This window comes from Acinetobacter genomosp. 15BJ (assembly GCF_000400715.1).
Classification (GTDB): domain Bacteria; phylum Pseudomonadota; class Gammaproteobacteria; order Pseudomonadales; family Moraxellaceae; genus Acinetobacter.
This window is the reverse complement of the sequence record NZ_KE007347.1, coordinates 1,755,411-1,813,081: the sequence shown is the minus strand read 5'-3', so window position 1 is coordinate 1,813,081 and position 57,671 is coordinate 1,755,411. Positions and strand designations below refer to the sequence as shown.

The following is a 57,671-nucleotide window of genomic DNA, read 5'->3' as shown; positions in this document are numbered from 1 at the left end:
AATGAAAATATTCAAACAGCAATTCTAGGTGAACTCGAAACATACCGGGAAAGTGATGCTTTGGGTAGGATTAAAGCTATTTATTCATGGTATGTAAATTGGTTTAAATCAGAGGACTTTAATGGTTGTATGTTTCAAAAAGCTACAGTTGAAGTTTTGAAACAGTATCCATCTGTTATACATCCGATTGAGAGTTATAGAACCTGGTTACATAACTTATCAGAAGATTTATTTTTAAAATTAAATGTTTCTCAACCTCAAGTTTTAGCTTCTATGTTTATTAACATTCTAGATGGAATGACTGTATATGCAAATGTCAACCAAAACTATGAGCAGATTGAAGAATCGTGGAGTTACATTGAAAGACTTGTAAGTTTAGATCAGAATAAAGATGAATTACCAGCAGCGAGCTAATTAAAAGGAAATTATTATTTTTTTCTAAATGGTAAAATATGTTGGTTTTAGAATTTGGTGCAAATTTTACTAATTTATAAAACTTTTTTAAGAAATATTATTTAAACCATATTTCAGATTTTATGCTAATTAAAGTAACTCTGAGGGTGAAGCTATAATTATAAATATGAAGGTAGTAAACCTAAATTGTTAGGATGACTACACTACTATTAAACTACTTTGTCTGCCATTGCACTGACCTTGCTGAGTAAAGTACACCAAAGCTACCCATCACTTATCTACTACGTGGACCTGACACTACGGGATGGTACATACCTGAAAGATGCGATTACTTCAGCCAAGCAAATTGATGAACAAAGCAAGAAAGCTGGTTTTTATCAGGAGGCTTTAGATCATATGGCATGACAAGGCTATGGCAACGCTAAATTTGAAGTGGGAGGTGAAGAGGTGTTAGATATTGTTGAGGCGTTTTATACGGAAGAGTCTAAATTAGAACAGTCTCAGTAAACACATGACCTAACAAATGTTCAGGATATCCAAAAAGGTTTGCAGCAGTCGGTGCAAGCTTTGAATTAAACATAGGTGGAGGCTATTGGTCTCCATCTATGTTTTCATTATGATTTATTTTTTCCACACAATTGGCTTTGAGAAACGAAGAATTGGGGGGTAGGGAATACAAGCTTTTTAAAAATCCCGAAGAGGGTAAGTATCGTGAGAAAGTTCATGATCCTATATCTGTTCAGGATATCCAAAAAGGGTTGCAATAGTCGCTTCAGGCTTTGAACCTCCTATTATTTCAACAAAATCAATGCTTGATCACATAATCGGTTATCGCGTGGCAATATATGAGAGGCGAATGTTTGGTTGGGTCAATGTCGCAATTGGTGTTTTTACCATTTTAGGCTTAATTGGGGTCAGTATCAGTGACTTGTTAATGTGGCTAAAATGTAAGCCGCACCAGACATTAGGAATACACCCATTTTACCTTATCATTTAAGTTTGTCGCTAAAAACTGTGATGGGGATTTTTGGTGTTTTATTGATGGAAAGGTTTATCTTTAGCTGTATTCTTGTGATTGCTAATTATCTTGGGCTAGCTGTATCAATGTGATAACTTTAATGAGTCAGACACTCTTTGGCTCGTTATTATTTACTAAAGGATTACTTTTTTTGTTTTTGAAAAAAGCCATAAGAATAATTATCTGATTAACATGGGAAAGTTATGAGGTTAATTACAAGTTTCATCTTTTTACTGCTCATGGTTCAATATTTTTTTAGTCTAAAATATGGCTATGACTATAAGACGGGATGTTGGACATTGTTGTTTACAGCCACTATCAACCCGTTGTTGTATTTTATTGGAAAATTTAATAATGAGGTATTAATTGTTTCCAGAATAACTTTCTATGCAATTGCAGGGGCGGTGGTCACCCTCTGTTTTCACCCTTTACTTGATTTCTATTCATTAAAAAGTTCTAGCTACTCTTTACTTGACTGGGCTGCATCTAATGATTCAAAGATCATCATTTCTGAGGAAAAAGCATGGTATGGCATGTGGTACGCGAAACTGTTATTGGCTGGGTTTGGCTCACTGGTCGCTATGACCATGCATCAACTTTTTGAAGATGATTAATCATCTATTTTTAGAACAACATCCGCACTTTGGGCAAGGTTGCGATATTACCATGTAGCATCGTGTGACTTACTTTTATGTCTGCCATTACAACTGACTTTAAGGGGTAAGAGCACAACACAAAGCTATCGTACCCTAATCTATTACGTTGACATAACCTTACGTAATAGGTTAAACCTTCATGATCCCCAAAGCATATTGACGAGCAAAGCAAGCTAGCAAGGTTTTATCAGGAAGTTTTAGATCATGTGGCATGGCTGAACTATCAATGCCTGTTTTGAGGCAGGAGCTAAAAAGGACATGGATATTGTTGATGAGTTTTGCATGTGTGAACCGAAAATAGAGTTACCTCGACGTGAGCCATCCTACGGATAGTCTGAAAGGAAAAGGGCCAACATTGGGTAAATTTAAGTTGTATAAAAATAAAATATAGATAAAACAGAATGTTATTTTTTAAATTCAACTGACGCCATCCCACCAAATACTTAAATCAAACTGAATCACATACGTTCATAGCTAATAAAAATAATTTAATTTCAATTATTTAGATTTTGTTTTTTGTTTATCCGATATGATCTGACCTAATTTTTGCTTTTTAAGGGGCAGAATTGGAAATTTTGACTTTTAGTATCCATATCTTGATTAAGATATAAACTCAAATCCTTTAGAATTTGAGTTTATTGATAACACCATCTGATCAATCTGAAGACAGAATGATAATCTAAAGATCATTAAAACAGACTAGAATGAATCAATCGTAATAAGGTTATCATAAGGCAATTTCCCAACTCTCGGGTAAGGTTGCGATGCTGATTTACCAACAGCAATCATTAAACACACTACATGATCTTCAGGTAAGTTAATTAGCTTTGCCATCGCATCAAAGTCAAAACCATCCATAGGGCAACTGTCTAAACCATGTTCTTGAGCAAGTAACATCAACGTTTGAGCAAAGATACCCGCACTACGCATAACTTCGTCACGTTGGGTTTGCGGGCGGTCACGGTAATATTGGTCAATTGCGCCAACCATAATATTTTGAACTTCTGGAGAAGCCCCATCCCATACATGCTTCGCATCAACTTCCCACGTACTGACTTTTGCACATAAAACAATCAATAATGATGATTCTGTAACTTGTGGCTGATCCCAGGCAATTGCTCTTATCTGCTTTCTTAATTCAACATTCTCAACCAACACGGGTCGCCAGTGCTGAAGGTTAAAGGCACTCGGTGCATTTTCCATGACACTGCTTAATAATTTCTTTTTATCTGCATCCGAGATTTTGAAATCTGGGTCAAAGCGTTTAATGGCACGGCGTTGTTGAATTGCATCGATTACATTCATAAATTATATCCTTGAATTTTTTTGGAAAAATTATTGGGATTGATAGCGAAGTGCGACTTCGCTTGAGGAAAAATTAGGTAAAAGTTTTAAACGTGAATTTTGATAAGTTTTCCACAAATTTTGATCTTTTAAAACTGGTATTGTTATCGTTTCTCGTTTATCAAAGCCAATCAAAGCTGCATCCACAAGTTGATCCACATCCATCATTGGAGGCATTTGACTGATATCGGCACCTGAACGTTCCCATATTGCGGTTTTTGTCGCAGAGGGGAGCACAGCCTGAATATAAACATTGGTTTCTTTGAGTTCTAAGCTCAGGCTTTGACTAAAAAATTCGACAAATGATTTACTTGCACCGTACACAGTCAGACCAAACTCTGGGGCAAGGCCAACCACTGATCCAAGATTGATAATAGCACCCGTGTTTTGAGGGATTAATCTTTGTAGAATTGCGTGAGATAAGCGGACTAACGCTGAGATATTTAAAGAAATCAGTTTCTCAATTTGTTCTAAATCCTGTTCTAAAAACTGACCACTAACGCTAATTCCTGCGTTATTGACCAGTAGATTAATTTGAGGATCGGATTTGAGTCGGTTTTCAATTGATATTACATCTTCATTTTTAGATAAATCGACGGCCATCACTTCAACTTGGACGCCATATTGTTGTTGGATTTTTTGCGCAATTTGTTTCAATCGGCTTTGATCTCTTGCTACTAGAATTAAATCATACCCGCGTTTTGCCAGACGATCTGCATAGACTGCACCAATACCTGAAGATGCGCCTGTTACCAGTGCTTTAGAATGTTTATTCATAATTGCTTCTCTTTAGATTATGATCATAATCTAAACTTGTATTTCTTTGATGTCAATCATAATCAATGTATAATCGAATTATTGCTATCCATGTTGAGCATTGCCAATGAAAGTGACCAAGACTCAGGTTAAAGAAAATCGTGAGAAGATTGTGACTAAGGCGACTGAGCTATTTAAAAGCAAAGGTTATGATGGCATTGGAATTGCTGAATTGATGTCCAGTGCAGGTTTCACACATGGCGGTTTTTATAAGCATTTCAGTTCTAAACTAGACCTAATTCAAATTAGTGTAAAAAATGGTGTTGAACAAGTTTTAAAACAAATTGATGGGCTAAGCTTGAAACAATTTATTCAACTATATGTTTCTAAGCAGCATCGAGATCATGCTGATCAGGGCTGTACTTTGGCCGCTTTATCCTGTGATGCGGCAAGGCAACCTAAGCAAGTTAAACAAGAGTTTGAAAGTGGTATCGAACATTTACTGCAATTTATTATGGCTGAACTTGCTAAACATTCTACGTATGAAAATGCTGATCTCCGGAAAAAAGCGATTTATATCTTATCTACGTCGGTTGGGGCAGTCGTATTGTCTCGGGCATGCCCTGATAATTCGAGTTTGTCAGATGAAATATTGTTAGACTGTAAAGAAGATTTAATAAAACTTATAGCTGAATAATATGAAGAAACTAATTTTAGTATGTTTAATGGGGCTTTCGTTAACAAATGCTTTTGCTCATTCAGGTGGTACTGATTCTTCAGGCTGCCATACGAATAGCAAGACAGGGGATCGTCACTGCCACTAATGGTACAAGAAAAGGAACCTTAGCTTCCTTTTCTTTTGAACGCTAAAACACTGAGCTTATGCACCTATATATAAAATCAAGCCACAGAATGCAGAAGCAAAAATCACATACATGACTTTGACTTCAAAATGGAATAAGGCAACAAATGCTCCAATTGCAATGAATGCAGCTTCAAAGTTGAAAGGATGATTGAATCCATTCGGCCATAAAACATGATAGCTGAAGAAAAGTGCAAGATTTAAAATTACCCCCACTACAGCAGCAGTGATTGCTGTTAATGGTGCAGTAAATTTCAACTCATTATGAGTTGATTCAATCACTGGGGCACCAGCTAGAATGAAAATGAAAGAAAATAGAAACGTAAACCAAGTAACAATGACAGCACCTAAGGCGCCTGCTAAAAATACATGATCACTTCCTAATAATGCATGATTAAAGCCACCTAGAAATCCTACAAACGCAACCACCATAATCAGTGGGCCAGGGGTACTTTCACCTAGTGCTAAACCATCGATCATTTGTGTTGGACTCAACCAACCATAAAAATTTACAGCACCTTGATACACGTAAGGTAATACTGCATAAGCCCCACCAAATGTTAACAGTGCAGCCTTCGTGAAGAACCAAGCCATTTGTGTATAGGCATGATCCCATCCCAAGGTAAGAGTCAAACCTATAATGGGTGTAAACCATAAAATTGCACCGATAAATAAAATTTTTCCAAAGTGCTTCCAACTAAATATGGCATGTTCTGGGGTTGGAGTATCATCATCAATTAATGCTGGGCCATAATCTTTTTTACCTTGCTGATGTGAACTTCCACCAGTAAAAAAGCTTGGATATTTTTTACTTGCCAAGTATCCAATGATTGCAGCGCTTAGAACAATTAAGGGAAACGGAAGGTTAAAGATAAAGATAGCAACGAATGCAAGTGCAGCGATCGCCCATAAAAATTTATTCTTTAATGATCGGCTGCCAATTCGGTAAGTTGCATGAAAGACAATAGCAACAACAGCAGGTTTAATTCCATAAAAGAGCCCAGCAATGATAGGCACATCACCAAACTTTACATAGACCCATGAGAGCGTGATTAGGATAAATAACGAGGGTAAAACGAATAAGACACCTGCAACAATACCACCTATAGTCCTGTGCATTAACCAACCGATATAGGTTGCTAATTGTTGAGCTTCAGGTCCGGGTAATAACATGCAGTAGTTGAGAGCATGTAAAAAACGTTTTTCAGAGATCCAACGTTTTTGTTCAACGAGTTCTTGGTGCATGACAGCAATTTGTCCTGCTGGTCCACCAAAACTAATAAACCCCAATTTAAGCCAGAATAGAAATGCTTGCCAAAATGAAACTGACTGTATCTCTTGTTCTGGTTGTATAACAAGTTCTTGTTCCATGATTATTCTCTTGATAGGTTGGCATATAAGCCATCGAAAATGTGATTCGATAATGCAAATAATTGGTCATCGTCACTTATCTGACTTCGAATTCCTTGAATAACTTTTTCAATACCGATTGCTTCTGGAGGCTCAATCCCACCTACATCAAGGTAATGAACAATTTCAGCGATTTTTTTTAATGCGGGTGTTTCTAGATCAAAACTATGTAAAAGAACTTCGAAGGTCACCCAGTGATTGATATGACTGAAAGTTGCACCATCAAAATCGAATCCAAATGCATCTTTGGGGCAGTCACTTGGCGTTTCTAACCAAATGAATGTGGGTGAAGTATCTATAAAAGTCTTGATTAGCCATGCAGAAGCTAGACGATCAATCCAGGGTCTTTTACGTGTTGCCCAAATTCTGTTTTGATAATTACCTTTATCCAGAGGTTGAATATGAGCTTGTATTGCTTGAGGTTCATTCACTTCACCGAGACGTGCAATTGAAAGTTCTAAAGAGGAAAGCTCATTTAAAACCTGTGCTTGAGTCTCATCGGGGTAATAGTCAATTTCTACCAGTGCATCGATACTTTTTCTTAATTTCCGGATTTGCTTGAGTAGCTCTTTCTTTTCATCTTTGGTCTGCCGATCTCTTAATTCAGACAGTTGTTTATAGAGGATGTCGTATTCTTCTTTCCGACTGAAAAAAGGAGCAAGCTCAAGATTTAAGGGTTGCTCTGCATGAAAGATATAAGCAGCCCCTTGTTCTGAGATAACATCATGTGCAATAGGATCAAACTTTTCACTATGGGAAATAGGGAGCAAATAGACGCCATCTCTTAGAATTGCTGCGCCGCTTGCTTTGAGAGATCGCCAGACTCTCATACGAGTGGTTGTATTCTGTGTAGGTAGCGAGGATATGAGTAAGGATATTTTCATGTAATATACTCAACTTATTTGTTTAATATGTTACACATAAAAAATCAAGACATATATACAAAGAATAGATTTCTAATTTTAAAAAATGATTAAGCCAAGTCATTTCTTTATTAGGTATTGTGAAAACAACACTGATTTAAAAAAATGATGAAATATAAACAATAACTTGATTACTGCTTTCATTAAAGTATTGAAATTTATTGATAGTTATAGGTTTTTATGCAATAGATCGAGACTTTACTCCTGAATATACAGTCAAAAGTGAAGCATTGAATGACCGTATTTTACTTGCTGTTGCTCGAGCTTTACCAATTTTGCAATGGGCACCAGCCAGCTAAAGGATTACGTGAGCAAAAGGTTAAAGCTAAATCAGAAAAGGCCAATCAAGACTTGAGTATCAATAAGCAAGTTGAACAAGATTCTATACTGCCATCTGTTGAAGTACTGGATTTAGATGTTGCTGAGGCAAGACTACATCATAAAAAGACTGTTGCTGTGTAGCGTGTTAAATTTTATATCCTAAGCGCTAGAATTAAAGAGGGTACGGGTGTTCCCTCTAATTTTATTGGGTTCAGAATTTTTAACCCATCAAAAAATGTACAAAAAGCTAATGGGTCAAGATTGGGTAAATTTGAGTTTTATAAAAATAAAATATAGATAAAACAAAATGTTATTGATTAAATTCAACTGACGCCATCTCCACCAAAATTCGAAAAGCCCTGAAATGAAAGTTTCAGGGCTTTTTTATGCCGAAATTTAAGTATTTAAAATATTATTTATTTCAACTAGCTAGAGCTTAAAAATAATAACCAATATTAACGTTGACTTGATTTTCCCATTGATTGCTTCCTCCTGCAGCAAGACTCTGTCCATAACTACTACCACCGATATACGGATTATTTTTTCCAAATAACCATTCCGCAGCAATATAAACATTCTTCTTGTAGGTAAATGCGGAACCTAGTACGAGTTGCTCTGAATCTAAAAATACTTTTTTTGTTTTATCGTATCGGCTGTAATGAAGATACACATTGAAATCATTGATATCCTTTACATTAAATTCTGGAATCTTATAGTTGAGATCTAAGCTGTGATATGTGCTGAATTAGCAGGAGACTTTCACTTGGGATATGCTAGGCAGCTAACCGATAAAAGTTCTCTGCTATTTGATTTGGCGTTTTAAAATCCAAACTCTTTTGAATTCTTCGCTGATTATAAAATAACACAATGTATTTTGTAATATCTGCTTTAGCTTCATCTCTGGTTTTATAGTTGCAATGATGCACTAATTCATTCTTGAGTATGCCCCAGAAACTTTCAATCGGTGCATTATCGTAACAGTCCCCACGTTTGCTCATTGAACCTTGAAAATCACATTTTTCCAGTATCTTTCGATATTCATGGCTGCAATATTGGCTGCCTCTGTCCGAATGAACAATTAAGCCTTTCGTTGGTTTTTGATTACGAATCGCCATAGTCAGTGCATTGCAAACAAGTTGTGCGGTCATACGCTCATTTAAGCTATAGCCAACCACTTGTTTCGTGTACAGGTCTTTTACTGCTGCCAAGTATAACCAACCTTCAGCAGTCCAAATGTATGTAATATCGCTTGACCATGCAAGATTGGGCTTAGTCATTGAAAACTGTTGCTCTAGTAAATTTGCGTAGATCGCTCGATTATGATCACTCTTCGTAGTTCTTTTGAAACGCTTATGACGCTTACAATACAGCTGGTTGAGCTTTTTTATTTGACGTACAGCATACGTACTGATTTTGATACCTTGCGCTTGTAAATGCTTAGTTAATCGAATATAGCCATAGCTTTGTTTAGTTTCCTCATGAGCTATTTTGACCAAAATTGTCTGTTGATTTCGCTGAACCAATCTTTTATTCATGCCTCGTTTTAGCCAATCATAAAATCGTGACACTGAAACGTGAAGTAATCTAGCCATAAAGCTAATCGGGAATAAATGTCTTTGCTGTTTCATATAGGCGTACCTTACTGACTTTCTTTCGCAAAGTACGCTGCTGCCTTTTTTAGAAATTCACGTTCCATTTCAGCTGTTTTGAGCTGTTGTTTGAGCTTTTTATTTTCTTCGAGTAAGGCATTTAGATCAGGTGAATATTGTTTAGTGCCTGCTAAGGTGCCAGTCTTTGCTTTATTATTCCAATTTGAAAGAGTTTGCATTGAAATGCCAAGTTGTCTGGCTGTTTCCGATACATTGCCTTGATTGGCTTCAATCAATTTTATTGCTTCAACTTTAAATTCTGCGGTGTAAGTCTTCTGTTTCTTGCTCATGGTAAACTCCTGATGAGTGTCTATAGTTTACCAAGTTAAAACCTCCTGTTTTCTCAGCACACATCAAAATTTAGTATTGATCAAACTGCCATTAATGAGAAAAAACAAGAGCAATATATGTTGCGTTATACGATTCAGACTATACGTTATGATGAAAGAAATAGTATAAGTAATTTTGATCAAATGAATAGCCAAGAATTAGAAATGGCATTTCAAAAGATGGTGGAAAAAAATAAATTAGTGAGATTTTCACAAGAGCGAGAAGCAAAACAGAAGGGATATAAAATAGATGAAAATTATCAAGATCCTGATGTTTGGTCCTATGTAAAATAATCATAGGCTTAATTAATGTAGGCATACTAATATATTTTAAGTTTAAAAAAGCCCCATCATATATGGGGCTTTAATCTATTCTAAATATACATTATTGCCGTGCCAACTCCGCTTGTCCTGTATGCCAATCTCCACCTAAAGCACGAATCAGATCCACACTGGCAATCATTCGACTACCATGAAGCTGCGCAGCCAATTGCTCTTGTTGCAAGATGCTCCGATCTGAATCAATCACGTCCAGATAACTAATGCTGCCTTCACGATAACGCAAATGTGAAAGCCGATTGGCATGTCGGGATGACGCAAGTGCTTGACCCTGTGCCTGTATTTGCTGATCCAGAATACGCTGATCAGACAAACCATTTTCAACCTCACGGAAAGCATTCAACACTGTCTGTCGATAATTGGCGACACTTTGTTCATAGCCTGCACGCGCCTGAGCTACACCTGCTTTACGTTGCCCACCATCAAATAACGGTAAAGACAAAATTGTGCCTGCAACAGGGCCGAGTAAAAAAGTTCGACTCGACCATTTACCCAAATCGCCTAAACTTGCTGATTCATAACCCAACGCACCAGTGAGATCCAGTTTGGGGAAAAAGGCAGCACGGGCAATACCAATCCGCGCATTATCAGCGGCCATAGCCCGTTCAGCAGCAGCAATATCGGGACGGCGTTCAAGCAAGCTCGAAGGTAAACCCGCAGGCAGGCGAATCGCCGTAGCGGATAAGGGTTGAATCGCTAAGCTAAATTCAGCAGGCGCTTTACCGAGTAATACTGCCAATGCATGTTCGGTACTGGCACGACTCCGTGTAATGCTGAATGCAGTACTTTGGGCAGTCGAGAGTTCGGTTTGTGCGCGAGAAACATCCAGGTCACTGACAAGACCATTGCGATAACGTGCTTGAATCAAATTTTGATTCTCTGTCAGTAACTTGATGTTTTGCGCATAGATGGCCTGTTCAGCATCGAATTGACGAATCAGAAAGTAAGCCTGTGCCACATCTGCTTGCAAGGCTAACAGTGCAGAATGATACAACGCTTCTTGTTGCTGTACATCTGCGGTCGCCGCATTGACACTGCTGGCAATTCGTCCAAATAGGTCTAGTTCATAAGAGACATTGGCTTGTGCCCGCCATAAGGTACGTGCAGATGTGGATGCATCCGAATCAAGTCCTAAAGAAGCGGGTGAGGGCTTCTGACGGGTTGGCCCAAAACCTGCACCAATACTGGGTAAACGTTCAGCTTGTGCAGCAGACCTTAAAGCTCGTGAGGCCTGAATATTGGCCGCTGCCGCCTTTAAATTCTGGTTACCCGCAATGGCTTGTTGTTCCAGATCATTCAGTTGTGGGTCATTAAAAAGATGCCACCATTCACCGCGAGACTGCGCATCGGCAGGTTGCGCAATGGTCCAGTTGGGATCATCCAGTTTGGTATCCGCTTCCTTGAATTGCAGTGGAATAACCACCTTGGCAGGCTGATATTCAGGTGCCAATGAGCAGCCTGCAAGCAGCAGGCTTCCCATCAGTGAGGAGAGTATCCAGTGGGGTTTGAGTCCTGTCATGTCCTGCTCCTTAGTGATCGTGTGAACTGTGTAGTGGTGCTTCATGCACAGCTGCCGAATGCAGTTTATGTTTGCTGTTCAGGGTACGAATCAATACATAGAAGGCAGGGGTCAGGAACAAACCAAAGAAAGTCACTCCGATCATACCAAAGAACACCGCAACGCCCATGGCATGACGCATTTCAGCACCAGCACCTGTTGATGTGACCAGTGGAACCACCCCCATAATGAAGGCGATTGAAGTCATCAAGATTGGACGCAAACGTAATCGACTGGCTTCAACCGCAGCATTGAATGCGGTCGCGCCTTGCATTTCCAGTTCTCGGGCAAATTCCACGATCAAGATGGCATTCTTACAGGCCAGCCCGACCAGCACCATCAAGCCGATTTGGGTAAAGATGTTGTTATCACCGCCTGTGAGCCAAACCCCAGTTAGAGCAGCCAAGATACCCATTGGGACAATCAGAATCACAGCCAATGGCAAGGTCAGGCTTTCATATTGCGCCGCCAAGACTAAGAAAACCAATAACACACTGATCGGGAATACCCACAATCCGGCATTACCTGCCAAGATTTTTTGATAGGTCAGATCGGTCCATTCAAACTTCACCCCACGTGGTAAGGTTTCAGCGGCAATGCGCTCTACTGCAGCTTCGGCTTGGCTTGATGAATAACCCGGTGCAGGACCACCATTAATATCCGCTGCGGTGTAGCCGTTATAGCGCACGACCATCTCTGGGCCATAGGTTTGAGTCACATTGACCAGTGAAGACAGCGGCACCATTTGCCCTGCATTATTACGGGTTTTAAGCTGTAAAATATCTTCAGGATTGGTACGGAATGGCGCATCGGCTTGGGCACGCACCTGATAGACACGACCAAAGCGGTTAAAGTCATTCACGTATTGTGAACCGAGGTAAATCTGCATGGTATTAAATACATCAGTGACGGCAACGCCTTGTTGTTTGGCTTTGACCCGATCCAGATCAACATTCAATTGCGGTACATTGATTTGATAACTGGAGAACATTGGCCCCAATTCAGGTGCAGATTGTGCCGCCTTCATAAAGGATTGTGCTGCGTTATTTAACTCGGCATAGCCTAATGCACCGCGATCTTCGAGCTGCAGTTTAAAGCCGCCCATGGTGCCGAGACCCATTACCGGTGGTGGCGGGAATACTGCAATATACGCATCTTGAATCGCGGTGTATTTCTGATTCAAAGCACCTGCAATGGCATTGGCAGAAAGATCGGCTGCTTTACGTTCCGCAAATGGTTTTAAGGTCACAAACACAATCCCTGCGCTGGAACTGTTGGTAAAGCCATTAATGGATAAGCCAGGGAAGGCCACCGCACTTTCTACACCGGGTTGTTTCAGTGCCGCATCGCTCATTTTACGAATCACGGTTTCGGTTCGATCCAGTGAGGCACCATTCGGTAATTGGGCAAAGCTGATCAGGTATTGCTTATCTTGTGCAGGGACAAAGCCACCCGGAACGATATAAGAAATCCCAATGGTCAGACCGAGTAGTACTGCATAGACGCCCATCGCGGAGGTTTTATGCGAAATCACCCGACTGACGCCACGACCATATTGATCCGATGCGCGTGAGAATACGCGGTTAAACAGGGCAAAGAAGCGTCCGAAAACACGGTTCATCACACGGGTCAGGAAGTCAGGTTTGGCATCATGACCTTTCAGCAACATGGCTGCTAAAGCAGGAGATAGGGTGAGTGAGTTGAATGCCGAAATCACGGTGGAGATGGCAATGGTCATGGCGAATTGCTTATAGAATTGCCCCGTTAATCCTGTCATAAAGGCCAGCGGGACGAACACGGCAACCAAGGTCAATGCGATGGCTATAATCGGTCCACTTACTTCACGCATGGCACGGTAAGTCGCATCTCGTGGACTGAGTCCTGCTTCAATATTCCGCTCGACATTCTCCACCACCACGATGGCATCATCGACCACGATCCCGATGGCGAGCACCATTCCGAAGAGTGATAGGGCATTGATGGAATAACCGAAGGCCAGCATTAAGGCGAAGGTACCAATGATTGAAACAGGCACTGCCAGTAACGGAATGATTGAGGCACGCCATGTTTGTAAAAACAGGATCACCACCACAACCACCAGTGCAATCGCTTCAAGCAGAGTATGAATCACCGCTTTGATACTTGAACGCACGAATTGGGTTGGGTCGTAAACAATGTCGTATTTAATTGAGGCTGGAAAATCTTTGGACAGTTCCGCCATGGTGCTACGCACTTGGTCCGAGACCTGTAAGGCATTGGCACCCGGTGCTTGGAAAATTGGAATCGCCACCGCCTGTTTATTGTCCAGTAATGAACGCAAGCCATATTGTGAAGCGGCCAGTTCAACACGTGCCACATCACCTAATCGCGTCACCGCACCATCGGCTGCCGTTTTTAAAATAATATCGGCAAATTCCTGTTCGGTACTTAAACGGCCTTGTGCATTGACGGAAAGTTGTAAGGGTGAATTGTTTGGTGCAGCACCGATGGTTCCTGCGGCAACCTGAATATTCTGTTCACGAATTGCATTCACAATTTCGGTGGCGGTGAGATTGCGTTGCGCCACTTTTTGTGGGTCTAACCACACGCGCATGGCGTAATCGCCTGAACCAAATAGACCGACTTCACCTACACCTTGTAAACGTGCCAAACGGTCTTTGACATTGAGCACGGCATAGTTACGCAAGTAGGTCATGTCATAGCGATTATCGGGTGAGGTCAGATGTACCACCATAGTCAAGGTCGGTGAACTTTTGAGTGTGGTCACACCGAGACGTTGTACATCTTCTGGCAAACGTGGCAAAGCTTGAGAAACCCGATTCTGGACCAGTTGCTGCGCTTTGTCTGGATCAATTCCGAGTTTGAAATTCACGGTAATGGTCAGGTTGCCATCGCTGTTGGCCTGAGACTGCATATACAGCATGTTCTCTACGCCGTTGATGGATTCCTCCAAAGGAGAAGCAACAGTTTCAGCAATCACTTTGGGATTGGCACCCGGATATTGGGCACGTACCACGACAGAGGGTGGCACCACTTCTGGATATTCAGAAATAGGCAGTTGGAAAAGAGAGAGTAAGCCCGCCAGTAGAATCAGGACGGACAGCACCCCAGCAAAGATCGGACGATCAATAAAAAATTTAGAAATATTCATGAGGATTAACCTTTTGCCGAAGTTGGGGCTTTTTCTGTAGGCTGAGGTTGTTGAGCTGTGTTATCGGTGATGATTTGAGGATTCGGCATAGGGACCAGATGTGGACTCACAGGATCGCCCGGACGAATACGTTGTAAACCATTCACCACGATTCGATCACCGACTTGCAGACCACTATTGATGATCTGCAGACCATCTTGTTGCGCACCCAATTTAACTTCACGATATGCGGTTTGGTTTTTCTCATCGACCACCACCACAAAACGCTTGTCCTGATCGACACCAATCGCAGTCGGGCTAATCAGAATTGCTGCACGAGGTTGTCCACCGCCAAGACGAATGCGGGCATACAGTCCAGGGAGCATCACCCCTTTGGGATTATCAAAGGTGGCGCGGACACGGATGGTGCCTGAGGTGGTATTTAAATTATTGTCGATAGAACTGATAAAACCTTCGCGGCTAAAACCAGACTCATTGGCGAGACCTAAATAGACAGGAACTTGGGCTGAGTTGCGTTGATTGCTGATATATTTTAAATAAGTCTGTTCATCGACATCGAAAGAAGCATACAGACGCGACACCGAAACCAAACTGGTGAGAACTTGGGCACCATTACCTGCTGAAACCACGTTACCTACCGTGACTTCGGCACGGGAAATACGTCCACTGACAGGTGCAGTAATACGGGTATATTCCAGATTTAAACGGGCGGTTTCCACTGCGGCGTTGGCTGCTTGTAAGTTGGCATTGGCTGAGCGGGCTTCATTTTCCGCTTGGTCGAGTTCTTGATGGGCAATTGCGTTACTTTGGATTAAACGCTGGTTGCGGCCTAAGTTAGCTGAAGAGTAAGTCACTTGTGCTTCCGCAGAAGCCAGTTGCGCTTTGGCTCGATTCAGCTCTGCTTCAAAAGGGCGAGGGTCAATGGTGAAGAGCAGGTCACCTTTGTTGACCAAGCTACCATCTTTAAAATGTACGGCAATCAGTTTGCCTGAGACCTGAGGGCGGACATCGACTTGATCGATGGCTTCCAGACGTCCGGAATATTCTTGCCAGTCGGTAATGGTTTGGCTGATGACATTTGCAACATCCACGGTCGCAGCAGGTGGAGAGCTGGCTGTTGGAGTGGCTTTGGCATCTGCTTTTTCTTGGAAGAGAATAAAACTGCCACCCGTTGCAAAAATAGCAACAATGACGGCAGACAGCGTCAGCTGTTTGCGAGAAATTGACATGGGATGCTCCTGGTTATTTGAATCCCTGTTTTCAGACTTTTTGTTGTGGTCTGTATGGGAGAAACAGGTTTATGGAATGAAAGGAGCATAAAAGTTTGTCAATTACGAATAAATATACTAAATTTGATAACACTATTCGTATTTTTATAATAATTGTTGTGTGAAACTGGAAAAATACAACAATGGGAGTGGGCCTGTGGATCTATTTCATGCAATGAGAGTCTTCAATAAAGTGGTTGAAACCAACAGCTTTAGTCTGGCGGCAGACAGTCTTGGGCTACCGCGTGCTTCGGTGACCACGACCATTCAGGGTTTAGAAAAACATTTACAGGTTCGCCTACTCAATCGCACCACGCGTAAACTGAGCTTAACACCTGATGGTGCAGTGTATTATGACCGCAGCCTGCGAATTTTGGCCGATGTTGAAGATATTGAAGCGTCGTTCCATGATGAGGAACGAGGGCCGCGAGGTCGCTTAAGGATTGATGTGCCTGTCTCGATTGGTCGCTTGATTTTAATTCCAAGGTTAAGAGAGTTTCATCATCGCTATCCCGATATTGATTTGGTGATTGGTATGAATGATCGGCCTGTAGATTTGGTCGGTGAGGCAGTGGATTGCGCAATTCGGGTGGGAGAGCTACAAGACTCGAGCTTGATTGCCCGCCGTATTGGTACGTTTCAGTGTGCAACAGCAGCATCTGCTTGTTATTTAGAAAAATATGGTGAACCGAAGACACTGGAAGATTTACAAAAAAATCATCAAGCCATTCATTTTTTCTCCAGTCGTACAGGACGTAATTTTGACTGGGATTTTGTAGTCGATGACTTAATCCAGAGTGTCAGTGTTAATGGGCAGGTTTCGGTCAATGATGGAGATGCCTATATCGATTTGGCGCTGCAAGGCTTTGGTCTGATTCAAGGTCCACGCTATATGTTGACCAATCATTTTGAGGCGGGGACTTTAAAGGAAGTATTACCAAAATGGACGCCTGCACCGATGCCAATTTCGGTGGTGTATTTGCAAAGTCGGCATTTATCGCACAAAGTCAGAGTCTTTGTTGACTGGGTGGCGGAGCTGTTTGCTGGATGTCCATTATTAGGCGGTAGTGCTTTGCCGTTGGATCAGAAATGTGAATTTGCTTGTGACCAGAAAACCAATCATGAATATACCATTCGGACTTTGGTGGAGCAGCATAATATCGCTGAGGCACGTGCTTTAAAGACTTAAAGATGAGGTAGATTCCTTTTGGGTTTGATCTATCTCATACAACGAATACCTTGCACATACATAGACGAGATCATCTTGTTTCCATCATAATAATAAAAAGGAGATGAATAATGTTGCCTCAATTGAAATACTCTATATTAGGAACCAGTATTGTTCTCGTACTTGCAGGCTGTAGCGCCGCATCTCAATATCCTATTTCAGCAAGTTATGGTCCTCAACCCGTATTGCCCAAACTTCAATCAAGTTTAGTGCCTATTGTTAATATTGCCCCTGCTAAAGGTTGGCCGAAGGGTGTGATGCCGACGCCAGCAGAAGGTTTAAAAGTTCAGGCATATGCCCAAGGGCTAGATCATCCACGATGGCTCTATGTATTACCAAATGGTGATGTGTTAGTAGCTGAAACCGATGCGCCACCTAAGCCTGATGATAGCAAAGGGATTCGTGGAAAAATTGCGAAAAAGGTGATGCAACGTGCAGGGGCATCTTTTCCAAGTGCCAATCGTATTCGTTTACTGCGTGATACCAATGGAGATGGGATTGCTGATAAAAATACGGTTTTCCTCGAAAACTTAAATTCGCCGTTTGGTATGACTTTGGTGGGGAATGCACTTTATGTCGCCAATACCGATGCCTTGATACGTTTTCCTTATCGGGATGGTGTGACAAAAATTACGGCGCAGGGAACGAAAGTTTTGGATCTACCCGCAGGAAAACTCAATCATCATTGGACGAAGAATGTGATTGCAAATCCAGAGGGTACCAAACTATATATCTCTGTTGGGTCGAATAGTAATGTGGCTGAGAATGGGTTGGACAAGGAAGTTGATCGAGCGCAGATTTTAGAGTTTGATATTGCCACTGGCAAAGCAAGACCTTTTGCCACAGGACTCAGAAACCCAAATGGAATGGGATGGCAACCACAAGGTGGTAAGCTCTGGACGGTAGTAAATGAGCGTGATGAGTTAGGTAGTGATTTAGTACCTGATTATATGACCTCGGTTAAAGATGGTGCATTTTATGGCTGGCCCTATAGCTATTACGGTCAGCACGTCGATACTCGGGTAAAACCACAAAATCCTGAGAAGGTGGCTCGTGCACTTAAACCTGATTATGCTTTGGGAAATCATACCGCATCTTTAGGGTTGGCCTTTTATGCGACGGAATTAATGCCACAGTATAGAGGTGGCGCATTCATTGGTCAGCATGGTTCATGGAATCGTAAACCGCATAGTGGCTATAAAGTGATTTTTGTCCCGTTTAGAAGTGGTCAGCCGTATGGACAACTACAAGATGTATTGACTGGCTTCTTAAATGACAAAGGTGAGGCATATGGAAGACCTGTTGGCGTTGCGATTGATTTTTCTGGTGCACTTTTAGTGGCTGATGATGTTGGTGATGTGATTTGGCGTGTATCGCCTATTGCTCAAACGGCCTATGAAACACCAATACGAGAGTAAAATAGCAGCTCAGCAACTTGAATCATTTCTTTGTTTGAACCTAATCACCGCAAAGCTTGGGTAGACAGTTATGTATTGTTTTTGTGATGTATTATGTGTTTTTTAACTTATATGTGATAAAAATAACGCATTCGCGATAGTTAATATCGTAATCTCATTCTCTTCCCCAAGGGTTTGAGATTTTTTTTATTTGAAAAATACAGATCGACTATATTTAGACATAAAACTGATGCAGTAGAACTGCTGATAGGGGTTACTGAACAGGGATTAAAACTGGAAGCATTTGGAGAACTGATTTAAAAATCTGTTCCCCAATTGATTTGGAATAAATCAGGTCTTATTTCTTTTGTTTAAAACGATATTTGCACTTTAAGCAACGGTAATCCTGAAAAATATTCTTATCGACCATCACACCCGCTTTTTTTCCAAAAATATTACCAATAACACCACCCGTAACACCTGCACTGATTGCACCGACAAAAGTACCTACAGTCCCACCGACAATTACACCAAGAGGTCCAGCTACAGTACCAATGGCTGCACCAACGGAAGCACCACTTGCAGCACCACCGACAGTTCCTGCCGTTGTTCCTGCTGCCATCAGTAAAACTCCACCTGTGGTTCTGAGTAGTTTGTCATGATTACGTGTTTCAATTTCAGTCGAACCACATTTAGGGCATTCGATAGGTTTTTCCATAAAACGATTTATCCTGTATTTCTTTATTGAGTCGCCCAGTTGATTTTGCTCAATCAAATGAGTGAGCCAATATCATACTTTGGAAGAAGACATGTTTCTGATGAGAGAAATCAGCGACATCGCTTTTTCAGTTCTGATTTTAACGGAACAATGGCATAAGTATTTATCGTTCATGTAAATACTTGTACTTTAATAATTATCCATATATCTAAGTCAGGATATTTAGGGCAGAGCAGCATTTGCTATGTACCTGTTCCATTGGTTTTAAACTGAGCGTTAAACTTGAAGTGAGGGCATTGTTATCGTCTATTTTAGATATGTTTGGGATGTAAAAACTCTTGTTTTTACAAGAATTTTTACATGATTTATTTAGGCTAAAAATGTTTCTTGCAAATAACTCCAGACCATTTTTCCGTTAATTTCTTCAATTAAAGCGCATGAGCGTCGAATCAAAATACCTGTGTCTTTGGTATGCTTTTCGGTATAGGTCAGAACAATTGCATCTTCTTTTTGCATCAAGATTTGTTCATCATAAATTTCAATCTGGATATCTGGCATTTTGCCTTGATTATTGGCAAATAGACCTTTCACTTGTTCGAGTGAAATACGTTTTCCAGCCGCACCGACCATTTCAAAATGATCTGCAAAATAGTCGATCAGCAGGGCAAGGTCTTGTTCTGCATGTTTGCCACTAAAAATGTTTTCAATCAAGACATGCATGCTATGAATGCTTTCGATTGCGTGTTCTTTGATAAGTGCCATATTCATTTCCATTGAAAATTGAGTATCTCGCTTTATTTTAAACCAAAAATAAATGTAAAATTCAATATAATTTTAAAATAAAATAAGGATCCGTATTTTTCACGATTTAAGAATACTTTGATGCCAAATTTTAAAAAGTTTATCATATCAAATATTTAAATCATCAAAGTGAGTCTTCAATCATTTATCCAAACGTTTAAGTCGCGAAGATCGCAAAAAAGGTATAACTTTATACCTGAAATATTATGGAAAATTCCATGTAAAAATAATAAATATAGAGAGGGATGATTTACCTTATTGAAGACAGAGCAGAAACGGATTCTGGTCACACGGTCTCCATTAAGAAGACGCATTAGAAAAATGGCATGGACAAGGAAGCAAAATGGATACGCAATCTACTGAGCCGAAACAAGCTCAATCAAATCTCTATGCATGGTATGTGGTACTACTGTGCATGTTGGCTTATATCTTTTCATTTATTGATCGGCAAATACTTGCACTCATGATCGAGCCAATCAAGGCTGATCTGGGAATTTCAGATACGCAATTCAGTTTATTACATGGTTTGGCCTTTTCCCTGTTTTATGCCTTTATGGGCCTACCCTTGGCATACCTGGCAGATCGATTCTCCCGTCCAAAAATTATTGCCATCGGGGTGGTGTTTTGGAGTATTGCAACGGCATTTTGTGGTCTGAGTAAGAACTTTGTTCAGCTATTTTTGAGTCGTATGGGAGTGGGTGTAGGTGAGGCTGCTTTGTCTCCAGCAGCCTATTCAATGTTCAGCGATATGTTTAGCAAGGATAAGCTTGGACGCGCTGTTGCGGTGTATTCAATTGGTTCTTTTGTCGGCGGCGGAATCGCTTTTCTGGTCGGTGGCTATGTGATTGGTTTACTTAAAAATATGGATACCATCATGTTTCCGGTTTTTGGTGCACTTAAGGCATGGCAAGCAGCATTTATTATTGTCGGGTTACCTGGTGTCTTTATTGGTCTATTGGTTTTACTCACCGTGAGAGAACCACAACGTAAAGGTCAGCGTCTAAATGCACAGGGGCAAGTAGAAAAGACCAGTATGAAGGATGCCTTCGAGTTTATTAAAAAGCATGGTCGCACCTTCAAATGTCACTATTTAGGTTTTACTTTTTATGCAATGGCGTTGTATTGCCTGATCAGCTGGTCGCCTGCATTCTATATGCGCAAGTTTGGTCTCACGCCAACTGAAGCAGGCTATATGCTAGGTAGTGTGTTACTGGTGGCGAATATTCTAGGCGTATTTTGTGCGGGTTGGCTCAATGATTGGTTTATTCAAAAGGGCCGTAAAGATGCGCCGATGATTACAGGCGTGATTGGGATTGTGGGTTTAATCATTCCGATGATGGTCTTTACTCAAGTGAATGAGTTATGGTTATCAGTGGTGTTTTTAGTTCCTGCAATGTTCTTTGCTTCATTCCCAATGCCGATTTCAACGACTGCTATGCAAATGTTGGCACCGAACCAGTTACGTGCACAAATCTCAGCGGTATTCTTGTTGATCAGTAATCTGGTTGCTGTTGGAATTGGCACTACATTGGTGGCTTTGATTACCGATAAGGTGTTTGAAAATCCATTGATGGTCGGTATGTCACTGTCGATTGTGGGTACGATTTCTTGTGTGTTGGCCTTTATCTTATTGAAAAAAGGCTGTCAGGCATTTAGTGACAGTATGCAGCAGGAGCATGCATCTTGAGTTGATGTTACACGGACGATGTAAGGCCCATTCATTGTAATGGGCTTTGTGCTTTGCCAGTGCAATCCATCGCAAAGGAGTGAAATGATGCAAACAGCGTTGAAAGTTGATTATCTGCATTATCTGGATGATTTGTTATTATTTAAATCCGATGATTATCAGACCATTAAAGATCGAATCAGTCACTATCTCTGCCCACATCGTTTTGATGTTGAGACACATCAAGCTTTAAACACCCGATTAAATGGTTTTAGTTTTGGCCGTGGTGCACTGTACGATCTGAAATATAGTGCACCTGTGATGATTAGCATTGAAGATAGTGCTGACTTTTATTTATTTCGAATCACACTGGAAGGGCAATGTCAGGTCGGATTTGATCAGCAACAAATCGTACAATCTGTGGGGATTATGTCAGTCACTCATCCACATACGCGACAGCAGATCGTCACCAACCAGCATTGTCGTAATATTATTTTAAAACTGGCGCAACAGGATATCGAAACCCAATTGTTTAACATGTTGGGATATCGCAGCCAGCAACCCCTGTATTTTGATCCTTCTTTATCATGTAGTGCTGAAGGGTTTGATGCGATCATTGAAACGCTGAATTATCTGTGTCATGCCTATTATCATATTCAGAACTGGAGCTTTATTTCAGCCAGTTTTAGCCAGTATTTGATTGAGCTAATTTTGCTGAAAATTCCGAATAATTATACAGAAAGGTTGAATGCCCAACGGCAACAACTGCTGCCAAGCTATATTAAAAGAGCACAGCAATATATTCAGGAACATGTACAGCAGGCCATTTCACTCGCTGATTTAAGTCAGTATTGCGATGTGTCGATACGAACTTTGCAAAAGGGCTTTAGCCAATATTTACAGCAAACCCCAGTGGAATATATTCGTGAGCAACGATTGGAACGGGTACATTTGGCTTTGCAGCATGCACAGACAGATGAAACCGTCACCGATATTTTATTGGAGCATGGCATCCAAAGTTTTGGGCATTTCTCGACGCTGTATAAAAAGCGCTTTGGTTGCTTGCCATCGTACACCCTAAAAAAAGATGCTGTGCCAGTCAGTCAAATGCGTGCGTAAATGGAATATTCACTGCGCATTTGGATAAGCTCTTAGACTGTGATCGTTCTATGCTGAATGACAAATCAATCAGCAGGAGCGCACATGAAAATTACAGTACTCGGTGGTGGACACGGATGTTATGCAGCAGCGGTGGAAATGGCAGAAAAAGGCCACGAGGTGGTGTTATGGCGTCGTGATCGAGAAGCGTTGCAGCAACTTGCCGCAACGGGCGAGCTTAAAATCAAAGATTTTCAGGGTGAGCGCGCAGTGAGTGTTGGCTTTGAAAATAGCCAGATTAATCTCTCGGATCATTTAGAACATGCCATTCAGCATGCGGAGTTGGTCATTATTCCTTTGCCTGCAACCACGCATCAGGATTTGGCTCAGCAGGCAGCAGCGTTTTTTCAAGCAGGACAAGTGGTGTATTTACCACCAGCGACCTTTGGTAGCTATATCTTTGCCAAAGCCATGCGAGAAGCAGGTAACACTGCTCAAGTGGCATTTGCGGAAACTGGAACCTTACCGTATTTGGTTCGTAAGCATGGGGTCAATCAGATTGTGGTCAGTGGTTATGCGACTCGTTTACCGACGGGTGTCTTTCCAAGTGTTTTGTCTGAACATGCATTTCAAGTTCTCAAACAGGCTTATCCAAGTGTTGAGCCGATCGAAGACAGCCTTAGCGGTGCCTTGATGAATGCAGGGCCAATTATTCATCCACCGTTGATTCTGATGAATGCTGGACCACTGGAACATTTTGAGGCTTGGGATATTCATCATGAAGGCACACAACCCTCAATTCGCCGTGTTACCAATCAGTTAGATGCGGAACGTATGCAGGTTCGGGAAGCACTTGGCTATGCTGCGCCGCATTTTCCTCTAGCCGATCATTACAATAAAGATGGTGAGGGGGATGAATGGATGTATGGGCGTGGCGCGCATGGCAACTTAACGGATAGTGGCGATTGGCGTGAAGACATTGATCTACAGACACATCGTTACATGCTGGAAGATACACGTCTGGGGCTATCCTTTCTGGTCTCGGTTGGGCGTTGGGCAGGGGTCGTGACACCTGTAGCAGAAGGGCTACTGAATATTGCGTCTGCGGTGACAGGCAAGGATTTGTATCAGGACGGGCGGACTCTTGAGAGTCTGGGATTGGCAGAGAAAAGCAAAGCTGAGTTGCAAGCAATGTTGCAGCAAGGAGTCTAAGATGAACCCAATTCAACAGGTGGCTGTACTCGGCGCTGGACGGATGGGGAAGGCAATCGCCATTGCCTTTGCCTATGCGGGACTCAAAGTGTCCTTAATTGATGCCAGACAACGCACGGAGTCTGAGTTTGCTCAATATCAGGCTCAGATCCAAACCGACTTAAAACAAGAATTGCAATTGCTGGAAAGTATCCAGTTTATTCAATCTGAACAAACAGCTTTTATTTTGGATCAGGTTAAGGTTTTAAGTCGCACGGCTTCAATATCAGTCTTAGCCCACTGTGATCTTGTTATGGAAGCTGTACCCGAGGTCAGGCAAGCCAAAGAAGATATTTTTACTTGGCTGGATCAATATATTACCCCCACCTGTATTGTCGCTTCGACCACCTCAACCTTTCTGGTCACGGATATTGCGCAAATGATTTCTCATCCAGAACGGGTGGTGAATGCGCACTGGCTCAATCCTGCCTATCTCATTCCCTTAGTTGAGTTAAGTCGTTCAGAGCAAACTTCAGCGGATGTTGTAGCGCAAATGAAAAGCTTTTTACAGCTGATTGGAAAAGTACCTGTGGTTTGTCATGCCAAAGCAGGCTATATCGTGCCACGGATTCAAGCCTTGGCAATGAACGAAGCGGCACGGATGGTGGAAGAAGGTGTGGCCTCAGCAGAAGATATCGATATCGCGATTCGGACGGGTTTTGGTTTGCGTTTTTCGGTATTGGGTTTATTAGAATTTATTGACTGGGGCGGTGGTGATATTTTGTATTATGCCTCGCAATATTTACAAAAGGAGCTAGGCGAGCGCTATCGCACGCCTGAAATTATTGCCGAGAATATGCGACAGCAACGCAATGGCCTACGTGAGCAGCAGGGTTTTTATGATTATCAGCAGATCGATATTCCGGCCTATAAACAGCAAGTTTTGCAGACCTTTTCAGATCGGATTGCTGTAAATCAGCTTAAACCGCCGTTTAATATTTTAAATCAGTAATCAGCTTGGTCCGAATTTTTGCCCATCTCTGCATAGACATGGGCTTTTGTCGTTGCTTTAGCTTGAGGGCATTAAATCAAACAGCTTTTTCAATTGTCCATTAAGCTGATGCAGTTCAGCATCATCAAAGGCATTTAGAATCCCAGATAAAGTAACCTGACTGATTTGATTAATTTGTTCAACCATTTCTTTACCTTTATTGGTCAGTTTCACCATTGAAATACGTTCATCTGATTCAGATGAGAATACTTGCACAATATCATCTTCAACCAGACGGTAAATGGCTTTGGTTGCCGTGGTCAGCTTGAGGGTAGAGAGGTTGGCAATCTCGGTAATACTGGCTTGTTCGAGCGCATTGGTACTTAAAATAATTTTACGACGAGTATTATCAATACCTAATTTTTTAATAGATTTTTCAATAAGCTGTGTGTATTTACCATTCACCTGCGAGATCCAGAAAAAAGGATAGCTCTGTAAGCTGCTCGGTTCATTGTTGGGTAGAAATTGTTCTAAATGAGTAAGCATAGCCAATTCATTACTTTTATAAAAATGGACATTCAGCATTATACAAAAATTAGAAACATTTTCTTGATTCTTCGTATCGAAAAATACTTGACAATTACATTACTTTTTCCGATATTTGTATTAAGTATAAAAATACATGGAAAAGTGAATGAATATTGTTGTACAAGAGGTACAAAAAGGTACAGGTGTTTTGAAAGTGATGGTCAAGGATTCCATCGATATTCAAGGCATGAAGACCATGGCAGGTAGCAAAGCTTTAATGCACAGCCAACCTGCAAGCACAAACGCGGACGTGGTGGATCGTGTGCTCGCTGCTGATTGTCAAATTATTGCAAAGACCAATCTGCACGAACTGGCTTTTGGGATCACAGGCATTAACCATGTTTTTGGTACGGCCATAAATCCGAAATATCCTGAACTGATTCCGGGTGGCTCTTCAAGTGGTTCAGCAGCTGCGGTTGCAGCAGGTCTGGCGGATTTCACTTTAGGCACCGATACTGGCGGTTCCATTCGTATGCCTGCAGCATGTTGCGGCGTTTATGGTTTAAAACCGACCTTTGGCCGTGTCAGCCGTACAGGCGTACATCCAGCAACAAGTTCATTAGATTGTGTTGGCCCTTTTGCAAATTCAGTCGACATGATTGAAACCGCCATGCAAATCATTGATCCAACTTTCCATCAATCCACCGAATTAACTCAGGCACCGAAACTGGCTTGGTTGGATGTAGATGCGGACTCTACCGTGATTGCGTCTATTCAACACTATCTTGCTCAGGCTGATCTGAAACCAATCCATGTAACGGCTGAAAGCTTTGAAGCTGCTTTTGATGCAGGTATGCAGATCATCAATTATGAAAACTGGCAGGCCTATGCCGAGTTGACTGAAACGGGTTTATTGGGTGCCGATGTCAATGCCCGCTTACTCAAAGCAGCAGAGACCACTTTGGCACAGGTCGAACAGGCTGAGCAGGTGAAAGTACGTTTTACTGCCGAGATTGATGCCTTATTAGATCAATACGATGTCTTGATTTTGCCGACCTTACCGCAGTTTCCACCTAAAGTTGCCGATGCTGAAAACACCGTGGCTTTTTTAAATCTTACCGGTCTGGTTCGACCATTTAACCTTTCTGGACACCCTGCGATTTCAATCCCACTGCAAAGCAGTGAAGGATTACCTGTGGGCTTACAAATCGTAGCGAAACACAATGCCGATGAATATTTATGTGCTGTTGCGAAATATATCGTGAGTGCGGCGCAATAACCGAAAAGGAATGAGGGAATGAATAACTTATCGATAAAGGAATTTGTGATGGACACAACCACAACGGAATTACAGCGTTTATGTCAGGAAATTCGTGAACGTGCCTGTACGGGAGAATTCGATAACCAAGCGTATGTCAGTCAGGACATTATCGAGAAACTTAAACAGATTGGTGTTTATCGTGCTTTAGTTCCTAAACGTTTTGGCGGCAATGAATGGTCACCAAAACAGTTTTGTGAATTGATCGAGCAACTGTCCAAAGCCGATGGTTCCGTGGGTTGGGTCGCAAGTTTTGGTATGAGTCCAGCCTATTTGGGCAGTTTGCCAGAAGCAACCCTTGCACAACTGTATAAAGACAGTCCTGACATCGTATTTGCAGGCGGAATTTTCCCACCACAACCCGCTGAGATAACTGATGAGGGTGTTGTGGTGAGCGGACGCTGGAAGTTTTCCAGTGGCTGTATGGGCGCTGACATTGTTGGTGTCGGCATTTCTCCACAAAAGGACAATGAAGCACAAGGTTTACCGCGCATGGCGGTGATGCCAGCCAATAAAGCACAAATCGATATGACTTGGGATACTGTCGGCTTGAAAGGCACAGGTAGCCATGATCTGGTGGTGAAAGAGGTGTTGGTGGCAAAGGAATGGACCTTTGTCCGCGGTGAACCATCCAAGTTACCTGAGCCATTTTTTAAATATCCATCACTGTCTTTAGCCACTCAAGTGTTAACGGTGGTAGGGATTGGTGTAGCTGCCGCAGCGATCGAAGAATTTCAAAAACTGGCACCGGGCAAGTCTTCAATTACTGGCGGTGCTGAAATTGCCAACCGTCCTGTGACCCAATATGAATTTGCTCAAGCTGAAGCCGAGTTTAAGGCAGCGCGCGTGTGGTTCTACGACACCATGCAAATCGTCTGGAATGAAGTCGTTGCAGGACGTACCCCAAGCGCAGAACAGATCAGTGATATGCGTCTGTCTTGTACCCATGTGGCGCGGGTTTGTGCACGTGTGACCCGCAAAATTCAGATGCTGGCAGGCATGACCGCCATCTATACCCATAACCCGTTTAGCCGCTTTGTCAATGACACCAATGTGGTGACGCAGCATGCCTTTATGGGGGATGCCACTTTGCAAAATGCAGGACTGGTCAGCTTCGGTATGAAGCCAGCACCCGGTTATTTATAAGCCAGATTTTTTCAACTCGTGCGGCAACAAGGATGAATGACATGAATGAGCCAATGGATTTAACGGTTTTGTTACAACGCTTGCAACAGCTCGAAGCTCAAAATGCAATCCGTAATTGTATTAACCGTTATATGGAAATTTGTGACGCCTTGAATGCCAATACCGACCTGCATGAATTGATGGGCTTATTTGATCAGGACAGCATTTGGGAAGGGATTGGTGAGAAATATGCCCAGTCTTTTGGTCGTTATGCGTCTTGGCAAGCGATTTATGACATGTTTAAAAGTTATACCCAACAGCAATCGCATTTTGTCATGAATGCGCATTTTGTCAGTTCCGAACAAATTTATATCGAAGTTGATCAAGCCAATGCCAGTTGGTTGATGTTGCAGACCTCAACTTTCCGTGATGGGCGTAGCCATTTAAATGCCGCCAAACTCACAGTGCAGTTTAAACAGCAACAGGATGGACGTTGGAAGATCAAACATTTTCAGACTGAGAATATTTTCAGTCGCCCCGTATCTCACTGGGACAGCACAGCCACATTGCCAGTGCCGTCTCAGTAACTAATGGATAGACCGAAAAGGATCGTGGATATGAACAGTAATATTATTCCAATGCAGAATATTGAGATGGATTACAGTAGCTTAGTGCAAAGTGATCGTGCCCATACCTCATTGTATAAAGATGAAAAAATCTTCGAAGATGAGATGGAAAAGATTTATTACAGCACGTGGGTCTGGGTGGCGCATGCCAGCGAAATCCCAGATGCAGGCAGCTATAAAACCATCAATATTGGTAAGCAACCTGTGGTGGTGGTGCGTGATCGCAAGAAGAAAGTGCATGTCTTGCTGAACCGTTGTCGCCATCGTGCTGCAACAGTGTGTGAACATAAAAAAGGTAAAACCAACAGTTTTGTTTGTCCATACCATGGCTGGAGCTATGCATTAGATGGTTCATTACGTGGTGTACCTTCACCTGAAAGCTACGGCGAATGTCTGGATAAGTCAGAGTTTCCATTGATCAGCTTACGGGTTGAAGAATACAACGGCATGATTTTCGCCACCTTTAAACAAGACATTGAACCTTTAGATGATTTCTTGGGTGCTGCGAAAAAATGGATCGACTTGTTTATGAAACAAGGTGCAGGTTATCCGATCAAGGTGTTGGGTGAGCATCGTTTCCGCTTTCCAGGTAACTGGAAAATCCAATTGGAAAATACTACGGATGCTTACCACTTCCCATTGGTGCACAAGTCATTCTTAAGTTCAGTCGATGAAAAAACTGAAGAACTGTTTAACTTTGAAAATCAGCCGGGCTATGTCGAAGACTTAGGCAATGGTCACAGTGTCATGGTGATGATTCCTGAATTGGTTGATTTGGATGAAGAGTTAATGGAGCGTCCAATTCAGGAACGTTTTGAAGACCTTGCCCAAGCCTTGCGAGATGAAGGGCATGAAGAACTGGAAGTGCGTCGTATGGTCCGTGCTGTGGGTGGTTCTGGTTTCAACCTGAACCTGTTCCCGAACATTGCTTGTTCAATGGCGTTCTTCCGCGTGATGCAGCCGATTTCAGTTAATGAAACTGAGATTCATCATTCTGTAATTACTATGGATGGTGGTCCACAAATTGCCAACCAATATCGCTTACGTCTGCATGAACATTTCCAAGGCCCATTTGGTTTTGGTACGCCAGATGATTCAGAAGCGTGGGAACGTGTACAACATGGTGCCAATGCAGGTAATGACCTGTGGATCATGCTCAATCGTGGCCTGCCAGGTGAAGTCAAAACTGAAGATGGCTTAAAGAGCGATGTCAGTGCTGAAACAGGGATGCGCGCTGCCTATCAGCAGTGGAAAAAGATGATGACGGCTTAAGGAGAGCGCCATGAAAATTGATTTAAATTTACTGAATGAAGTGACCGCTTTTATCTGGGCAGAAGCCGATATGCTGGACCATTCTGAGCATGATACTTGGCTGGATCTGTGGAATGAAAAAGGCGTCTATATCATCCCGATTGATCCGAAACTGACCGATTATGAAAACAATTTGAACTATGCCTATGACGATCATCATATGCGTAAGTTACGGGTACAGCGTTTGGAAAATGGTGAAGCAATTTCAACTGCACCCAAAGCCAATACGGTACGTAGTGTTTCGCGTATTCGCATCGTCAAAGATCAAGATGGTGAAATCATTCTGCGTTGTGCACAAAACCTGCGTGAATTCCGTAAAGAAAGCCTCAAACATTACACTGCTGATGTGACCTTCCATTTGGTTCGTGATGCGGAACAAGGCTTTAAGATCAATCGTAAAATTATCAATTTAGTTAACTCAACCGATACCTTGGCGGGTATCAGCTATATTCTCTAGGAGCGAAAAAATGAAACAGGTTGTTTTAGTCACAGGTGCCGCTTCGGGTCTAGGGAATGTCATTGCTGAGTATTTTGCAGCGCAAGGGCATCAAGTGATCTTATCTGCCAGTACCTTAGAGAAAGCAGAGCAAGCCAAAGCAGGTAGTCCGCATGCAGAGAATCTATTTCCACTGAAACTGGATATTTCCGTTGAGGCTGATTTCCATGCAGCCGTGCAGTGGATTCAGCAGAAATTTTCGAAGCTGGATGTGCTGATTAACAATGCCACCATGACCAAGGCAACCCCAGTTTTAGAGATTAGTGCTGCGGATTTTGACATGATCACGCAGGTTAATCAGCGTGGCACATTTCAGTCTTGCCAGATCATTGGCAAATTTATGGCCGATCAAGGCTATGGCCGTATCGTCAATATGGCCTCTTTGGCTGGACAAAATGGCGGGACTGCGACGGGTGCACATTATGCCTCTACTAAAGGTGCAATTATTACCTTGACTAAAATCTTTGCCAAAGAATTTGCAGCCAAAGGGGTGACTGTGAATGCGATTGCACCGGGACCGATGGAATCGCCGATTGTGCATAGCGTGGTGTCTGACGAGAAAATGGCGCAATTTATTCAAAATATCCCCGTTAAAGCTTTGGGCAGCATGGAATTTATTGCCGAAACCTGTGCTTTATTGGCAAGCCCTAGTGCAGCTTTCGTAACAGGGGCGACATGGGATATTAACGGTGGATTATTTATGCGTTAAGCCTTCGGCGAGATGCATATCAGGGAGAGAAATCATGACGATACTTTATAATGTGGTGGTAAAAAACCGTCATGTCGAAGGTGGAAATGTTGCAGTCATGGAATTTGAATCTGCAAATTCGACCGTATTACCCAAAATTGAAGCTGGTGCGCATATTGATGTGCACCTCCCCAATGGCATGGTGCGTCAGTACTCATTGTGTCAAAACCCGAATGATGTCGGTAAGTTCCGACTTGGGATTTTGCGTGATCCAGAATCACGTGGTGGTTCAGTGTCGGCCTTTGATGATTTAAAAGATGGCATGCAGATTCAGGTCAGTGAACCGAAGAACCTGTTTCCTTTAGTCAAGTCCAAACATGCTGTGCTGGTGGGTGGCGGTATTGGGATTACCCCACTGATTACCATGGCCTATCAATTGGCACAGGAAGGCAAATCTTTTGAACTGCATTACTGCGGCGCAAGCCCAGAACGCTGTGCTTTTGTCGATGAAATTAAACATGGCATCTTGGCACCTTTCACGACCTTTCATTTTAAATCGGAAGGAGCAAGCCATCGCGAGTTTTTCCAATCTGCCATTCAAGACATTGATAAAGAAAGTCATATCTATACCTGTGGTCCAAACGGTTTTATGGACTGGGTTATCAATTTAGCCCTGACACAAAACTTCCCTGAACAGCAAATCCATAAGGAATATTTTCAGGTTGAGGTTGAAACAGGTGGTGATGCATTTGAAGTGGTAGCACAGCAAAGTGGCAAGATCATTATGGTCAATGCAGAAGAAACCATTTTGCAGGCGCTGGCGCGTGAAGGCATTGAGATTGAAATGTCATGTGAACAAGGCGTGTGTGGTACCTGTATGTGCGATGTGATCGAAGGTGAACCTGATCATCGCGATGTGTATTTTACCGATGAAGAAAAGGCCAGTAATGAGCAGATATTGGTGTGCTGTTCACGTTCTAAGTCAGCACGATTGGTACTGGATATTTAAGCGATTTAATCAGGATAAATCGGTATCAAATATCGATCAGAAACAGGATAAAAGATTCAGGAGAGAATAATGAATTCACTAAAATCAATGGATGAAATCACAATAGATCCAATGCAGTTCAGACGTGCTTTGGGTAATTTTGCCACGGGTGTCACCATTATGACCGCGCAGAATGCTCAAGGCGAAAAGGTGGGTGTCACCGCCAATAGCTTTAATTCAGTGTCGCTAGATCCACCCTTGATTTTATGGAGCATTGATAAGAACTCATCCAGTTTTCCTGTGTTTGAGCAAGCGACTCATTTTGCTGTGAATATTTTATCGGGCTCGCAGATTGAATTGTCGAATAAGTTTTCACGTCGCAATATCGATAAATATGAAGGCACCAGCTATCAAACAGGTTCAGGACAGGCCCCCATTTTAGACCACTGTTCAGCGGTATTTGAATGTGAACGCCATGACATTATCGAAGGTGGTGACCACTGGATTATTATTGGTAAAGTGGTACGTTTCCGTGATGAAGGACGTAGTCCGCTGGTGTATCACCAAGGGGCTTATTCTGGCGTGATTCCGCACCCGTTATTGCAGTTAAAAGACACAGTAGAAGCTGAAGATATCGGTGAAATGCATCAAGGGCATTTATATAGCAATGTTTGTTATTTGATGAGTCGGGCTTTTAAATTCTATCAAACTGATTATATACCGAAGCAGTTAGTGACAGGATTCCGTACCAGTGAGGCGCGTTTATTGCTGGTACTGGGCAGTGGTACCGCGTCGAATAAAGCAGATTTGCCACGTGATATTGCTATGCCGATGCGGGAAGTGGAGCAGGCAGCGAGCATTCTGAAAAAAGATGGTTTGTTGATCGAAACTGATGGCTTTTTCAAACTCACTGAAAAAGGCAAGAAAACTGCGCACTATCTATTTGATATCGCGGATAGTCATCAAAATGAGGTGTTTGAAAAATATTCTGATGAGCAAAAGGAGACCTTTATCACCATGCTGAGAGACTTTGCTGGTGTAGCGTAAGCTGGGTGAAGCTGATAAATTGAATCGATTTATCAGCTGCTTTATTGCTCGTTGGTTATAATCAAAAATGAATTCCAAGGACGAGGAATTTTTGGCACACAATTTGTTTGTTTATCAAACATAATTGTACACCAGCCAAAATAGGGCACCAGCGCTAAAGAACAAACTTTAGTAATTGCACAGCACAGGGAGCGAAGAGATGAACCAATATGTGAGTGATGCACTGTTAACGTGGACGCATCATATCAAGAATGTGTGCGGCAATTTTGAAACAGATTTTGATGGGACTCGGAATTTATTTATTGGTGAAGTGCAATGTTTTTTACTGGGTGATACCGAGATTGCCTTTATTAAAAATAATGCCAATAAAATTGTTCGAAAGGCGGATGAAATTGATCGAGTCAATAATCGTTTCTGTTTTTTGATTTTGCAGAATTCGGGCAAGATGCTACTGCAATATAAAAATGAAACTTTGACCTTAAATGAGGGTGATATTGTCTTGGTAGATCCTGTGGAAACCATTTCAATGTTTCCACAAGGTTTAGTCAGTCAAATTTCAGTGCATCTGTCACGGGAAAAGTTGCTGAAAGAGAATATTAGTTCTGAATATTTTGGTAAGTTGATTACCCAAAATATGAGTGGTTTTCTGCTGAAGAATATTTTGAAAAATATGTCGCCCGAAAATATTAAACTCTGGTATGCATCGGAAGATGGCAATGCCTTTGAAGATGCACTGATTGCCTTAATCAAACCGACCATTAATTATAGAAACATCAATAATAATCAGAATAATCTTTTGGAAAAAGCCGAGCGCTATATTATCGAAAATCTGACAAAACCTGATCTCTCTCCTAAGTTGATTGCTGCACATATCGGAGTATCGTTACGGCATCTGTATCGATTATTTGTACAAGAAAATTTATCGATTAATAAATACATACAGATCAAAAGACTCGAGAAGGTCAAAACAGATCTGCTGGATAAAAGAAACAAGCAGAGTTCCATTACTCAAATAGCGCTGAAATGGGGCTTTTGGGATGGTGCTCATTTTTCAAAGATCTTCAAAAAAACCTATGGTGTCTCTCCGAAAGAGTTTAGAGAAACGATGTTGGCTTAAACATTTTAGATGTCATTTTTAGACAAGTTCCGCGTCATTCTTGGACAAGCTAGACCCATGCAACTGTGTTGAAATTAAACCAATAAGGGAAGATTAAAGCGCTTCAATCGACTTGAAATATGAAGATGATTTTAGCTGCTGCACACAGAGCAAAGAGCATTTTAACGATCTGATACAGATCGCTCAGGGATAGATAAAAAGGATCAACGTGATGCATAAACCAATATTATTTAAAGAGATACAAAAAATACTGGCACTTAACTTATCCATCGCTGCGGGCTTGTGGGGTGTTCATACTATCGCTTATGCGCATGGTGAGGCTGCCGAATTGGTACCACTGTATCAAAACATGAGTGAGCAGGGTGCCAAAGTAGTCAAAGATGATTTCACCAATAGCTATACCATTTCCAAAGGTTCTATTGTGGTCAGAGCCAAACCCAATTCAGATCAGGTCTTGGTTAACGGAAAACCCTTAAAACTGAGTGTCCCAGTACTCATTAAAGAGGGTAAACCTGTTATTGGGAAAGACTTTTTCAATGAAGTGTTCCAGTCGGGGCTAGATCAGACCTTTAAAATTGAAAATACTTTTCATCCCCTTAATAGTTTAAATACGGCAGAAATTAAAAAGACCTTTGATGTCATTAATCGCTCAAAATATGCCTATAAAAATATGCGTTTTGCCGAGTTGAAGCTGAAAGAGCCAGAAAAGGCCAAAGTCTGGGATTTCTTTATTAATCATAAAGAATATAAAGATGACCGTGTAGCGTCGTTCATTTTATTAAAAGGTAATCAGGCAATTGAAGGTGAAGTGAACCTGACTACACAACAAGTCAGCAAATGGAATATATTAAAAGATACACATGGCATGGTGTTACTGGATAATTTCGAGACGGTTCAGCGTGTGATTGAGGCCAGCAAAGAATATCAGGACGCTTTGCGTAAACGTGGTATCACCGATGTTAAGAAAGTGGTTACCAATCCATTAACAGTGGGCTATTTTGGCGGTAAAGATGGCTTAGATAAACAACTCAATGTTTTAAAAGTCGTGTCTTATTTGGATACTGGAGATGGTAACTATTGGGCACATCCGATTGAGAACTTGGTTGCCGTGGTGGATTTAGACAAAGAAAAAATTATTAAAATTGAAGAAGGCGCCATGATTCCTGTACCGATGGCAGATCGGCCCTATGCCACCAAGAATACTCAGCCACCGAAAATCAAACCGCTCGATATCAGTGAACCCGAAGGCAAGAACTTTACCATTACAGGACAAACCGTACATTGGGGTAACTGGTGTTTCCATGTGGCGCTAGACTCACGTGTCGGTCTCCAGCTTTCAACGGTCACATATAAAGATAAAGGCGTAAAACGCAAGGTCATGTATGAAGGGAATCTTGGCGGCATGGTAGTTCCTTATGGTGACCCAGATATGGGATGGTACTTCAAATCTTATCTGGATTCAGGTGAGTATGGCATGGGAACCCTAACCTCAAATATTCAACTGGGTACCGATGCGCCAGAAAATGCGGTGTTACTGGATGCAGTGATTGCCGACTACAAAGGCCAACCACAGATTATTCCAAATGCCATCGCTATTTTTGAGCGTTATGCAGGACCTGAGTACAAACACCAAGAGATTTTTGGTGATCAAGATGCCAGTGAAGCACGTCGTGAACTTGTGGTGCGCTGGATTAGTACCGTTGGAAATTATGATTACATGTTTGACTGGGTCTTTGCTCAAAATGGCGTGATTGGAATTAATGCAGGTGCGACAGGGATTGAAGCGGTTAAAGGTGTTAAAGCACGAACTATGCATGACAGTACCGCTAAGGAAGACACCAAATATGGCACTTTAATTGACCATAATATTGTGGGTACAACCCATCAACACATCTATAACTTCCGCTTAGATCTGGATGTTGATGGAGAAAATAATAGCTTTATGCACATGGACCCAGTGGTGAAGGCCAATGATCGAGGCGGTGTGCGTACCAGTTCGATGCAAATTGACAGTAAAGTGATTAGCAATGAGCAAAACGCGGCTGAAAAGTTTGATCCATCTACCATTCGCTTACTTACCAATTTCAATAAGGAAAATAAATTAGGCAATCCCGTTTCTTACCAATTAATTCCGTTTGCTGGCGGAACTCACCCAGTGGCGAAGGGTGCCAATTTTGCCCCAGATGAATGGCTATTTAAACGCCTTAACTTTATGGATAAACAAATTTGGGTGACACAATACAATCCAGATGAACGCTATCCTGAAGGGAAATATTCGAACCGTTCAACTCATGATACGGGTTTAGGTCAGTTTATTCAGAACAATGAAAATATTGAAAATAAAGACCTTGTGGTCTGGATGACCACAGGAACCACCCATGTGGCACGTGCCGAAGAGTGGCCAATCATGCCGACAGAATGGGTTTATACCTTGATCAAACCGTGGAATTTCTTCGACAACACCCCGACTTTAAACTTGGGTGAGGAACAGGAACATGCCCAGCACGAGCATCACTAAAAACGCAGATTAAGTTACATGGGTAATCGAAGATTACCCAAAACTGAGCGTTGAGTAGATCGCTGACAAAAAGGAATTTTGTATGAAAACTTTATTTTCTCATGTGATGAGAGGGACTCTCTTTGTCTCATGTTTTTCAACTGCATATGCAGGTGAGCTTGAAATTAACCCGATTTTTGAAGCAACCTTTGGTGCTTTTAGCAGTGCTAAAGGCTATAACGGTGAAGACATTGATGACCAGCGTATCAATTGGCAAGAAGGACATCTTAAATATGGGGCCAAAGGGCAGCAAACATTTCAAAACCATCAGCTCTATGCCAGTTTAAGCGGGATCAGCTCAGCGACATGGGGCGATGGTGATGCTGGTCAAAATAGTAATGGTCAAGAACGTAAAACTGACGTGAATGAATGGGTGATTGGCTTTAAAGATGGTACCCATAAAGATGAATTGACGACCTACAATTTCAGTATCGGTCGGCAAAATATCATGATCGGTGATGGATTTTTCATTGCGGGTGATGCATTAAATCTGGGTAAAGTACCTGCGGATGGGGCACTGGATCGAGGAGGGGCCTATTATCTGGCAGCACGACGCAGCTTCGATTTTAGCAGTCTGCTGCAATATAAACCGCAACAAGATACAACGCTAAAACTGGCATATTTAAAGTCGAATAACAAAGCACAATTTTCATCAGAACTGTTTGTGACTGATCTGATCTACCAACTCAAAGATAAAGGCATCGGTTTTACTTATTTAAATGTCTTGGACCTTGAAGATGCCGAACACATTTCAGGACGTAAGGATCTTAAGAATTATGCCTTACGCTTGAACTATCAAGCCTTACCTGAACTACAAATAAAGTCTGAATGGGTGGTTCAGGATAAACAGAACAGCACGGAAAATGCGGGCTATCTGGGGCTGAACTATAACTTCTTATCTACAAAATATACACCGTCAATAGGTTATCGTTTCAGCCATTTTTCCGATCAGTATGACCCAATGTTTTACGGCAATACGGTTGGATTTGGAACATGGTTTCAGGGTGAAGTTGCTGGAAATTATGCAGGACCCTTTAATAAAAATGCCGATATTCATCAAGTTTCTTACATGATGAATCTAAAAGAAAATTTTATGTTGGGTGCTTTGGCTTATAAGTTTCAAACCGTAAATAAGTCATTGGTCAATGTCGATGGGCATGAACTAGATGTGTTTTCAGTTTGGTCAGTAAATAACAATCTCACCGTTATTCCGCTGATCGGACTGTATAAGCCAAAGCATGATATCCACAGCGGTGGCACACAAAACTACGATGACAAAACCAATCTATATGCACAGTTGATTCTGCAATACATCTATTAAATCAGATTTGGGGTGTTTGGATCGATTAACAATGCAGTCAGAGAAAGACGTTTAGGATGAGATCAGATGGATAAAGAGTATGACTACATCATTATTGGAGCAGGTTCAGCGGGCTGTGTGGTTGCAGCAAGGTTATTACAGGCTAAAGCAGGACGAGTGCTGGTACTTGAGGCAGGAAGCAAAGACAGTAGTCTGTTTCATATGATTCCTGCAACCGTGATTAAAGTATTCCAACAAAAATCATGGCCGTATATGACGGTTCCACAACAACACTGTAATCACCGAGAAATGATCCTTGCACAAGGCAAAGTATTAGGTGGTGGCAGTTCAGTCAATGGCATGATTTATTGTCGTGGACAACGTCAGGACTATGATTTATGGGCATCGGAATGGGGATGCAGTAACTGGTCTTATCAAGATGTGCTGCCATTCTTTAAAAAAGCAGAAAAAAATGAAAGCCTTGCTGACGAATACCACGGACAGGATGGCATTTTACCCGTTAGCGAAAACCGCTATCGCCATCCTTTAACCCTTGCTTGCATTAAAGCAGGTCAGCAAATGGGAATGAACTATGTCAATGATATCAATGGTTGGGACCAGGCAGGTGTTGGGTTTTATCAGACGACAACACAAAAGGGTGAAAGAGCCAGTACCTCAAAAACCTATTTAAAATCAGTTGAGCATCATCCAGATCTCACCGTCATTACCGATGCACTGGTACATAAAATTGAAACTCAAGGCAATCAAGCAACAGGCGTGACATTTAGCATTGCTGGAAAGCCAGAGACGACCGTAAATGCAGCTAAAGAAGTGATTGTGAGTGCTGGCGCTATTGGCAGCCCTAAAGTTTTATTACTTTCTGGCATTGGCCCAAAACAGCATTTAGATGAACTCGGAATTGAATGTATCCAAGACTTGCCTGTGGGCGAAAATTTTCATGATCATTTACATATGTCGGTCAATGCTACGGTAAAAACCAATAATAGCTTGCTTGGGGAAGATCAGGGCTTAAAAGCGGTGCGGAACTTTTTGCAATGGCAATTTACCCGTTCAGGTGTGTTGACCTCAAATATTCTTGAAGGCGGGGGCTTTATCGACACTAACAAAGGTGGCCGACCTGACGTACAGTTTCATTTCCTGCCTGTACTGGATAATTTTGATAATACCCCTGGTGAAAAAGGCACAGCTCAAGCACATGGGCTGACCATTAAAGTCGGACATATACAGCCAAAAGCGCGAGGAACTCTACGTTTAAGTAGTAAAGATCCGAATGCAATGCCGATCATTGATCCAAACTACTTAGGTCACCAAGAGGATATTGATGCCAATATTCGTGCGGTGCAGGCTGGACTGCGTTTATTACAACAACCTGCATTACAAGCCATTGTTCAAGAGGTCATTGAGCCTGCAAATATTGATCCTGAGAATGTCGCCGCGATTGATAAATGGATGCGTCAGAACATTAAAACGGTTTATCACCCTGCGGGTAGTTGCAAAATGGGCAATGCACCAAAAGATTCAGTTACAGACCAGACCCTTAAAGTACATGGTTTCCAAAATTTACGCGTCATCGATTGTTCAATTTGCCCACAAGTTCCAAGCGGAAACACCAACGCCATTGCCATCATGATTGGCGAGCGTGGTGCTGAATTTATTTTAAATCAGGTCGCTTAATTGCGGTGATTGCAGTATTTAGACATTCAAGAGGAAAAAATAATGAGTGAAGTACAGATTCTAGCAAGTGTACAGCAATTTATGGCTCGTCAGCATGGTCACTTTATTGATGGTCAAACCATTCCAGCAGAAACATCAGAACGGATTGAGTTGATCAACCCTGCGACAGAACAGGTGGTTTCAACCATTGCTATCGCAACTCAAAACGAAGTGGAAAAAGCGGTTCAGAGTGCGTATGAGGCCTTTCATCATGCTTGGGCCAATACGCCGCCTTATGAACGTGGTTTAAAGTTAAATAAATTAGCTGATTTGGTCGAACAACATGCTGAAGAATTGGCGCAGTTAGAAACCTTGACCACAGGGAAGTTGATTAATCTGGCTCGACATTTGGAAGTGGCTCAAACAATTGTATTTTTAAGGTATTTTGCGGGCTGGGCAACCAAAATTCATGGGCAAACCATGCAACCCTCAATTCCCTCCATGAATGGAGAAAAATATACAGCCTATACCTTACGCCAACCTGTTGGCGTGGTGGCAGGGATTGTACCGTGGAATTTTTCTCTGATGATTGGATGCTGGAAAATAGGTTCAGCATTAACCACAGGTTGTACCATTGTACTGAAACCAAGTGAATTTACGACTTTGTCATTATTACGTTTGGCTGAACTTGCAATTGAAGCAGGAATTCCAGCAGGAGTGATTAATGTGGTCACAGGTAAGGGGGAGACTGGACAATATTTAATGAATTCACCTTTGGTGAAAAAGGTCTCGTTTACGGGTTCGGTTCCTACAGGAATTGCGATTGGTCAACAAGCGATGAAGAATGATCTTACTCGGGTCAGTCTGGAGCTGGGTGGAAAAAATGCTGCGGCCATTTTAGCGGATGCCAATCTGGATGAAATCCTACCAACCTTGTTACAGGCAACCTTCGTCCATCAGGGGCAGGTTTGTGCGGCACCAGAGCGTTTCTTTGTACATCAGTCCAAATATGATGAATTTACCCAAAAAGCAACTGCGGCACTACAGCAGTTCACAATGGGTTCACCACTGGATGAAGCTAGTATGTTTGGACCACTTTCCAATAAACCACACTTTGAAAAGGTCAAGCATTATCTAGATATTGCCAATCAAAAGGATCAAGTGATTTGTGGTGGTCAAACCATCCAAGGAACGGGTTATTTTGTTGAACCGACATTACTCAAAGTGCAGGGGACGGATGATCCCTTATTTATTGAGGAAACCTTTGGCCCAGTGGTCGATGTGATTGCTTTTGAAAGTGATGAAGAACTCATTCGAATGATCAATCATTCCCGTTTCGGTTTGACAGCCAGTATTTGGAGCAATGATCTGGCAAAAGCGTTGCGTTTGATCCCGCAAATTGAAGCAGGTTCGGTTTGGGTCAATATGCATACTTTCCTAGATCCTGCTGTTCCCTTTGGCGGGGTCAAGGCATCAGGACTAGGTCGTGAATTTTCGGATGCTTTTATTGATGATTATACTGAACTTAAATCGGTGATGATTCGATACTAACTTTATGTAAGATATAAAAAAATGGCCGTTTTAGGCCATTTTTTTATGATTGACTTTATCAGCTAGTGAATCAGAAAGTCCTTTAAAATATGATTGAAGCTTTCTGCTTGCTCAATATTCGAAATATGCGAAGCCTCTATTTCGACCAGTTTCGACTGTGGTATTTGCTGTTGCATAAATTGACCATCTGCCACTGTGGTGACAGGGTCTTGCGTCCCTGCAATCACCAAAACTGGAATGAGGATGTCTTTGAGTTGATCACGGACATCCGCTTTAGCCAAAGCCTCACAACAATTGGCATAACCATTTGCGCTGCCAGCACTTAAGTCGTTACACAGGTTATTGACAATTGTAGGATGACTTTGGATAAAGGGATCTGTAAACCAGCGTGAAGCTGCTGTGGTGGCGATTGGAACCAAACCTTGCTTTCGAACCAGTTGGGCACGATCCAGCCATGCTTGTTCCTGTCCAATTTTTGCAGCAGTATTACTTACAACCACACGCAAAAAACGTTCTGGATAATGGATGGCAAGCCATTGACCCGTTATTCCCCCCATGGAAATACCGCAGAAATTGGCTTTTTCAATCTTTAAATGATCGAGTAGGCGAACGACATCTTCACCGAGTTGTTGCAGGGTATATGGGCCTGTTGGTGTTGAAGATGAGCCATGACCGCGTGTGTCATAACAAATCACATAAAAGTGTTCTTTAAAATAATTGAACTGCTTTTGCCACATGCCATAGTTGGTGCCTAAAGAGTTGGAAAATAGCAGTGCAGGTGAGTTTGGATCTCCAAAAGTTTGATAATTAATTTGCGCATCGGCGGATTGAAAAGTGGGCATGAGCTCTTCCTTAATTCTGTTCGATACGTTGAATAATCAAGGCAATCCCTTGACCAACACCAATACACATCGAACACAGGGCGTACTGACCTTTGATCTGTTCAAGCTGATTCAATGCCGTTGTCACCAAACGCGCACCTGAAGCACCCAACGGATGACCCAAAGCAATCGCACCACCATTCGGATTGACGCGTGCATCATCATCACTCAAGCCTAAATCACGGGTCACAGCTAGAGCTTGTGCTGCAAAGGCTTCATTCAGTTCAATCACATTCATCTGATCAAGAGTGAGATTGGCCTGTTTCAGTAATTTCTTAATGGCAGGTGCAGGCGCAAAGCCCATAATCCGTGGTTCAACACCGACTGTGGTTGCCGCAATAATTTTTGCACGTGGTTTTAATTGATATTTTTCCACCGCTTCGTCCGAAGCAATCAACACAGCGGCTGCGCCATCATTAATCCCAGAAGCATTGCCCGCCGTGACCGTCCCCTCGGCTTTGACCACACCCTTAAGTTTAGTCAACGCTTCTAAAGTCGTTGATGCACGTGGATGTTCATCAGTATCCACCACAACGGCATCGCCCTTACGTTGTGGAATACTGACAGGCACGATTTCATTGGCGAAGAAACCTTTGGCTTGTGCCATTGCAGTACGTTGTTGGCTGTTGAGCGCAAACTGATCTTGATCGGCACGGTTAATATTGAATTGTTCCGCCACGTTTTCCGCGGTTTGCGGCATGCTATCCACACCATACATTTCTTTGAGTTTTGGATTGATAAAACGCCAGCCCATGGTGGTGTCTTCAATCTTTTGACTACGGCCAAAGGCGCTGTCAGATTTGCCCATCACATAGGGTGCACGGCTCATGCTTTCAACACCGCCTGCAATAATCAAATCAGCTTCATTGGCTTTAATGGCACGGGCAGCCATGGCAATCGCATCCAGTGATGAACCACATAAACGGTTCACTGTGGTGGCAGGCACTTGATAAGGTAAACCTGCCAATAATGCTGACATACGTCCCACATTGCGGTTGTCTTCACCCGCCTGGTTGGCACAACCATAGATCACATCATCCACTAGCTGCCAATTGACGCTGGGATTACGTTGCATCAAGGCCTGAATCGGAACTGCTCCCAAGTCATCGGCACGTACTGGAGCTAATCCGCCCGCATAACGACCGAATGGGGTACGGATAGCATCGATGATATAAGCGTTTTTCATAGTCTTACATTTCCATTTCTAAAGCTATTGTGATCACTGCCACAAATTACAGGTTTAGTCATTCTTATTTCGTGTAGGCAACGCCTCACTTTTGACAGGGCAAAAGTGACAAAACCCTTTGTTGAACAGAGGAGGCTTCCTTGCCTCCCTGTTCAACGGGCGACATCCTTGTCGCCTGTCACGATAGTCAATGAGGTGAAAAGTCTAAATCTTCCTAAGCAGAAGCTGTATTTAAACTTTAGCATTCAATGTTTCGCGGTGGCGGCATGGATGCCGCCCGTTAGACTGTGGTATATGGATATACCATCAGTCTAACAAAGGATTTTTGTTACTTTTTATCCTTAAAAAGTAAGGGAATGCCTATACAAAAAGCCTCTGCTTTAACCCGTAATTAGTGACTGGTAAACATTATCCTTACGTCGCATCAATCAATTTTGCACCCGTCAAAGCTTGCAACTCGTCAAAGCTCAAACCATCCACTTTCTCAATCACTTTTAAACCTTCAGCACTCACATCAATCACACACAGGTCGGTATAAATACGATCGACACATTTCAATCCTGTGGCTGGATATGTAAGCGCTTCAACAATCTTGGGTTCACCTTGCTTGGTGTTGTGGTCAGTGGTAATAAACACTTTCTTGGCACCGACAGCGAGATCCATGGCACCGCCCACCGCAGGAATCGCATCTGCTGCACCGGTATGCCAGTTGGCGAGATCACCATTGGCTGCCACTTGGAAAGCACCAAGTACAGCAATATCCAAATGCCCACCACGCATCATGGCAAAGGAATCACCATGATGGAAAAAGCTACCACCTGTCAGCATAGTCACATATTCTTTACCTGCATTGATCAGCTCAGGATCTTCCTCACCTTTGGCAGGTGGTGGACCGAAAGCCAGTAAGCCATTTTCAGAATGCAGAAATACATCTTTATCCGCAGGAAGATAATTGGAAATCTTGGTTGGTAGGCCAATACCTAAATTGACATAAGCACCATCGGGAATATCTTGCGCCACACGTTCAGCAATCTGGTCACGGCTTAATTTTTGATAGCTCATTGTTCTGCTCCTGTGCCATTGGCTGCATCGACAGCGACCACATGCTGTACAAAAATCCCAGGGGTAATAATGTGTTCAGGATCAAGCTGACCAAGTTCGACCAGTTCAGACACTTGCGCAATGGTGACATCAGCAGCCATCGCCATGATTGGGCCGAAGTTACGTGCAGATTTGTTATAGACCAGATTGCCCCAACGGTCGCCTTTGTGTGCTTTAATTAAGGCAAAGTCGGCTTTGATTGGATACTCAAGTACATAGTCTTTACCCTCGATATGACGGGTTTCCTTGCCTTCTGCCAAGAGTGTTCCAAAGCCTGTTGGCGTGAAGACTGCGCCTAAGCCCATCCCCGCAGCTTGAATACGACAAGCCAGATTGCCTTGTGGTACCAATTCCAGTTCGATCTTGCCCGCACGGTACAGTTCATCGAAGACCCATGAATCAGACTGACGTGGGAAAGAACAGATGATTTTACGTACCGCACCTGTTTTGAGTAGTTTGGCCAAGCCATAATCGCCATTACCAGCATTGTTATTGACGATGACCAGATCCTTGATGCCAAGTTCGATTAATCCATCAATCAGTTCAGCGGGTTGTCCTGCGGTGCCAAAGCCACCAATCATGATGGTTGCGCCATCCTTGATCTGTGACAGTGCCTCAGTCAATGTGAGCGTACTTTTATCAATCATAAGGCCAACCTTTTATCCATGTTTTCAAATTTCTATACATACGAATTGCGGTATAAGCGGGTATGCATAGAAATTTAAAAACTGTGAGCTAAGGTCTAGCTCACAGTAAATTTGTGGTGTTAAGCACCGACACGACGACGGTCAACTTCAGTGCTTGGCGCACCTGTTTTTTCTGCCACTAATTCAACATTAAAGGTAATGTGTTTGAATGGCTTATTCACACCACGACGAGCAAGTTCAGCTTCATCAGTTACATCAACAGCAGTAGCGACCAAGCCTTCACGTGTTGCAAATGCAAAGTCATCCCACAGGTATTGATCACCTTCGATATTGAACTGCGTGGTTAATTTGCGATAGCCTGGTGCAGACACAAAATAGTGCACGTGAGAAGGGCGGTTACCGTGACGGCCAAGCAAGTTCAGCACTGCTTGAGTAGTCCCTTCAGGCGGGCAGCCATAGCCCACAGGCATGGTGGTCTGTGCCACATAGTGACCAGAGGCATCAGATAAAATGGTACGACGTAAGTTAAAGTCAGATTGTGACTTATCAAAGAATGAATAGTTACCTAGGCTGTTGGCATGCCAAACTTCGACTTTAGCGCCTTCGATAATATTACCTTCAGGATCAGTGACAGTTCCTTCGATGAATAAAGTATCCACTTTGTCCGATTCAGAACCGTCATCCATACGGGCAAAACCGACAGATTCTGGTGCACCAGCCACATAGAGTGGGCCTTCAATGGTACGTGGTGTTCCACCCGTAATACCTGCTTTGGCATCTGCTTCATCAGCACGTAAATCTAAATAATGTTCAAGACCTAAACCTGCTGCTAATAAACCAAGTTCATTGGCTTGGCCTGCATCAGTAAAGTACTCAAGACCTTTCCAAAGTTCGCTTTGCGAGATGTCCAAATCTTCAATCGCCTGAAAAAGATCACCGAGCAGACGAACCACGATTTGTTGTACACGTGGATTGACTTCACCTGTCGCGGTATCCACATTCATTTTTTTAACCAGTGCATCGATTTCTTGACGGTTCATACATAATCTCCTGAAGTATGATAATTTTTGGTGGCTCGCGGACTTGCTGTTTTGCTGGTTCCTTGGCTTGCCACATTCCTTGTTCAAATTCTGTTGCGATCCTGATGCTACGATGGGCTTTAGCTATCGTCTTCGCGGATAGCTGATGGGTGGCGATTCATCGCCATCACTTCAATATTCATGTAGGGATACAACGGCAGACCCTGTAAAATATTGTGCAGTTCTTCATTGCTGTCGACATCAAAGATACTGATATTTGAATATTGGCCCGTGATGCGCCAGATATGACGCCATTTACCTTGACGCTGTAAATCTTGTGAATAGGCCTTTTCAACAGCTTTAATTTGATTGGCTTGTTCAACTGGCATATCGAGCGGGATATTTACATCCATTCGTACATGAAAAAGCATGGCAACTCCTTGAATTATTGACGACGTAAGTTGTCGATTTTGTCTTCATCCAGTTCAATACCGAGACCAGGGCCAGTTGGAATTTTGAGTTCAAAATTGCCATATTGAAGTGGTGTTTTTAAAATTTCTTCCGTGAGCAACAGTGGACCAAACAGTTCCGTTCCTGCGGCTAAATTGCTAAAAGTAGAGAAGGCATGTGCGGAAGCAATGGTGCCAACTGGACCTTCCAACATGGTGCCACCGTAAAGATCGATACCTGCCAGATTGGCAATTTTCCCGACTTCACAGGCTTCAATCAGACCACCTGATTGGGCAATTTTCACTGCAAACACTGAGGCGGCATTGCTTTTTGCCAGTTGATAAGCACTTTGCGGACCGGTTAAAGATTCATCCGCCATAATGGCAATATCAAATTTACGGGTCAGACGTTGCATGGCATCAATATTGTGAATCGCACACGGTTGCTCGATCAGATCGACTCCACCATCCTGAAGCATTTGAATCCCTTTAATCGCATTCAACTCAGACCATGCACGGTTGACATCGACACGAATCGAAACGTCTGCGCCCAATGCTTGTTTAATCGCCAGTACATGTTCAACATCCTGCTCAACTGGGCGGGAGCCAATCTTGAGCTTGAACACATTGTGGCGTTTTAACGCAACCATTTTTTCTGCTTCAGCAATGTCTTTTTCAGTATTTCCCGAAGCTAACACCCAAAGTACAGGGACACTATCACGTAGGCGTCCACCTAATACTTCACTGAGCGGTAAACCTAAACGTTGTGCCTGAATATCCAGTAGTGCAGTTTGAATGGCACATTTGGCAAAACGGTTCCCATTGATGCTATTTTGAATGGCCTGAAGTGTCTGAGCCACATTAAAACTGTCCAAAGTTTTTAACAATGGCGAAAAGTAATGCTCGATATTGGTTTTGACACTTTCAGGACTTTCATCTCCATAACCCAAGCCACCAATGGTCGTTGCTTCACCCCAACCAATCAAACCATCTTCTGTTGTCACTTTAATGAGGACTAAGGTTTGGGTTTGCATGGTTGCAACCGCCATCTTATGCGGGCGGATAGTTGGGATCTCGACAAGTAGGGTTTCTATGGATTTATACATCTTGGGTATTTCTTTCGTCCTGAGCTATTTACATACCCTAAATTAATGTAATATTTAGAACTAGGCTGAATTTGGTATTTTTGGATACTTAAAAGGTATATTAAATGGAATTAAGACATCTTCGTTATTTCGTGACGGTGGTAGAAGAGCAGAGCATTACCAAAGCTGCAGAAAAGTTATGCATTGCACAACCTCCGTTAAGCCGTCAGATCCAAAAGCTGGAAGAGGAACTCGGTATCCTGTTATTTGAACGTGGTTCGCGACCTGTGAAAACCACAGAAGCGGGACAGTTCTTTTATCAGCATGCGGTGCAGATTTTGACCCATACTGCCCAAGCGGCTTCCATGGCAAAACGCATTAGCACGGTAAATAAGATTGTGCGTATTGGCTATGTCAGCTCATTACTTTATGCGTTATTACCGCAAGTGATTTATTTATTCCGTCAAAATCATCCTGATATTCAGGTGGAGTTGATTGAACATGGTACCAAGGATCAGATCGAAGCGTTAAAGCTGGGTAAAATCGATTTGGGTTTTGGACGTTTAAGAATTAGTGATCCTGCAATTAAACGGATTTTATTGCGCAAAGAAAAACTCAAATTAGCGATTCATAAAAACCATCATTTAACCCGCTTTATTGATCAGGGGATTTATCTGTCCCAGATTATTGATGAACCTATTTTTTCTTATCCCGCGACCCAAAAACCGAATTTTTCCACCTTGATTCAATCGATTTTTACCGACTTGGGTTTGGTGCCTAAAGATATGGTCGAGGTACGTGAAATTCATATGGCGCTTGGTTTGGTGTCATCAGGTGAGGGGATTTGCCTGATTCCAGAAAGTGCCAGTGATATTGGCATGAAAAATCTGGTGTATATCCCAATCTTAGATTTAGAAGCCTATACCCCAATTTCATTGGCGGTGCGCAATATGGATCAGAGTCCCTATCTACCACAGATTTTAGAATGTATTAAGCAAGTATTTGAAGAAGAAGGCATTCCGATTCAACTAGAGGGTGATTAAGCCACTCTAGGCACCAAGTTTATTTATCAGCGGTCATCATGATCGCTTTTTTAATTGTGGTGAAAATGGCCTAAAACTAGACTTAAAAGGTATAACTATATACTTCATTATATATGGAAAATTACATTAATAATTCAAATAATAAGGTGTGACCAATATTTACTCAAATATATCTTTCTGAATTTATGTCAGTTTTAAAGGTATCGGCAAGTATGGTCTCAGTTGTGAGGACGGTCTTAACTCTCAGCGTGAATGAATAAGAATTTCAAATACTCAGGAAAGGATTTCCCATGTTAAAACCAGATACGCTGTATAAAGCACAGCGCGTAGCACTGTACACACTCTTTGGCTGTCTAAATATCAATGTGGCTTATGCAGATTTTTTTGAAGACAGTGAAAAAAGCATTTACCTGCGTAATTTTTATTTAGAACGGGATTTTGAAAATACCAATAAAGATCTGGGTAGTTGGTCTCAGGCGATGACAGGACGTTTTGAATCTGGTTATACCGATACACCAATCCAAGTCGGTTTGGATTTGGGGTTTCAATATGCATTGCGTTTAACAGATCGCTACGATGAACGTCTGGATACCGTATTTAAATACGATCAGCACGAAGGTCGGCAGGAGCGTGATTATTTAAAATTAGGCGCGACTTTAAAATTTAAATATCACAATACTGAACTGAAAGTCGGTGAGCTTTTCCCCAAAACACCGGTACTGTTTATTGATGATTCTCGGCAATTGGTCACCACTTATGCAGGTGCAATGCTAGAAAGTAAAGACATCAAAAACTTAAAAGTGTCAGCAGGGCGATTTACCCATGTGAATGCTCGAGATGATGATGAGTATCGAAAATTTACCTTAGGCAACTCGACAGACCCAAACAAAAGAAGTGACGGGCTGAATTTTCTGGGTCTCGATTATAATTTTACTCCTCAGTTGACGGGTTCTTATTGGTTTGGGCAGCTTGAAGATATCTATCAACAACAATATTTGAGTGCGGCCTTTACTGAAACGGTCAACAAAAGCAAGCTTAAAGTGGACGCCCGCTATTTTAACTATAAAGAAGATGGGGATGCCTATTTTGGCGATATTGATGTCCAATCAATTGGTCTGCAAGCCAGTGTACAAAATGGACCACATACCATTTTGACAGGTTTGCAAAAGCATATGGGTGAGGACAATATTCCTTTGTTGAATGGTTATGTACCACAAGCCTATTTACAGAGTTGGTCTGCAATTGCTTTCTACAAAGCTAAAGAGTTCACTTGGCATGTTTTATATAGTTATGACTTTAAAGAGCAAGGTATCCCTGGGTTAAAACTGACATTACGCTATTTAAATGGCAGTGAAATCTATCGTGAAGGGTTTAAGGATAATAAAGAAACCGAGAAAAATGTGATCGTCAATTACACCGTACCTGAAGGTAAACTGAAAGGCTTGGGCTTTGAATGGCGACATATTCGAGCTGATATTAAATATGGTGCAGGCAATAACCCAGGTACAGATTTTGTCGAAAATCGAATCATGACGACGTATACACATAAGTTTTAATTGTCGATTCAATATAAGAATTGAACAGCCCATCTTATTCAAATTCGCGAATAAGATGGGCTTATTTTTTAATCATAATCACTAAAACCTGCAAACACTTAGCTCCACATCTTCCTAAAATTTGGCGCTTTATCCGTTGTTAAGACTGATTGATCAGGTTACCCATCTCATAAGCTTTTGTTGTTATTGATGACTTTAAAATATGGAGGGATATGGAGTACTAATGTTATTATTGATAATAATTATCATTATTATTGTCATTTTTGTTTGTTTTGTGTATTATTCACGAAATTTTTAATAATGAATTAAGGTTCTTACGTGTTAGAACAAAATAAATCTCTCAAATCATCTCAATTTATTAGAACAACATTATGTACTTCAGTTTTACTGGTGTTGTCTTCATCACAAGTCTTTGCACAGGACAGCGTAGATAAAGCCTCGACGCTGCCAACCATTGCGGTGACAGCAAGCAAGGTTGATGTTGCCTATAAATCGGGCAATATGGATATTCCACGTACCGAAGACGATGTCCAAGCCTACACCATGATTGAGCGGGAAGAGATTGAGCGCTCAGGTACCACCACGGTCACCGAGTTATTGTCTAAAGTATTACCGATGGCGACCTCAACCAATAACTCCAGCTATTTCTCAGGCACATCAAGTCAAATTAATTTACGTGGACTTGGCGCAAGCCAAACTTTGGTATTGATTAATGGCCGCCGTAGTGCGGGAACAGGCAGTCGTGGTACTTCTGAATCTACCGATCAACCCAATTTAAATAATATACCATTGGCTGCAATTGAACGGATTGAAGTATTACCGACATCAGCTGCCGCGATTTATGGCAGTGGGGCGATTGGTGGTGTGATCAATGTGATTTTGCGTAAAGACTATGTTGGCACTGAAGTGAATGTGCGCTATAGCGATACCGTGGATAATCAACAACCCGCCAAATCTTTTAATTTGGTTTCAGGTTTTTCTTTGGAAGAAGGTCGTACCCATGTGATGTTGACCGCTTCCAAAAAAGACCAAGATAGTTTGCTAGCGAGTGAACGTGACTGGAAGAGTAAATCACGCCAAAATATTTTAAAAAATAATCCGAATAGTCTTATTGGGGACAAGGTCAATCCACCAGCAGGCAATTTAACCAATATTCGTAGTAAAGATGGTTCTGAATTAGTGCCAGGATGGGGCTCATCTATGGCGCATCTTCCCAAAGGTTGGAATGGCGATCTGAGCAAACTAGGTCAAGGCTATGCCTTAGGTTTGTCAGATGGAGTGAGCGGCTGGTCGGGGAAAGAGGGATTACTTTATGATACCAAGACCGAAGCATTTGGACTTTCTTTAAATCGTGATTTTACTGACCGTCTGAATGTGTTTCTTGAAGCAGGCTATGAAAAAGAAGAGGGTTGGTCATTTAATACCTCACCGCATGGTTATGGTGTTGTGACAGTGAGCAAAAATAGCCCGCATAATCCATTTGGTAAGGATATTTTGGTCAACTATCCATTGAGTTTAGATAGCCTAGGCGCTTATGCCAAGGATACATTTGAAACCACCCAGAAGAAAGTTGCAACGGGTTTTACCTTTGACCTTACACCAGAATGGATACTCTCGGCAGATTATGCATGGAGTAAATCGGATATTCGTCAACGTTATACGCGTAAAGGCAGCAACAATCCGAAAGCCAGTGCATGGAACAAAGATACCGCTAATAATGCAATTGATTTTTTGCAAGATTTCACCACTACACCAACTGACTTAATTTCAAAATACTGGAACTATCCAAAAAATAATACGCAGCAGACTTTAAATGATTTCTCGATTCGAGCTACTGGTCCAATTGCAAAATGGTATGCAGGCGATATTCGATTAGCCACAGGGATTGAACACCGTCGTTACGAAAGTGAAGGTTTTGCGGATCATCAACATGTCGACAATCCTTGGGTAAAACCTGCCGAGCGTAAGAGCAATGCATCCAGTGTTTACACGGAATTTAATATTCCCCTGATTTCACCTGAGCTGAATTTACCTTTCGCCAAATTACTCGATGTGCAACTGGCTGCGCGTTATGAGGATTTCAATGTCCAAGCCAAGATACCGCAATATGACAGTAAAATTGATCCAGCTACAGGCTATCGTTCCAAGTTTTTAAATTATCATGATTCAGGTAAATCGAAATTTGATGCGATCACGCCAACAGTAGGTTTCCGCTTTGCACCGAATGACCAATTGATGTTCCGTGCGTCTTATAGTGAAGGCTTTGTCACACCATCAGTTTCACAGATTTCTCAAGCGACTTCGACCCAAGTGACGGGAGCGACATTAACCGATCCTGCAACGGGCAAAATCATTAACACATATGAAAGCATTTCTGGCGGTAACCCTGATCTGACGCCAGAAAGTTCAAAGAGTATTAATGCTGGTATTGTATTAACCCCTGAGGCGATTCCAGATTTGCGCTTATCCATTGATTATTACAACATCAAAAAAACCAATAATATCAGTTCGATCAGTGCGCAATATATTTTAGACAATCAAAGCAAATATGGTAGCCGTATTCAACGCAATCAAGCTGGCGATGTGGTTTCAATTGATATCACGCCCTTCAACGCTTTAAACCTTAAAACCAGTGGGATCGATACCAACTTAAATTATCGCTTTGATAGTGTGATTGGAGAAACCACCTTTAATTTGGGCTATACCCATGTCAATGAATATCGCCAACAACATAATTTGATTGATCCAGAGAAGAATTTTGTCAGTGTGGTTGGTGGTGCGGTCTCGGATGCACCCCTGAAAAATCGTGCCAATGCTTCGATTTATCTACAAGCCAATGACAATTGGGGCTTTGGTTGGGCAAGCCAATATTATGGTTCGTACGAAATGGTTGATGCTTCTGCGATTTTGAATCAAACGGGTCGTGCCGATCAAAAATTAAAAATCGAAGATCAAATTTATCATGACATTTTTGCCAAAGTGAAATTGCCGAGCAGTAAATTACTAAAACACAGCTCAAGCGAATTGAGTTTCGGTATTCAAAATCTATTTAACGATTACACAGTCGACATGTCTGGAACGCAGTCTTACCTCAGTAAATATAGTGATGTCCGTGGTCGCCAATATTATCTCAATCTCAAGTTTTCTTTCTAATCTTCCTGAAATGCAGGTGGCGATTATTTTGCATCGTCGTCACCTGACTGGGTGTCTTTTATGAATATTGAAGCGTCTGTGCCCTTGGCCTCCGCCAAAAGGGTCACAAAAAAGAAGGTGGAACAATCATCATTGATTAAATATCGATTGATGATTTTTTCACGTTTTGTCTTGGCTATTTTTGGTGGTTATTACTTTGCTGCGATTGCTGCAATGTTAATGGGGGCTCTGTTTACCACCGAGCCTTTAAAAGCCAATGCCGTGTTTGGGGCGACCATGCTGGCATTTGTGATTCATTGTGCCGTGTTTATTTGGGTGTTTCTGGTCAACTCGACTTTGAAAGTCTGGTTGGGAGTCATTGTTCCCAGTGTATTGATGACGTTGATGTATTGGTTTTTAAAAGGGTAAAGTCATGCGTGTTGATGGTAAAAATGAAGGCCCACGCCAGTCGATGTCATGGTTACATACATGGACCAGCCTGCTCTTGGGATGGCTGCTTTACGCCGTTTTTCTGACGGGCACGCTCAGTTTTTTCCAAAATGAAATTACGGTGTGGATGAAACCTGAATTGCATCAGTCTGTGAATAGTACCTCTCAGCAGCAACAACTGGGTTATGCACTCCAGTATTTGCAGCAAAACGGGCAACCTGCCGAAAGTTGGAATATCCGTTTTGCCAATGAACGCCAACCGGCCATTATGCTGAATATCCGTAAGCCGGGTGAAGGTCGCCGTCGGGGTGGTGAAATCTATTTAGATGCACAAACGGGACAAGAGATTAAAGCACGTGAAACGCGTGGTGGAGGTTTCTTATATCGTTTCCATTTTGAACTCTATGGCATGCCACGCATTTGGGGGCGCTGGATCGTTGGTATCGCAACCTTATTCATGTTTGTGGCGATCATCAGCGGTATTATCACTCATAAAAAGATTTTCAAAGATTTCTTTACCTTCCGTCCAGCCAAAGGCCAGCGTTCATGGCTTGATGGGCATAATGCAACAGCGGTATTTGCCTTACCTTTTCATATCATGATCACCTTTAGCGGCTTGTTGCTGTTGATGTTTATGTTTATGCCTTGGGCGATGAACAGCCATTATGGAAGTGGGCAAAATTTCTATCAAATGCTGAATGAACCTATTGCTAAAACACCTGAGCAAGCACGTCTACTCGCTGAGCAAAAACAAAAAGAAGCTGCCGAAGAAGGACGTGGTAATCGAGGCGGCGGCCGTCGCGGTGAGGCTGAACAGGCGGCACCTGTACTTGCCGCAGCACCGATGGTGAATTTAGTCACATTGAGTCAATACGTTCAACAAGGTTGGGAGGATAACCCGATTGCTTCAATTCGAGTGAATAAACCGAATACCGTTGAAGCAGACGTTCAATTTAATGCAACCCATACCACCACATTGCTTGATCGAGAAAGCATTCCTTCAATGAAGTTTAATGCGGTGACAGGACAACTGATTGATGAAGCCAAACCTGTTAACTCAACTTCAAAAGCCATTTATACCCTAGTGACATGGTTACATATGGCACATGGGGTGGATTCAGTCCTACGTTGGTTATTATTTTTATCGGGTATCTTGGGTACCATGATGGTGGCTTCTGGTCTGATCTTGTGGGTAGTCAAACGGATTCCAGATGTACAGAAGTTGGGCTATAAGCCTTTTGGTCATCGTGTGGTTGAAGTGCTGAATATTACCGCAATCACAGGTTTACCGATTGCCTGCGCAGCTTATTTCATTGCCAATCGTTTTATCCCAGCTCAGTTGGCAGAACGTTCTCCACTAGAGATTAATGTGTTCTTTATCGTATGGCTGTTGTGTTTAATTCATGCGGCTATTCGAGCGCATCGTCCCGCATGGTTGGAACAACTGGCTTTAGCAGCGGTATTGTTCCTGTTTATGCCAATTCTAAACTTCTTAACAGGCGGTCAGGCACTGTGGATGAGTATCTATCATGGACAATGGATGATCGCCAGTTTTGATCTAGTGTGTATTATTTTAGGTCTGATTTTTATCTACTCTTACTACAAATTAAAGCGTTACCAAGGTTTAGCGGTGAAGCAGAAAAAACAGCCTAAAGTTCAAGCTGGACAGGAGCAAGCATAATGGCAGCATTGATGTTGTGGTGTGTTGCTGTGGTGGCGTTATCAGCACTTGCCTGTGGGATGAGTAAGCATCAGCGCGATATTTTTAGTGCTCAGATTTCAGCGCAGAATAGTCGACGGTTTGAAATCGCAGGTTGGGTAATGTTACTTCTCTCTGCGCTGGTCATGATTTATATTAAAGGGGCTTCGGTCGGTTTATCTGAGTGGTTGGGGTGTATCACTTTTGCTGCTTTGGCAGTGGGGTTATTATTAACCTATCAACCTAAAAAACTGTTGCAGGCGAATGCGATTGTGACTGTTGTATTTGGGCTGCTGTTGATCGTGACTTTGATTTAAGCTTTGCTTGTATCAATGTGAAATAAAAAGAGGAAACGAATGTTTCCTCTTTTTATTTTGGTTATGAATTGATTTTTAGAGCTTTAGTAACTTGCTTTTAAAGTCAAAAGGAAGTTACGTGGTTCGCCATAAAAATTACCATAACCTGGATAGCCGATTGTACTGTAATAGGTTTTGTCAAAAATATTATTTAAGTTAAGTGCGATATTCCATTGCGGATTAATATCATAAGCGACACGAGCTGACCAAATAGCATAATTGGGTTGAACCAGCTCAATACTTTTCCAAGCACCATCAAACTTTTGTGTTACTGGATTAAACTCTCTGACTGATCCTGCTGCATAGTTTTTACTTTGAGCAATTACACCTCCGCCTATTTCTAAGCCATCGACAATTTGATCAAGCTGATAGGTTGTCCAAATTTTTAACAGATTTTTAGGGGTGTAGCTATTGTAGGGATTTTCAGTATTATCCTTTTTCTCATTTTTATTGTAGGTATAACCTACAGATAAATTCCATTCAGGGCTAATATTGCCATTCAGTTCAACATCAACCCCTTTACTTTCCATAGAGCCTGTACCGATATAACAGCATAATGAGTTACTGTTTGGAATGCTGGTATAGGCGTTATACACTTTTTCCTTTTCTTTTTTGATATCGAAGTAAGCAATCGATGCAAGCAAGTTTGCATTAATTTGATGCTTGATACCAAATTCAATATTCCGCCCGGTTAATGGTTCTAGTCCAGCACCATCGACCGCTGTCAAATAGTTCCGCTGATTTTTATAAATTTCTGCAAAGCTTGCATAGGCTGTAGTAGAAGGCAAAATATCATAGGTAATCCCATAATAAGGAACAAATTTTTTGTCTTCTGTATAGGTGTTTTCAATATTACTATTTTGGTTATTGATGGTTAACTCATCTTTAAAGGTATAACGGCCACCAAGAATGAGGGCTAAATCATCAACAGGGCGTAATTTTAAAGAACCATAAAGTGCAGATTTATTATTCTTGTTGGTCGTATTGGTTGCCCAAGAGAGCGCAGGGTAGTCCCATTCTGGTGGTGCAACGCGATTAAATGCATCGCCATCGGCATAATAAGTCCAATTTAGTCGATAATCTTTTTGGTTATTACTGTGGTCGATACCCAAAATCAGATCATGCTTTTGTTCAAATAAATTAAAGCTGCCTTGTAGGTTTAAATCCATAGTTGTTTCTTTAAAGCGCGTATCATCCTGATAGCGCCACCATTGGCTTTGGTGAGTGTCATAACTGACAGCACCTTCCATTTCAGCGCTGTTAATCGCATCATTACCAATGTTGTGACGCACATTCAGTTGTGTTTTCCAGTCATCATTAATTTGATGTTGGAGATTGGCGAAGAAGGATGTGTTTTTACGTTCGATCCAACCCCAAGGTGCTCCCATCGTCGTACTGCGGGGTAAATGTAGATCTGCGCCATCTTCCCAACGAGGTAAGCTAGCATTAAAAGCATCCACTTTATCTTTTTGATAACTGACACCTGTAAACAATGTTGTTTCGGGTAATAAGTCAAAGCTTAATGCACCGTAGACCATTTCACGGCGGCTTTGTGTTGGTTTGTAGAAGAAGTCTCGATCTTGAAAAACAGTGACCAAACGTCCCTTAACACTTTGATCTTGTGTTAATGAACCTGTCGCATCGAATTCACCA

Annotated in this window: 50 protein-coding genes and 3 pseudogenes (2 of these 53 cut by a window edge); 33 read left to right on the top strand and 20 right to left on the bottom strand. The window is 42.1% G+C overall.

Going from position 1 to position 57,671, the window contains the following annotated elements; genetic code table 11:
* From F896_RS05805 to F896_RS20500, 4 genes and pseudogenes are all read left to right on the top strand, one after another.
* Positions 1-414, top strand: partial view of a TetR/AcrR family transcriptional regulator gene (locus tag F896_RS05805; protein WP_016164425.1) — the 3' portion only. It extends 171 nt beyond the left edge of the window; the window shows 414 of its 585 coding nt (coding positions 172-585); its start codon lies off the left edge, out of view; the stop codon is at positions 412-414.
* Positions 415-628: 214 nt separating this feature from the next.
* A pseudogene (locus F896_RS0119980) lies at positions 629-990 on the top strand (hypothetical protein); the annotation flags it as partial.
* Positions 991-1,635: 645 nt separating this feature from the next.
* Positions 1,636-2,046, top strand: a complete 411-nt coding sequence (locus F896_RS05810) for a hypothetical protein (protein ID WP_016164424.1) — start codon at positions 1,636-1,638, stop codon at positions 2,044-2,046.
* Positions 2,047-2,052: 6 nt separating this feature from the next.
* Positions 2,053-2,391 (top strand): annotated as a pseudogene (locus F896_RS20500) (hydrolase or metal-binding protein); the annotation flags it as partial.
* A 396-nt stretch (positions 2,392-2,787) separates the two neighbouring features.
* Here the strand turns inward: F896_RS20500 and F896_RS05815 are convergent.
* The gene (locus F896_RS05815; RefSeq protein WP_016164423.1) at positions 2,788-3,393 is read right to left on the bottom strand and encodes a nitroreductase family protein; all 606 of its coding nucleotides are present in this window, start codon (positions 3,391-3,393) and stop codon (positions 2,788-2,790) included.
* A gap of 30 nt (positions 3,394-3,423) precedes the next feature.
* On the bottom strand, positions 3,424-4,209 hold the full coding sequence (locus tag F896_RS05820; protein ID WP_016164422.1) for an SDR family NAD(P)-dependent oxidoreductase: 786 nt from the start codon (positions 4,207-4,209) through the stop codon (positions 3,424-3,426).
* A gap of 106 nt (positions 4,210-4,315) precedes the next feature.
* On the opposite strand from F896_RS05820, the gene F896_RS05825 reads away from it, so the two are divergent.
* Positions 4,316-4,885 (top strand): TetR/AcrR family transcriptional regulator, encoded by a 570-nt coding sequence (locus F896_RS05825; protein WP_016164421.1) that lies wholly within the window; start codon positions 4,316-4,318, stop codon positions 4,883-4,885.
* A gap of 1 nt (position 4,886) precedes the next feature.
* A complete protein-coding gene (locus tag F896_RS21390; protein WP_155765788.1) occupies positions 4,887-5,012 on the top strand; it encodes a YHYH domain-containing protein in 126 nt (41 codons plus the stop codon).
* 56 nt (positions 5,013-5,068) lie between these two features.
* On the opposite strand, the gene chrA is transcribed toward F896_RS21390, so the two are convergent.
* Together chrA and F896_RS05835 are read right to left on the bottom strand one after the other, a co-directional pair.
* Positions 5,069-6,421: a chromate efflux transporter gene (gene chrA / locus F896_RS05830; RefSeq protein WP_016164420.1), complete on the bottom strand. Its 1,353-nt coding sequence runs from the start codon at positions 6,419-6,421 to the stop codon at positions 5,069-5,071.
* A 2-nt stretch (positions 6,422-6,423) separates the two neighbouring features.
* On the bottom strand, positions 6,424-7,344 hold the full coding sequence (locus tag F896_RS05835; RefSeq protein WP_016164419.1) for a chromate resistance protein ChrB domain-containing protein: 921 nt from the start codon (positions 7,342-7,344) through the stop codon (positions 6,424-6,426).
* 209 nt (positions 7,345-7,553) lie between these two features.
* On the opposite strand from F896_RS05835, the pseudogene F896_RS0119975 reads away from it, so the two are divergent.
* A pseudogene (locus tag F896_RS0119975) lies at positions 7,554-7,845 on the top strand (FMN reductase); the annotation flags it as partial.
* Between the two features lie 295 nt (positions 7,846-8,140).
* On the opposite strand, the gene F896_RS05840 reads toward F896_RS0119975, so the two are convergent.
* Together F896_RS05840 and F896_RS05845 are read right to left on the bottom strand one after the other, a co-directional pair.
* A complete protein-coding gene (locus F896_RS05840) occupies positions 8,141-8,374 on the bottom strand; it encodes a hypothetical protein (protein ID WP_016164417.1) in 234 nt (77 codons plus the stop codon).
* Positions 8,375-8,477: 103 nt separating this feature from the next.
* A protein-coding gene (locus tag F896_RS05845; protein ID WP_085940850.1) for an IS3-like element ISAba21 family transposase occupies positions 8,478-9,643 on the bottom strand; the annotation gives its coding sequence in 2 pieces (ribosomal slippage) (positions 8,478-9,385 and positions 9,385-9,643; 1,167 coding nt in all).
* A 117-nt stretch (positions 9,644-9,760) separates the two neighbouring features.
* On the opposite strand from F896_RS05845, the gene F896_RS05855 reads away from it, so the two are divergent.
* Entirely contained in the window at positions 9,761-9,976 is a 216-nt protein-coding gene (locus F896_RS05855) for a hypothetical protein (protein ID WP_016164416.1), read from the top strand.
* Positions 9,977-10,067: 91 nt separating this feature from the next.
* Here F896_RS05855 and F896_RS05860 read toward each other — a convergent pair whose 3' ends face one another.
* The 3 genes from F896_RS05860 to F896_RS05870 are packed head-to-tail and all read right to left on the bottom strand — an operon-like array spanning position 10,068 to position 15,959.
* Complete coding sequence (locus F896_RS05860; RefSeq protein ID WP_016164415.1) at positions 10,068-11,540, bottom strand: efflux transporter outer membrane subunit; 1,473 nt, start codon at positions 11,538-11,540, stop codon at positions 10,068-10,070.
* A 10-nt stretch (positions 11,541-11,550) separates the two neighbouring features.
* Positions 11,551-14,730, bottom strand: coding sequence for a multidrug efflux RND transporter permease subunit AdeG (gene adeG / locus F896_RS05865; RefSeq protein ID WP_016164414.1), 3,180 nt, complete (start codon positions 14,728-14,730; stop codon positions 11,551-11,553).
* A 5-nt stretch (positions 14,731-14,735) separates the two neighbouring features.
* A complete protein-coding gene (locus F896_RS05870; RefSeq protein ID WP_016164413.1) occupies positions 14,736-15,959 on the bottom strand; it encodes an efflux RND transporter periplasmic adaptor subunit in 1,224 nt (407 codons plus the stop codon).
* A gap of 196 nt (positions 15,960-16,155) precedes the next feature.
* Between F896_RS05870 and F896_RS05875 the strand changes: the two genes are divergently transcribed.
* A complete protein-coding gene (locus F896_RS05875; protein WP_016164412.1) occupies positions 16,156-17,187 on the top strand; it encodes a LysR family transcriptional regulator in 1,032 nt (343 codons plus the stop codon).
* 110 nt (positions 17,188-17,297) lie between these two features.
* Complete coding sequence (locus F896_RS05880) at positions 17,298-18,644, top strand: PQQ-dependent sugar dehydrogenase (protein ID WP_016164411.1); 1,347 nt, start codon at positions 17,298-17,300, stop codon at positions 18,642-18,644.
* Positions 18,645-18,981: 337 nt separating this feature from the next.
* Here F896_RS05880 and F896_RS05885 read toward each other — a convergent pair whose 3' ends face one another.
* Complete coding sequence (locus F896_RS05885; RefSeq protein ID WP_005211225.1) at positions 18,982-19,341, bottom strand: hypothetical protein; 360 nt, start codon at positions 19,339-19,341, stop codon at positions 18,982-18,984.
* A 369-nt stretch (positions 19,342-19,710) separates the two neighbouring features.
* Positions 19,711-20,103 carry a hypothetical protein gene (locus tag F896_RS05890; RefSeq protein WP_016164410.1) on the bottom strand — a complete coding sequence of 131 codons (393 nt, stop codon included), beginning with the start codon at positions 20,101-20,103 and terminating at the stop codon, positions 19,711-19,713.
* Between the two features lie 382 nt (positions 20,104-20,485).
* Here F896_RS05890 and F896_RS05895 point away from each other — a divergent pair, with 382 nt between their 5' ends.
* From F896_RS05895 to F896_RS05910, 4 genes are all read left to right on the top strand, one after another.
* Positions 20,486-21,829 carry a spinster family MFS transporter gene (locus F896_RS05895; protein ID WP_016164409.1) on the top strand — a complete coding sequence of 448 codons (1,344 nt, stop codon included), beginning with the start codon at positions 20,486-20,488 and terminating at the stop codon, positions 21,827-21,829.
* 87 nt (positions 21,830-21,916) lie between these two features.
* Positions 21,917-22,927 (top strand): AraC-like ligand-binding domain-containing protein, encoded by a 1,011-nt coding sequence (locus F896_RS05900; RefSeq protein WP_016164408.1) that lies wholly within the window; start codon positions 21,917-21,919, stop codon positions 22,925-22,927.
* An 84-nt stretch (positions 22,928-23,011) separates the two neighbouring features.
* Complete coding sequence (locus F896_RS05905) at positions 23,012-24,118, top strand: NAD/NADP-dependent octopine/nopaline dehydrogenase family protein (RefSeq protein WP_016164407.1); 1,107 nt, start codon at positions 23,012-23,014, stop codon at positions 24,116-24,118.
* Position 24,119: 1 nt separating this feature from the next.
* Positions 24,120-25,109, top strand: coding sequence for a 3-hydroxybutyryl-CoA dehydrogenase (locus F896_RS05910; protein ID WP_016164406.1), 990 nt, complete (start codon positions 24,120-24,122; stop codon positions 25,107-25,109).
* A gap of 57 nt (positions 25,110-25,166) precedes the next feature.
* On the opposite strand, the gene F896_RS05915 is transcribed toward F896_RS05910, so the two are convergent.
* Positions 25,167-25,634 (bottom strand): MarR family winged helix-turn-helix transcriptional regulator, encoded by a 468-nt coding sequence (locus F896_RS05915; RefSeq protein WP_032882422.1) that lies wholly within the window; start codon positions 25,632-25,634, stop codon positions 25,167-25,169.
* Between the two features lie 148 nt (positions 25,635-25,782).
* Between F896_RS05915 and F896_RS05920 the strand changes: the two genes are divergently transcribed.
* From F896_RS05920 to F896_RS05980, 13 genes are all read left to right on the top strand, one after another.
* Positions 25,783-26,895 carry an amidase gene (locus F896_RS05920; protein ID WP_016164404.1) on the top strand — a complete coding sequence of 371 codons (1,113 nt, stop codon included), beginning with the start codon at positions 25,783-25,785 and terminating at the stop codon, positions 26,893-26,895.
* Positions 26,896-26,913: 18 nt separating this feature from the next.
* On the top strand, positions 26,914-28,080 hold the full coding sequence (locus tag F896_RS05925) for an acyl-CoA dehydrogenase family protein (protein WP_032882294.1): 1,167 nt from the start codon (positions 26,914-26,916) through the stop codon (positions 28,078-28,080).
* A gap of 41 nt (positions 28,081-28,121) precedes the next feature.
* Positions 28,122-28,646 carry a nuclear transport factor 2 family protein gene (locus tag F896_RS05930; protein ID WP_016164402.1) on the top strand — a complete coding sequence of 175 codons (525 nt, stop codon included), beginning with the start codon at positions 28,122-28,124 and terminating at the stop codon, positions 28,644-28,646.
* 30 nt (positions 28,647-28,676) lie between these two features.
* Positions 28,677-29,957 carry an aromatic ring-hydroxylating oxygenase subunit alpha gene (locus tag F896_RS05935; RefSeq protein ID WP_016164401.1) on the top strand — a complete coding sequence of 427 codons (1,281 nt, stop codon included), beginning with the start codon at positions 28,677-28,679 and terminating at the stop codon, positions 29,955-29,957.
* Positions 29,958-29,967: 10 nt separating this feature from the next.
* A complete protein-coding gene (locus tag F896_RS05940) occupies positions 29,968-30,453 on the top strand; it encodes an aromatic-ring-hydroxylating dioxygenase subunit beta (protein WP_016164400.1) in 486 nt (161 codons plus the stop codon).
* Between the two features lie 10 nt (positions 30,454-30,463).
* A complete protein-coding gene (locus F896_RS05945; RefSeq protein WP_016164399.1) occupies positions 30,464-31,201 on the top strand; it encodes an SDR family NAD(P)-dependent oxidoreductase in 738 nt (245 codons plus the stop codon).
* Between the two features lie 34 nt (positions 31,202-31,235).
* Positions 31,236-32,189, top strand: coding sequence for a PDR/VanB family oxidoreductase (locus F896_RS05950; RefSeq protein WP_016164398.1), 954 nt, complete (start codon positions 31,236-31,238; stop codon positions 32,187-32,189).
* A gap of 66 nt (positions 32,190-32,255) precedes the next feature.
* Positions 32,256-33,215: a p-hydroxyphenylacetate 3-hydroxylase reductase component gene (locus tag F896_RS05955; RefSeq protein ID WP_171069705.1), complete on the top strand. Its 960-nt coding sequence runs from the start codon at positions 32,256-32,258 to the stop codon at positions 33,213-33,215.
* 199 nt (positions 33,216-33,414) lie between these two features.
* Positions 33,415-34,332: a transcriptional regulator FeaR gene (gene feaR, locus F896_RS05960; RefSeq protein ID WP_016164396.1), complete on the top strand. Its 918-nt coding sequence runs from the start codon at positions 33,415-33,417 to the stop codon at positions 34,330-34,332.
* A 211-nt stretch (positions 34,333-34,543) separates the two neighbouring features.
* A complete protein-coding gene (tynA, locus tag F896_RS05965; RefSeq protein ID WP_016164395.1) occupies positions 34,544-36,850 on the top strand; it encodes a primary-amine oxidase in 2,307 nt (768 codons plus the stop codon).
* Positions 36,851-36,956: 106 nt separating this feature from the next.
* Positions 36,957-38,210: a hypothetical protein gene (locus tag F896_RS05970; RefSeq protein ID WP_155765791.1), complete on the top strand. Its 1,254-nt coding sequence runs from the start codon at positions 36,957-36,959 to the stop codon at positions 38,208-38,210.
* Between the two features lie 66 nt (positions 38,211-38,276).
* Positions 38,277-39,884 carry a GMC family oxidoreductase gene (locus tag F896_RS05975; RefSeq protein WP_016164393.1) on the top strand — a complete coding sequence of 536 codons (1,608 nt, stop codon included), beginning with the start codon at positions 38,277-38,279 and terminating at the stop codon, positions 39,882-39,884.
* Between the two features lie 42 nt (positions 39,885-39,926).
* On the top strand, positions 39,927-41,414 hold the full coding sequence (locus F896_RS05980) for an aldehyde dehydrogenase family protein (protein ID WP_016164392.1): 1,488 nt from the start codon (positions 39,927-39,929) through the stop codon (positions 41,412-41,414).
* Between the two features lie 62 nt (positions 41,415-41,476).
* Here the strand turns inward: F896_RS05980 and pcaD are convergent, their stop codons facing one another.
* The 7 genes from pcaD to F896_RS06015 all read right to left on the bottom strand — a co-directional run bounded on the left by pcaD (position 41,477) and on the right by F896_RS06015 (position 47,803).
* Entirely contained in the window at positions 41,477-42,256 is a 780-nt protein-coding gene (gene pcaD / locus F896_RS05985; RefSeq protein WP_016164391.1) for a 3-oxoadipate enol-lactonase, read from the bottom strand.
* 10 nt (positions 42,257-42,266) lie between these two features.
* Positions 42,267-43,481 carry a 3-oxoadipyl-CoA thiolase gene (gene pcaF / locus F896_RS05990; RefSeq protein WP_016164390.1) on the bottom strand — a complete coding sequence of 405 codons (1,215 nt, stop codon included), beginning with the start codon at positions 43,479-43,481 and terminating at the stop codon, positions 42,267-42,269.
* Between the two features lie 414 nt (positions 43,482-43,895).
* The gene (locus F896_RS05995) at positions 43,896-44,543 is read right to left on the bottom strand and encodes a 3-oxoacid CoA-transferase subunit B (protein WP_016164389.1); all 648 of its coding nucleotides are present in this window, start codon (positions 44,541-44,543) and stop codon (positions 43,896-43,898) included.
* The gene (locus tag F896_RS06000) at positions 44,540-45,229 is read right to left on the bottom strand and encodes a 3-oxoacid CoA-transferase subunit A (RefSeq protein WP_016164388.1); all 690 of its coding nucleotides are present in this window, start codon (positions 45,227-45,229) and stop codon (positions 44,540-44,542) included. The genes F896_RS05995 and F896_RS06000 overlap by 4 nt, the downstream gene beginning before the upstream one ends.
* 119 nt (positions 45,230-45,348) lie before the next feature.
* On the bottom strand, positions 45,349-46,269 hold the full coding sequence (gene catA, locus F896_RS06005) for a catechol 1,2-dioxygenase (protein WP_016164387.1): 921 nt from the start codon (positions 46,267-46,269) through the stop codon (positions 45,349-45,351).
* 119 nt (positions 46,270-46,388) lie between these two features.
* Positions 46,389-46,679 (bottom strand): muconolactone Delta-isomerase, encoded by a 291-nt coding sequence (gene catC, locus F896_RS06010; RefSeq protein WP_004654828.1) that lies wholly within the window; start codon positions 46,677-46,679, stop codon positions 46,389-46,391.
* A 14-nt stretch (positions 46,680-46,693) separates the two neighbouring features.
* The gene (locus tag F896_RS06015; RefSeq protein WP_016164386.1) at positions 46,694-47,803 is read right to left on the bottom strand and encodes a muconate/chloromuconate family cycloisomerase; all 1,110 of its coding nucleotides are present in this window, start codon (positions 47,801-47,803) and stop codon (positions 46,694-46,696) included.
* Between the two features lie 104 nt (positions 47,804-47,907).
* Between F896_RS06015 and catM the strand changes: the two genes are divergently transcribed.
* The 6 genes from catM (at position 47,908) to F896_RS06040 (ending at position 55,979) form a co-directional block, all read left to right on the top strand.
* On the top strand, positions 47,908-48,825 hold the full coding sequence (gene catM, locus F896_RS06020; RefSeq protein WP_004654826.1) for a cis,cis-muconate-binding transcription regulator CatM: 918 nt from the start codon (positions 47,908-47,910) through the stop codon (positions 48,823-48,825).
* A gap of 290 nt (positions 48,826-49,115) precedes the next feature.
* The gene (locus F896_RS06025; protein ID WP_016164385.1) at positions 49,116-50,381 is read left to right on the top strand and encodes an OprD family outer membrane porin; all 1,266 of its coding nucleotides are present in this window, start codon (positions 49,116-49,118) and stop codon (positions 50,379-50,381) included.
* Positions 50,382-50,699: 318 nt separating this feature from the next.
* Complete coding sequence (locus F896_RS06030) at positions 50,700-53,534, top strand: TonB-dependent receptor domain-containing protein (protein WP_016164384.1); 2,835 nt, start codon at positions 50,700-50,702, stop codon at positions 53,532-53,534.
* A gap of 60 nt (positions 53,535-53,594) precedes the next feature.
* Entirely contained in the window at positions 53,595-53,942 is a 348-nt protein-coding gene (locus F896_RS0119970; RefSeq protein WP_018678903.1) for a DUF3649 domain-containing protein, read from the top strand.
* 4 nt (positions 53,943-53,946) lie between these two features.
* On the top strand, positions 53,947-55,644 hold the full coding sequence (locus tag F896_RS06035; RefSeq protein ID WP_016164382.1) for a PepSY-associated TM helix domain-containing protein: 1,698 nt from the start codon (positions 53,947-53,949) through the stop codon (positions 55,642-55,644).
* Positions 55,644-55,979, top strand: coding sequence for a DUF3325 domain-containing protein (locus F896_RS06040; protein ID WP_016164381.1), 336 nt, complete (start codon positions 55,644-55,646; stop codon positions 55,977-55,979). The genes F896_RS06035 and F896_RS06040 overlap by 1 nt, the downstream gene beginning before the upstream one ends.
* Positions 55,980-56,062: 83 nt before the next feature.
* Here the strand turns inward: F896_RS06040 and F896_RS06045 are convergent, their stop codons facing one another.
* Positions 56,063-57,671: the 3' portion of a TonB-dependent siderophore receptor gene (locus F896_RS06045; RefSeq protein ID WP_016164380.1), read on the bottom strand. It continues 884 nt past the right edge of the window; only the last 1,609 of its 2,493 coding nucleotides appear in the window; its start codon lies beyond the right edge, outside the window; its stop codon occupies positions 56,063-56,065.

Coding starts and splice junctions, on each gene's coding strand:
- F896_RS05810 (WP_016164424.1), top strand. CDS start 1,636: ATGAGGTTAATTACAAGTTTCATCTTTTTACTGCTCATGGTTCAATAT.
- F896_RS05815 (WP_016164423.1), bottom strand. CDS start 3,393: ATGAATGTAATCGATGCAATTCAACAACGCCGTGCCATTAAACGCTTT.
- F896_RS05820 (WP_016164422.1), bottom strand. CDS start 4,209: ATGAATAAACATTCTAAAGCACTGGTAACAGGCGCATCTTCAGGTATT.
- F896_RS05825 (WP_016164421.1), top strand. CDS start 4,316: ATGAAAGTGACCAAGACTCAGGTTAAAGAAAATCGTGAGAAGATTGTG.
- F896_RS21390 (WP_155765788.1), top strand. CDS start 4,887: ATGAAGAAACTAATTTTAGTATGTTTAATGGGGCTTTCGTTAACAAAT.
- chrA (WP_016164420.1), bottom strand. CDS start 6,421: ATGGAACAAGAACTTGTTATACAACCAGAACAAGAGATACAGTCAGTT.
- F896_RS05835 (WP_016164419.1), bottom strand. CDS start 7,344: ATGAAAATATCCTTACTCATATCCTCGCTACCTACACAGAATACAACC.
- F896_RS05855 (WP_016164416.1), top strand. CDS start 9,761: ATGTTGCGTTATACGATTCAGACTATACGTTATGATGAAAGAAATAGT.
- F896_RS05860 (WP_016164415.1), bottom strand. CDS start 11,540: ATGACAGGACTCAAACCCCACTGGATACTCTCCTCACTGATGGGAAGC.
- adeG (WP_016164414.1), bottom strand. CDS start 14,730: ATGAATATTTCTAAATTTTTTATTGATCGTCCGATCTTTGCTGGGGTG.
- F896_RS05870 (WP_016164413.1), bottom strand. CDS start 15,959: ATGTCAATTTCTCGCAAACAGCTGACGCTGTCTGCCGTCATTGTTGCT.
- F896_RS05880 (WP_016164411.1), top strand. CDS start 17,298: ATGTTGCCTCAATTGAAATACTCTATATTAGGAACCAGTATTGTTCTC.
- F896_RS05885 (WP_005211225.1), bottom strand. CDS start 19,341: ATGGAAAAACCTATCGAATGCCCTAAATGTGGTTCGACTGAAATTGAA.
- F896_RS05890 (WP_016164410.1), bottom strand. CDS start 20,103: ATGGCACTTATCAAAGAACACGCAATCGAAAGCATTCATAGCATGCAT.
- F896_RS05895 (WP_016164409.1), top strand. CDS start 20,486: ATGGATACGCAATCTACTGAGCCGAAACAAGCTCAATCAAATCTCTAT.
- F896_RS05900 (WP_016164408.1), top strand. CDS start 21,917: ATGCAAACAGCGTTGAAAGTTGATTATCTGCATTATCTGGATGATTTG.
- F896_RS05905 (WP_016164407.1), top strand. CDS start 23,012: ATGAAAATTACAGTACTCGGTGGTGGACACGGATGTTATGCAGCAGCG.
- F896_RS05910 (WP_016164406.1), top strand. CDS start 24,120: ATGAACCCAATTCAACAGGTGGCTGTACTCGGCGCTGGACGGATGGGG.
- F896_RS05915 (WP_032882422.1), bottom strand. CDS start 25,634: ATGCTTACTCATTTAGAACAATTTCTACCCAACAATGAACCGAGCAGC.
- F896_RS05920 (WP_016164404.1), top strand. CDS start 25,783: ATGAATATTGTTGTACAAGAGGTACAAAAAGGTACAGGTGTTTTGAAA.
- F896_RS05925 (WP_032882294.1), top strand. CDS start 26,914: ATGAATAACTTATCGATAAAGGAATTTGTGATGGACACAACCACAACG.
- F896_RS05930 (WP_016164402.1), top strand. CDS start 28,122: ATGAATGAGCCAATGGATTTAACGGTTTTGTTACAACGCTTGCAACAG.
- F896_RS05935 (WP_016164401.1), top strand. CDS start 28,677: ATGAACAGTAATATTATTCCAATGCAGAATATTGAGATGGATTACAGT.
- F896_RS05940 (WP_016164400.1), top strand. CDS start 29,968: ATGAAAATTGATTTAAATTTACTGAATGAAGTGACCGCTTTTATCTGG.
- F896_RS05945 (WP_016164399.1), top strand. CDS start 30,464: ATGAAACAGGTTGTTTTAGTCACAGGTGCCGCTTCGGGTCTAGGGAAT.
- F896_RS05950 (WP_016164398.1), top strand. CDS start 31,236: ATGACGATACTTTATAATGTGGTGGTAAAAAACCGTCATGTCGAAGGT.
- feaR (WP_016164396.1), top strand. CDS start 33,415: ATGAACCAATATGTGAGTGATGCACTGTTAACGTGGACGCATCATATC.
- tynA (WP_016164395.1), top strand. CDS start 34,544: ATGCATAAACCAATATTATTTAAAGAGATACAAAAAATACTGGCACTT.
- F896_RS05970 (WP_155765791.1), top strand. CDS start 36,957: ATGAGAGGGACTCTCTTTGTCTCATGTTTTTCAACTGCATATGCAGGT.
- F896_RS05975 (WP_016164393.1), top strand. CDS start 38,277: ATGGATAAAGAGTATGACTACATCATTATTGGAGCAGGTTCAGCGGGC.
- F896_RS05980 (WP_016164392.1), top strand. CDS start 39,927: ATGAGTGAAGTACAGATTCTAGCAAGTGTACAGCAATTTATGGCTCGT.
- pcaD (WP_016164391.1), bottom strand. CDS start 42,256: ATGCCCACTTTTCAATCCGCCGATGCGCAAATTAATTATCAAACTTTT.
- pcaF (WP_016164390.1), bottom strand. CDS start 43,481: ATGAAAAACGCTTATATCATCGATGCTATCCGTACCCCATTCGGTCGT.
- F896_RS05995 (WP_016164389.1), bottom strand. CDS start 44,543: ATGAGCTATCAAAAATTAAGCCGTGACCAGATTGCTGAACGTGTGGCG.
- F896_RS06000 (WP_016164388.1), bottom strand. CDS start 45,229: ATGATTGATAAAAGTACGCTCACATTGACTGAGGCACTGTCACAGATC.
- catA (WP_016164387.1), bottom strand. CDS start 46,269: ATGAACCGTCAAGAAATCGATGCACTGGTTAAAAAAATGAATGTGGAT.
- catC (WP_004654828.1), bottom strand. CDS start 46,679: ATGCTTTTTCATGTACGAATGGATGTAAATATCCCGCTCGATATGCCA.
- F896_RS06015 (WP_016164386.1), bottom strand. CDS start 47,803: ATGTATAAATCCATAGAAACCCTACTTGTCGAGATCCCAACTATCCGC.
- catM (WP_004654826.1), top strand. CDS start 47,908: ATGGAATTAAGACATCTTCGTTATTTCGTGACGGTGGTAGAAGAGCAG.
- F896_RS06025 (WP_016164385.1), top strand. CDS start 49,116: ATGTTAAAACCAGATACGCTGTATAAAGCACAGCGCGTAGCACTGTAC.
- F896_RS0119970 (WP_018678903.1), top strand. CDS start 53,595: ATGAATATTGAAGCGTCTGTGCCCTTGGCCTCCGCCAAAAGGGTCACA.
- F896_RS06035 (WP_016164382.1), top strand. CDS start 53,947: ATGCGTGTTGATGGTAAAAATGAAGGCCCACGCCAGTCGATGTCATGG.
- F896_RS06040 (WP_016164381.1), top strand. CDS start 55,644: ATGGCAGCATTGATGTTGTGGTGTGTTGCTGTGGTGGCGTTATCAGCA.